The sequence below is a fragment of the Aeromonas sp. ASNIH5 genome, assembly GCF_002902865.1.
Classification (GTDB): domain Bacteria; phylum Pseudomonadota; class Gammaproteobacteria; order Enterobacterales; family Aeromonadaceae; genus Aeromonas; species Aeromonas caviae.
Genome location: NZ_CP026122.1, coordinates 2112354 through 2170024, shown reverse-complemented (window position 1 = coordinate 2170024; position 57671 = coordinate 2112354). Strand labels below are relative to the sequence as shown.

Sequence of the window (57671 nt, the reverse complement as noted above, 5' to 3'; positions counted from 1 at the left end):
TCGACGCCAAGGTCACCACCACCGACGCGGCGGGCAACAGCACCACCGTGACCGATACCGAGGGTTACAGCGTCGACACCCAGGGTCCGAGCGTGGTGGTCGACATCGCCGACGACCAGCTGACCGTGGGCGAAACCAGCGACGTCACCTTCACCTTCAGCGAGAAGGTGACCGGGTTCGAGCTGGGCGACCTGACCGTGGTGGGCGGCACAGTGACCGGGCTGACCACCACCGATGGCGGCAAGACCTGGACCGCGACCTTCACCCCGACCCCGGGCTATACCGGCGAGGCCAGCGTCACCGTCAAGGACGGCAGCTACACCGATCTCAACGGCAACGTGGGCACTGGCGGCAGTGACGACACCGCGATCGACACCCTGGCCCCGAGCGTGGTGGTCCACATCGTTGACGACCAGCTGACCGTGGGTGAAACCAGCGACGTCACCTTCACCTTCAGCGAGCAGGTGACCGGGTTCGAGCTGGGCGACCTGACCGTGGTGGGCGGCACCGTGACCGGGCTGACCAGCTCCGATGGCGGCAAGACCTGGACCGCGACCTTCACCCCGACCCCGGGCTTTGAAGGCACCGCCAGCGTGACCGTGAACAGCGGCAACTACACCGACCTCAGCGGCAATGCGGGCACTGGCGGCAGCGACCGTGCCCCGGTGGACACCTCGGCCCCGAGCGTGGAAGTCAACATTGTTGACGACAAGCTGACCGTGGGTGAGACCAGTCCGGTGACCTTCACCTTCAGCGAGAAGGTGACCGGGTTCGAGCTGGGCGATCTGACCGTGGTGGGCGGCACCGTGACCGGGCTGACCACCGCCGATGGCGGCAAGACCTGGACGGCGACCTTCACCCCGACGCCGGGCTTTGAAGGCACCGCCAGCGTGACCGTGAACAGCGGCAGCTACACCGACCTCAGCGGCAATGCGGGCACTGGCGGCAGCGACCGTGCCCCGGTGGACACCTCGGCCCCGAGCGTAGAAGTCAACATTGTTGACGACAAGCTGACCGTGGGTGAGACCAGTCCGGTGACCTTCACCTTCAGCGAGAAGGTGACCGGGTTCGAGCTGGATGATCTGACCGTGGTGGGCGGCACCGTGACCGGGCTGACCACCGCCGATGGCGGCAAGACCTGGACCGCGACCTTCACCCCGACGCCGGGCTTTGAAGGCACCGCCAGCGTGACCGTGAACAGCGGCAGCTACACCGACCTCAGCGGCAATGCGGGCACTGGCGGCAGCGACCGTGCCCCGGTGGACACCTCGGCCCCGAGCGTGGAAGTCAACATTGTTGACGACAAGCTGACCGTGGGTGAGATCAGTCCGGTGACCTTCACCTTCAGCGAGAAGGTGACCGGGTTCGAGCTGGACGATCTGACCGTGGTGGGCGGCACCGTGACCGGGCTGACCACCGCCGATGGCGGCAAGACCTGGACCGCGACCTTCACCCCGACCCCGGGCTATACCGGCGAGGCCAGCGTCACCGTCAAGGACGGCAGCTACACCGATCTCAACGGCAACGTGGGCACTGGCGGCAGCGACAGTGCGGCCATCGACACCGAGGCGACCGGCGCCCCGACCGTGGTCATCACCGAAGACGTGAACAACGACGGCACCATCAGCAACACCGAGATCAGCGGCAAGGTGGACGTGGCAGTGAGCCTGCCGGGCGATGCCAAGGCCGGGGACACCCTCAAGGTGAGCGGCCAGGCCGACCGCCTGTTGACCGATGCCGACATCACGGCGGGCAAGGTGGGTTACGAGTTTGACCGTCCGGCGGACGGCGTGCAGCTGACCGTGACCGCCACCATCGTGGACGCGGCGGGCAACGTCTCGCTGCCGGGCAGCGACAGCGCCACCATGGGCGACACCACCGCGACCGGCGCGCCGACCGTGGTCATCACCGAAGACGTGAACAACGACGGCACCATCAGCAACACCGAGATCAGCGGCAAGGTGGACGTGGAAGTGAGCCTGCCGGGCGATGCCAAGGCCGGGGACACCCTCAAGGTGAGCGGCCAGGCCGACCGCCTGTTGACCGATGCCGACATCACGGCGGGCAAGGTGGGTTACGAGTTTGACCGTCCGGCGGACGGCGTGCAGCTGACCGTGACCGCCACCATCGTGGACGCGGCGGGCAACGTCTCGCTGCCGGGCAGCGACAGCGCCACCATGGGCGACACCACCGCGACCGGTGCGCCGACCGTGGTCATCACCGAAGACGTGAACAACGACGGCACCATCAGCAACACCGAGATCAGCGGCAAGGTGGACGTGGCAGTGAGCCTGCCGGGCGATGCCAAGGCCGGGGACACCCTCAAGGTGAGCGGCCAGGCCGACCGCCTGTTGACCGATGCCGACATCACCGCGGGCAAGGTGGGTTACGAGTTCGACCGTCCGGCGGACGGGGTGACGCTGACCGTGACCGCCACCATCGTGGACGCGGCGGGCAACGTCTCGCTGCCGGGCAGCGACAGCGCCACCATGGGCGACACCACCGCGACCGGTGCGCCGACCGTGGTCATCACCGAAGACGTGAACAACGACGGCACCATCAGCAACACCGAGATCAGCGGCAAGGTGGACGTGGCAGTGAGCCTGCCGGGCGATGCCAAGGCCGGGGACACCCTCAAGGTGAGCGGCCAGGCCGACCGCCTGTTGACCGATGCCGACATCACGGCGGGCAAGGTGGGGTACGAGTTTGACCGTCCGGCGGACGGGGTGACGCTGACCGTGACCGCCACCATCGTGGACGCGGCGGGCAACGTCTCGCTGCCGGGCAGCGACAGCGCCACCATGGGCGACACCACCGCGACCGGCGCGCCGACCGTGGTCATCACCGAAGACGTGAACAACGACGGCACCATCAGCAACACCGAGATCAGCGGCAAGGTGGACGTGGCAGTGAGCCTGCCGGGCGATGCCAAGGCCGGGGACACCCTCAAGGTGAGCGGCCAGGCCGACCGCCTGTTGACCGATGCCGACATCACCGCGGGCAAGGTGGGTTACGAGTTTGACCGTCCGGCGGACGGCGTGACGCTGACCGTGACCGCCACCATCGTGGACGCGGCGGGCAACGTCTCGCTGCCGGGCAGCGACAGCGCCACCATGGGCGACACCACCGCGACCGGCGCGCCGACCGTGGTCATCGTGGATGATGCCAACAACGACCAGATGCTGACCAAGGCCGAGATTGGCAATGATCAGATCCAGGTACGCGCCGGGATCAATCATGCAGACCTGGTTGCGGGCGGCAAGGTGACGCTGACCATCAACAATGGCGGGGTGAACAGCACTGTCCAGTTGACGCTCAAGGCCGATGGCACCCTGCTGGCAAGCAATGGCAAGAGCTACGGCTATCAGAATGGCACCATCAGCTGGACGGAGACGACCCCGGCCAACGGCAAATCGTTGACGGTGACGGCGACCCAGACCGACAAGGCGGGCAACGTCTCCCTGCCGGGCAGCGACAACGCGCAGATCCTGAATGAAGCGCCGGAGACGGCGAACAAGCAGGCAAACGGTCAGGAAGATGCCGCCAGCATCGCCATTCCGACCCTCAGTGGCAGCGACATCGATGGCAACGTGGTGAGTTTCACCATCAAGAGCCTGCCTGCCAACGGCATCCTTTATCTGAACGGGGTGGCTGTGACGGTGGATCAGAGCATTGCGGTGGCGGACGCCGGCAAGCTCACCTTCACTCCGAATGCGAACTGGAACGGCAACACCACCTTCAACTATGCGGCGGTAGACAACGACGGCGCCGTGGATGCGAGCCCCGCAACCGTGACCATCAAGGTGGATGCGGTCAATGATCTGCCGACGCTGACCATCTCCAACGGGGCTGTCGTCTCCGAAGAGGGGCTGGCAAACGGTATTGCCGACACGGTCGGCAACCCGGATACCACCAATGCCATCAAGGCGTCCGGTACCCTCTCGGTGGGCGACATCGACAGCAGCACGCTCAGCATCTCCTTGAACGGACCGGCCGGGCTGACGTCCGGTGGGGCCAAGGTCCAGTGGAGCTGGGATGCGGGCAGCAAGACGCTGGTCGGCTACAAGGGGGCGATTGGCGGCGCCGATTACAAGGCGGTGGTTGAGGTCAAGCTGACGGCACCCAATGCCAGCGGCAAGGGAGCGTGGACTTATGATGTGACCCTTAAGGAGCCACTCGACCACGGGGATACGACCTTGGAAGACAAGCTGTCGTTCCAGCTGGACGTGGAGGTCTCCGATGGCAGCGGCGTCACCAAGGGCAAGCTGGATGTCAGCGTGGAGGACGACTCCCCCATTGCTGGCAACAGCGATGCCGTTTCCGTGGTGAAGACCGATATTCCGAACGTGCTGACCGGGTTCTTCGATCTGACGAAGTACAGTGACAACCAGAGCACCCTGAACATGGCGGGTTTTACCATCAGCGCCTTGGGCTTCAAGTCGGCAACCGATTCCTCACTGGTAACGGCGGATGTCAACGGCTCCAGCTCGGGGCTGGGGGTGGCCAGCGGTGCTGCGCCTTACCACAACCTCGCCAATGAAATTGACTTCCGCCATTTTGCTGATGGCTCTTCCGTATCCGAGAGGCTTATCGTCACGCTGGATGCGGGCAAGGTTGCCTACGGCGCCAACATCAAGTTCAGCAAGATGTTTGGCGGCGAGCTGGAGAGCGGGGTCGTGGAGTTCTACCGAGACAACGTATTGATTTCCACACTTTCATTCAGATCGGATGCAGCGGGCGGAGAGTTCAACCAGAACTTCCAGGTGCAGCAGGGTGGCTTCGATACCATGGTGATCAAGGCGACCAATAACGGCAACATCAATACCAAAGACAACAGCGACTTTACCGTCAAGTCTATCGAGTTTCTGGGGGCTGATACGCCGCAGGCAATTGCCTATGGTTCGGGTACGGTTGCACCGCAATGGGGTGCTGATGGCAAGGGGCATATAGCGCTTTTGGGATCCAATGAAGTGGGTTTGATGACAGCTACTGGTAAAGAGATCTCAATTTCCAGCAAAGCAGGTCTACCCAATACCCTGTATGGCGAAGCCAGTGACGGCACTTTGGTGTTCAGGTTGGAGTTCACCCCAGCCACCGGCAAGTGGGAGTTCTTCCAGTACCAGCGCATGTCCAAACCCCTGGGTGATGGTGACATCGACTTCCAGATCCGGGTGGTGGATGGTGACGGTGACGCCAGCATTGGCTCCTTCGCCACCAAGCCTCTGTTCACGCCGCTGGTTCAGGGTGTCTCCAGCGAGAGCGTGACTGAAGGGGGCAACCTGTTGCACAAGGTCACCTTGTCCGATGCGACCCAGGAAGCGACCGAATACGATTTCGCCATTCGCGGATCGGGCAACAACCCCGCCTCCAACCAGGACTGGGGCAATGCCCAGTTCAGCAACGGCGTGACCTACAACAGCACCACCGGCAAGATCACGGTACCGGCGGGCGTGACAGACTTCACGGTGATCATCCCGACGGTGAACGATCGCCTGGTCGAGACGAACGAGACCCTCTCGGTGACCATTGGTGGTCAGAGCGGGACCGGTACCATAGTGGACAACGATCGGGCGCCGACGGCGGCTGGCGGCCACAGCGCCGGTGCCGAAGATCAGCCCCAGGTCCTGACCTGGGCCCAGTTTGGTGCCAGCGACGATCAGGATGCGACCGATCTCGGGGTGAAGATCAATACCCTGCCGCTGAACGGTACCCTCGAATACCTCAATGCAGCTGGGCAGTGGGCTGCGGTGCAAACCGGAGCCCTCATCTCCTATGCCGAGGTGAACGCAGGCCATCTGCGCTTCGTGCCCGGTCTGAACGAATCGAGCACCCATGCCTCCAACGGCAACGGCGCCGTGGTCGGCAACATGAAGGGCGACTATGCCAGCATCGGCTATCAGATAAGCGACGGTGCCAACCTCAGCAACGGCAGCAAGCTGGTGATCGACGTGGCGGCGGTGGCCGACAAGCCCACGGTCAACGTCACCCTGATGGGGAATGGCATGCCGTCTTACAGCCAGAGTTTCCCGAGCGCGGGGATCACCACGGGCCAGTTCCAGTCCGGCAACTTCGACAAGGGGGCCCTCGGGATCACCAACACTCTGACCGATAGCACTTCTAGTAAGGAAACCGTGGTGGGTGGTGATGGCAACGACTACATCGTGAGCCAGAAGGGGGGCGGAGACCACTTCGTCGGTGGCAACGGCAATGACGTGCTGGTCGGTGGCAACTCAGTGTCGGGCGATACCCTCGACGGCGGCGTTGGAAACGACATTCTGGTCGCTGGGTTGGGTGGCGATACTCTCTATGGCGGTGCTGGTGATAAAGATATCGCTGTACTGTCCGGCAACCGTGCCGACTACGCCATCACGAAGGGCAGCGGATACTCGATCAATGATCGCTGGTTCAACTTCTCCGTCACGGAGAAGGGGGTCGGCATCACCAAGGCGCTGCACGACGTGGAGTATGTCCAGTTCGCCGACGGTGTCTACCAGATCAATCAGGATACGGGCGTGCTGACCCTGGTGCAGCCGGTGGTGGTCGACTACCCGCTGGAGGTGAGCGCCTCCCTGAGCGATCGGGATGGCAGCGAAGTGCTCGACAGCCTGGTACTGAGCGGGATGCCGAAGGGTGCTGCACTCTACAGCGGTAGCCAATTGCTGGGAACCGTCGGGGTTGATGGCAAGCTTACCCTCACCGCCAACAGCGGTCTGTGGAGTGAGATCGCGCTGGATGTGAAGTTGAGCGGACTGACGCTGCGAGTGCCGGGCAGCAGCGCCGGTCGGGTGGATCTCAAGGTGGAGGCGATCACACGCGAGTTGTATTCGGAGTCGTCAAACACCGCCAGCGACGAAGACAGTATCCGTCTGAGCTACTTCAATGCCACCGAAGGGGAGCCGGGCAACCAGGACCAGACCTATGGCAGTGAGCACAATATCGTTGTGGGGGATCTGGATGGCAGCGTTGTGCTGCCGGGTCAGAACTACAACATTGCCTTCATCGTTGATAGTTCCGGTAGTATCGGTGACGACGCAATAGAGACGATCCGCACACAACTGGAGAAGGTCTTTACCAGCCTCAAGACCAGTGCGGGCACTGACAATGCGGGTACCGTCAATATCTTCCTTGTGGATTTCGATACCACGACCCATGGCAGTGTCAGCGTCAATCTGACCGATAGCGGGGCATTAAAGACCTTGCTTGATGCCCTCAAGGGGATGTCCGCCGACGGTGGCACCAACTATGAGGCCGCATTCAGCAAGGCGGCGGACTGGTTTGCCGCAAGCACGGCGACAAGCAATGTGGATGCGAAGAACCTGGCCTACTTCATCACCGATGGCGAGCCGACCTTCTATGATCTCGGCACCACCACTAGGCTCCGTGATGTGAAGATCATCGACAGGGCTTTTGCCAATGACGACTATCTCAACGCTACTTCTTTGAACCTCAACAATTATGTGCTCGGCAATACCGTGGCCTATAGCGGTCTCGAAGTGGTCAACAGTAAAGGGGAAGTGATCAAGTGGACTCAAGTATGGGGTGGTTGGTCGGGGACCACGGTGGGAGTTATCGTCAAGGGCAGCAACGGCCAGAACCAGATCCAGCTGCTGGGCGGGGATGGGCGAAACAGCACCGATGAGGTTCGGGCCGACGCCTTGTTGGGTTACCAGCTGTTGACCGCAAAAGGGGTGACCGTCGAGGCGATCGGATTGGGTAATAACATTTCCTATAACGATCTCAAGTCCTACGACTCTGACGGTGTCATCATGACCGGCGTCAATGCTAGCGACTTGGCCAACACCATCTTGGGTAGCTCCGTCAACAACAAGCCGGGCAGTGACCGGATCGATGGCGGTGCCGGCGACGACATCCTGTTTGGCGACGCGGTACGCTTCACCGGCATCAGCGGGGAAGGGTATGCGGCCATCAAGCAGTATGTGAGCGGCAAGCTGGGGGCAGGGTCGGTGACCGATGCCCAGGTGCACGCCTACATCACGGATCATGCCAGCGAGTTCGATCAGTCGTCGACCAATGACAAGGGTGACACCCTCCTCGGCGGTGATGGCAATGACATCCTGTTCGGTCAGGGGGGAGATGACTTCCTGTATGGCGGTGCCGGCAACGACACCCTGTTCGGTGGTAGCGGCAACGACACCCTCTATGGGGAGAGCGGCAACGATCGCCTCTATGGTGGCAGTGGCAACGACACCCTCTATGGCGGTACCGGCAACGACATATTGAGCGGCGGACTGGGCAACGACATCCTGATCGGGGGGGCCGGCAACGACATCCTCATGGGGGATGCAGGTGCCGATACCTTCACCTGGCTGAAGGGGGATACCGAGGCTGGCAAGGTGGCCAAGGACTACATCGTCGATTTCAGCAAGTCGGAAGGGGACAAGCTGGATCTGAGCGACTTGCTCGACAGCGATGGTAGCAAGAGCGAGAGCTCCCTGAAGAGCCTGCTCTCGGTGTTCCAGGACAGCGAAGGGGTGCATCTGCAAGTCAAGGAGAGCAGTGCCGCGCCGGTGACCCAGGAGATAGTGCTGATGAACCACACCTTCGACACTCTGACGGGCGGTTCAGGGACGACTGCCAACCAGGTGATCGATTTCATGTTGCAAAACAACATGTTGGATATCAACAAGTAACAGCCAAGCGGGCTGGGCAAAAGCGGCAGAGCAATCTGCCGCTTTTTTTATGGGGGATTTTTGGGTGGATGGGCGCAGACGAGGGGAAGGGCAATGCAAGATGAAGGTGAAAAAAGGGCGCCCTTCAAGAGAAGGGCGCCCGGGGTAGACGGGATGATTGCCAGAGGATCAGGCGTTGACTCCTGCCAGGCGGGAGCCGCGCTGGAAGCAGTTGGCCAGCAGCAGCAAGGTGGTGACACCGACGGTGCCGAGCACCAGCCAGGGCAACCAGGGTTGCCCCTGGGCCATGGCGTAGTCGTGCAGTGCGCCGCCCCCCACGTAACCCGTCATGCCCCCGAGCGCCAGTCCCAGTCGGCTGAAGCCCATGTAGCTGCCCCGCGCCCCCGGTTGTGCCAGCTTGGTCATCAGGGTTTCCCGCGCCGGCTCGGCGATGACGATGCCGAGATAGAAGCAGGCGAGCAGCAGGAAGACGGCGGGCAAGGTGGTGGCAAAGGCCACCAGCCCGATCCCCGTGGTCATCAGCAGCACCCCCGCCATCAGGCGGTTCTCCAGCTTGAAGTGGCGCTCGCCGAACCGGGCAAGGGGGTAGAGCAGGGCCAGGGAGATGGCCGTCTCCAGGGTGTACATCCAGCCCACCGCCGTGGTGCTGCCTGCCATCTGTTTGACGAGAATGGGGAAGATCAGCATGACCTGCACCCAGAGCGCGTAGTAGCCGCTTAAGATCAGCACCAGTCGGCAGAAGGCCTTGTCCGCCAGCACCTGGCCGAGGCCGTCCCGGATCGGCGTCGGACGCACCGAAAGCTTGTAGGGGGGCAGGATCAGCAGGTTGCACAGGGCGGCGCAGACGAACAGGCCGGCACCCAGCAGGCAGACATATTCAAAATCGAAGTTGAGCAGCCAACTGCCGAGCAGGGCTCCCACCACGGCGCCGGCGCTCTCCAGCATCATCAGCAGGGAGATGTAGCGACCCCGCTCCCGTGGCCGGGTGAACTTGATCACCAGGGCGGCGCGGGGGGGATCGAACAGGCAGCCACCCAGCCCCGAGATGATGCAGGAGAGGATCAGCTCCAATCCGCTCTGGGCATAGGCCAGGCTGGCAAACCCCAGCGCCCGCAGCAGCATGCCGCAGACGATGAGGGGGCGCGCCCCGAACTTGTCGGCGAGGGAGCCGCCAAAGACCCCCAGCCCTTGCTGGGTAAGCTGACGCAGCCCCAGTGCCAGTCCCACCACACCGGCGGCCCAGCCCAGTTGGTCGACGAAGCGCAGGCTGATCATGGGCATCACCACGAAAAAGCCCAGGATCACCAGCAGGGAATCCAATGCCAAGAACCACCGCCCCAACCGCCTCGCCCGATCCACCATGACCCTGATACCTCTGTTTGCTCGCTGATATTGTTGTCTTTCTTGCCCGAACAGCGCCGTCACCAAACAGAGCCAAGGGGATGACAACTCCCTGGCTCGGTGGCGTTCAGCCGATTCATGACGATTGATGCTGCTATTCTGGTGGGGCTCCAGATATAGTGGTAGCCGACAACTGGCTATATTTCATATTGGATTTGGTTATGGCTATGACCCTCGACGATTTGCAACTGCTGCTGGATGTGGCCAACCGTGGCAGCTTCAGCAAGGTGGCCGCCATTCGCGGCTGGTCACAACCCATGGTGAGCCAGCGCATTGCCGTGCTGGAGCAGGAGCTGGGTCAGTCCCTGTTCCGTCGCCATCGTCGGGGGGCCACCCCGACCCCGGCCTGCGAGCAGTTTCTGCCTGCCGCGACCGCGGCTCTGAGCGCACTGGAAGGGGGGCGGCTGGCGATGCAGGGGGCGCCTGCATTGCCGCGGATCCGGCTTTCCTGCCTCCCCTCTCTGACCACGGCGGTGTTCGGCCCCCTGCTGCTGGCCCTGGTGGACGAGACCTTCGAGATCCGCTGCAACACGGATCACTCTGGCATCATCATGCAGGAGTTGCTGACCGGCGAGACCGACGTGGGCTTCATTCTCAAGTGCCCTGCCATCGCGGGCATCCAGCTCGAACTGCTTTACCGTTCCCCGATCATCGCCGTGGCCTGCGCCACCCACCCGCTGGCCGGGCGGCAGGGGCTGACCCTGCAGGACATTGCCAACGAGCGGCTGGCGCCCCAGCAGTGGGGGACGGGCTGCGACGAGCTGATCCTGCAGTTGCGTCTGCTGCGCCAGGTGGCGAGCCCGCTGCACGCCATCCAGCCAGCGAGTGCGGCACGGGAGCTGGCGCTGGAGCACGGCTTCATCACCCTGATGCCGGCGCTCGCCATCACCCGGGATCTGGAGTTCGGTCGCCTGGTGAAGCTGGACGTGGTGGATCTGCCACCGGATCACTGGGACGTGATGATGGCCTGGCGCAGCGGCAAGCGCCCCAATCCCGCCAAGGAGCGGGTGCTGGAGGCGGCCCGTACCCTTGCCCGGCGTTGGTCAGGCAAGCGGACATAAAAAAGCGCCGGACCAGGCCGGCGCTCTTCGCTTATTCCCCTTGATGCCCGCTCAGACTCAGTAGCTGGCCTTGAGGGTGACGCCGGAGAAGGCGCTGAACCCGCTCAGCTGCACGTGCCAGGTCCCCGCCTTGGGGGCGTTCAGGGTACAGGTTTCGGCATTGCCGCTCTTGTAGGGGCGGCAGTCATAGCTGCTGGCGGTCGGCGCGCTGCCGAACTTCACGTAGAGATCCGCATCCCCGCTGCCGCCGCTGCTGGTCACCACCAGCTGGCTTCTGCCGGCGGGCACCTCGACGGTGAAGTTCAGCTTGCCCCCCTTGGCGGCGGTGAGATTGCTCACCGGTACCCCGTTTTGCAGCACGCTGCCCGGTTGGGGCGTGGTGCCGCCGCAGGTGGCGTTGACCCCGACGGCGGTGAAGGCGGCTGCCACGTCGCTCACGCTGTAACCGAGATCCGTGGCGGCCCTGGTCACCCCGCACGCCCCCTGATCGAAGGTGGTGTTGGGGCCCCAGTAGAGGCGGTTGGCCAGCACGAACACCTCGAACGCCTTGCGGGTTTGCCAGCCGCTGGTGTTGGCCAGCAGGTAGAAGGCGCGGTTGTAGACCCCGGAACTGTGGTGTACGTCGATGCCGTCATAGTAATCGCTGGCGTGGCCGATGGACTTGCCGTCCCGGGCCGGGTCCTCGAAGTAGCGCAAGGAGCCGTTGCCCTTGAAGATCTGGGCCCCCACCAGCCAGTCGTTGCTGCCCTTCATGTAGTATTCGGCCGCTTCCCCCGCCATGTCGGAGAAGGCCTCGTTGATGCCGCCAGACTGACCGGAGTAGACCAGTCCTGAGTTCTGCTCGGTGAAGCCATGGCTCACCTCGTGGGCCGCCACATCCAGGCTCACCAGCGGATAGAAGGTGGTGGCCCCGTCGCCGAAGGTCATCTGGCTGCCGTCCCAGAAGGCGTTCTCGTAGTTGCGGCTGTAGTGCACCCGCATCTTGAGCTTGAAGCTCAGCGGCGCCGTGTTGTACCAGTTGCGGTACATGTCGAACACCACGTTGCCGAAGTAGTGGGCATCGTTGAGAGGGGAATAGGCACCGTTGATCTCCTTGACCGTGTTCTCCGGGCAGGTGAACTGGTGGATGGTGCCCCCCGTGGTGCCGTGATTCATGTTGAGGGTGTCCACGTTGGTCCCCGTCATGCGGCAGTTATCATCCACCTGCAGGGGGCCAAAGTCGGCGCCGTAGAAATACTTGCCGGTCTTGACGTTGCCCCCCGGGCCGGTGGCGTCCTTGTGGTTGATCCCCTCCCAGCGTTTGAGCTCGCTGCCGGTCTGGGCGTCGATCATCACGAAGGGGCGGCTCGGTTCCTTGCTGGCGGCGAGCCAGGAGACCAGATAGACCAGTCTGGCCTGGCCGGTCTCATCCTGCATCACGAACAGCTTGACCTGTTCGTTGCTCCCCTTGGCACCGCTGCGAGCCTGGCGTGCGGCGTCGCTGGCGGAGAGGGCAACGGCCGGGCCCGTCAGGTCGGCATCGATCTTGCGCAGCATGGTGCCGGACACCTGATTGACCTGGCCCCCCAGCGCCTGATCGGCCACCAGAACCTGGCCCCATACCGGAATCCCCTGCCAGGTCTGCTCATAGCGTATCCGCTGCTGGCCATTGGGCAGCGTCACCGCCCGCACCTTGCGAAACTCGCCATCCCCGGCGCCAAGGGCGCCAATCTTGGCGGCGCCGCTCACCGCACCGGCCAGGTCGGAGACCTGGTTCACTTCCACCTGTTCTGCCGCCATGGCGGCGCTTCCCCAGCAGGCCAGCATGACGGCCAAATAGACTTTGTTCATCTCGTCTTTCCTTAGTCGATGAAGATTACACGCCGGGTCCGTTGCCCGGCGCTCTTACACTAGTGGGAAGGGGGAAAATAACGGCCTGTCATTTGTCACAGGGCAGCGAAAACAGGTAGCACGATTCACTTTTACAGCGCCAATCATCCACAAATACTGGTAATGGCAGCATGTTGAACCGCTGCGAGGGGTGATTGATGACCTTGGGTGCAAGGTGCCCGCATGGGGATCGCCATATGGGGGTTGCCAGCGAGGAAGCCGGTTGAAAAGTCCTTGGCAAACAAGGGATTGATTGACTACATTGGCTCCCATGACGGCAGATGGCCGGAGCGGAACCGGGGAGGAGTGGCGATGTTTTCATGGCAACTGGATGACGAGCTGGCGCTCCTGTTCCTGCAACCCGACATGGCCAGCGAGCTGTTTCGCCTCTGCCAGCGCAACCGCGACTACCTCTCCCAGTGGCTGCCCTGGGTGCCCCACATCCAGCAGCCCGCCGACAGCGCCACCTTCATTCGCCACGCCATCGAGAAGTTTGCCCGGGGGGAGGGGCTGACCACGGCCATCGAGTATCAGGGGGAGGTGGTCGGCGTCATCGGTTACAACCAGATCGATCAGGCTCTCAGCAAGGTGACCATCGGCTACTGGCTGGCGGAGCGCTGGCAGGGGCACGGCATCATCACCCGGGCCTGCCAGGCCCTGATCCATCACGCCTTCGAGGAGATGGGGATGGAGAAGGTAGAGATCAGCGCCGCCCTCGAGAACGAGGCGAGCCGGGCCGTGTGCGAGCGGCTGGGAATGACCCAGGAGGGGATCATCCGGCGGGCGGAGCGGCTGGCGGACAGGGTGGTGGATCATGTGCACTACGGCCTGCTGCGGGACGAGTGGCTGAGGCTGAGGGATCTCTGATGACCTTCCTGTCCGCTTCCAACCTCCGGAGGGTGAGATGACGACGCTGCCCCACATTGCCACCCCTCGTACCCGGCTGACCGTGCTGACCCCGGAGCGGGCCTGCCTGATGGTGGATTTCTATCTGCGCAATCGCGCCCATCTCTCCCCCTGGGAGCCCAGGCGGGAGGAGAGCTTCTACACCCTCGCCCACTGGCAGACCCGCTTGCGCGACGGTTACGGCCACTATTTCGAGGGCAGTGCCGTGCAACTGGTGGCGCTCGATCCCAGGGGTGAGCGGGTGCTCGCCACCTGCAATTTCACGAACATTGTGATGGGCATGTTCAAGGCGTGCCACCTGGGCTATGCCATCGACAAGGAGCACGAGGGGCAGGGCCTGATGCAGGAGGTGGTGGCCGCCGGCATCGATCACCTGTTCCGGGAGCGGGGCCTGCATCGCATCATGGCCAGCTACATGCCCGCGAACCTGCGAAGCGGCGCGCTCCTCGAACGGCTGGGGTTCGAGCAGGAGGGGTACGCTCGGGACTATCTGATGATCAACGGCCGCTGGGAGGACCACGTCCTCACCGCGCTCATCAACCCCGCTGGCTAGCAGAGCCGTTATCGAAAGGGGGGCTGGCGGGTGACCGCCATCGCTTTTTCACTGCAAGATCTCACTATCTGTACGCCTCTCATACCCCTGGGGATAAAAGCGTGTAAAATTGCGCCCTGAATTTTCCCGGCCGGCAGACGCAGGCCGCGACTCCATACATGCAAGGCAGACATTGTGACAGAAGTAGATAGATTCGCGGACATTCGCCCCTATCGCGATGAAGAAGTACCGGCTGCCATCGAGCGGCTGATCCAGGATGACGAGTTTATCGGCGCCATCGCCAAATACCGCTTCGGTTCCCTGATGAGCTGGCTGGGTTGGGCCATTCGCCCGCTGATCCGCCAGTTCCTGCGCCACAAGTGGGCCAAGGTCAGCACCATCCATCAGGTACAGATGGGGGTGACCCGCTACATGACCCGGATGATCGCCACCTCCACCCAGGGAGTGAGCTTCTCCGGGCTCGAACACCTCAAGAAGGAGCAGGGCTACCTGTTCGTCTCCAACCACAGGGACATCGCCATGGATCCGGCGTTCGTCAACTGGGGGCTGCACACCCACGGGTTCGATACCGTGCGCATCGCCATCGGCGACAACCTGCTGCGCAAGCCCTGCGCCACCGAGCTGATGAAGCTCAACAAGAGCTTCATCGTCAAGCGCTCCGCCAAGGGACCGCGGGAGATGATGAAGGCCCTCGGGGAGCTGTCGGCCTACATCGGCCAGTCGGTGCACGAGGGGCACTCCATCTGGATCGCCCAGAAGGAGGGGCGTGCCAAGGACGGGGATGACAAGACGGATCCGGCCATCCTCAAGATGTTCTACGTGGACGGCAAGAAGCAGAAGATCGACTTCGTCGATTACATGCGCAGCCTCAACATCGTGCCGGTGAGCATCAGCTACGAGCTGGATCCCACCGACAAGGCCAAGGCGCGCGAGCTCTACGAGAAGTCGGTCAACGGCAGCTACGAGAAGGGCGAGTTCGAGGACATCGAGAGTATCGTCGCGGGCATCGTCGGCCAGAAGGGGCGGGTACATGTCTCCTTCGGCGCCCCCATCACCGAGGGCTTCAGCGATCCGGACGAGCTGGCGGCGCTCATCGACAAGGCGATCTGGAGCAGCTATCGCCTCTTCCCGGGCAACTACCTCGCGGCGGATGTGCCCGGCAAGGCCAGCACCATAGAGCAGAGTGCCTTCCTGACTCGCCAGTCCGAGGTGCCACAAGAGCACAAGGCCATCTGGCGCGCCATGTACGCCAAGCCGGTGGAAAACGCCGGCAAGGTTTGAATGGCACCGCTTTGAGCGGGTGATGGAAAAAAAACGGGAGCAGATGCTCCCGTTTTTGCGTCTGGTCAAAGTCGGGGGAGATTGGGTATTGAATAATATTGTTTCAACTGGTACGATCATCGGGTGAATGGGCGAGTATCTCTTGGCAGGGGCGGACGAGTATGCAACAGTGACTCGGCGCCATCGGCTTGGAAGCGACAGCGCCCCCGTCTGCACGGATGGCAGACGAGACGATAAAAGGACCTTCAATGGTCCTTTTTCATTGGTGCACAAAGATAGACCACAGATATATCTAAGGATGCGAACCTCATGATCACCGGCAGTCTGGATACCTTGCAACGCACCCCCTTGCCCGCCCCCCTGAACCGTATCGTGGCCGAGGTGGTGCAAAGCGTCGAACGCTGGCTGCACGCCCCCCTCGGCAAGCAGGAGGTCGACGGCCTCATGCTGTTCTGCCTGGTGAGCGAGGATCTGACAGAGCCGGTGGCGGATCGCCGGGGCGAGTTTCATGAGCAGTATCTGGACATCCAGCTGCTGCTGCGCGGCGAGGAGTGGATCGGCGTGGGCCCTCACGCCTACAGCCGGGACGGTGCCGACCATCCTCACTCCGATCTCTGGTTCGTCGATGACGAGCAGACCAGTTATCTGGCGTTGCAGCCCGGCGACTTCGCCATCTTCTGGCCGGGAGAACTGCATCGCCCCCTCTGTACCCTGACGACCCCAGGTCCGGTCAAGAAACTGGTCGTCAAGGTTCACCAGTCGCTGCTGACCGGCGCCTGAGTGGCAACCGGGGCCTGGAGTCCCGAGTGATTGGGCCAACAGAGGCCCGTTGCGAATCGCTGATTCGACGCGCGCGCCAGACGAACGGTCTGCGCCCAACGATTTGAAAAATTGGACGCACCCTCCTGCGACCATAAGCCCCCGGCAGGGGAATCCCATCCATCGCTGGATGACACGACACTGTCGGCGTAAAGCCGAAGCACAGGAAGATGTAGAACATGAGCAAGTTGGTATTGATCCTTAACTGCGGTAGCTCTTCCCTGAAATTTGCCGTAATGGACGCTGAAACGGGCGAGGACATGCTGTCCGGCCTGGCCGAATGCTTCAATCTGGATGACGCACGTATCAAATGGAAACTCCACGGGGTCAAGGGCGACGCCATGCTGGGCGCCGGTGCCGCGCACCAGGAAGCCCTCGACCACATCGTGGGCCACATCCTGCCCCAGGATCCCGCCCTGGCCGATCAGCTGGTCGCCATCGGCCATCGCATCGTGCACGGCGGCGAGCAGTTCTCCCGCTCCGTGCGCATCGATGAGGGCGTGATCGCCGGCATCGAGGCCGCCATTCCGTTCGCCCCCCTGCACAACCCGGCGCACCTCATCGGCATCCGTGCCGCCCTCAAGGTGTTCCCGGCCCTGGCCGACAAGAACGTGGCCGTGTTCGACACCGCCTTCCACCAGACCCTGCCAGAGGAAGCCTACCTCTACGCGCTGCCCTACAAGCTCTATCGCGAGAACGGCATCCGTCGTTACGGCGCCCACGGTACCTCCCACCGCTTCATCGCCGAAGAGACCGCCAAGGCGCTGGGCAAACCGCTCCATGAGCTCAACATCATCAACTGCCACCTGGGCAACGGTGCCTCCGTCTGCGCCATCAAGAACGGCGAGTCCGTCGACACCTCCATGGGGCTGACCCCGCTGGAAGGGCTGGCGATGGGCACCCGCTCCGGTGACATCGACCCTGCCATCGTCTTCTTCATGCACGACAACCTGGGTTACAGCGTGGACAAGATCAACCAGGTGCTGACCCGCGAATCCGGCCTGCTGGGCATGACCGAGGAGAGCAGCGACTGCCGCTACGTCACCGGCAACTACGCCACCGACGCAGGTGCCAAGCGCGCGCTGGATGTCTTCACCTATCGCGTTGCCAAGTACGTCGGTGCCTATGCTGCCGCCATGGATGGTCGCTTGGACGCCCTGGTGTTCACCGGCGGCATCGGCGAGAACGCCGCCATGGTGCGCGAGATGGTGCTGGCCCGACTGGCCCTGCTCGGCTTCAAGATCGACAAGGAGGCCAACAACGCAGCCGTACTGGGCGGTGAAGGCCCCATCACCGTGGAAGGCAGCCGTCTGGCCCTGGTGATGCCCACCAACGAAGAGCTGGTGATCGCCCGTGATGCCCTGAGCCTGGTCGGCTAAGGCACCCTCTGGTGACGACAACGCCCGGCCCCTGCCGGGCGTTGTCGTTTCGGCAATAGTGAGCGTCCTGTCATTTGACATGGGGGACCAGATGCGTACCCTGACCGCTGTGTGATATTGCGGAGGTAACGATGAAAGAGATGTTTTTCAACTGGTTGTCAGGCCTGGGGGTCGATGTGACCCCCATGATGGCCCTGGTGATCGCCCTGGGGTTCATCGTGCTGACCGCCATGGTGCTGCACCTGGTGCTGCACCGCATCCTGCTGGTGCGCCTGGTGGGGCTGCTTGGCAAGACCAAGCAGATGTGGCTGCCGCCCCAGTTGCAGCAACGCCTCTTCTACCGGCTCGCCTTCGTGTTCCAGGGGGCCGTGCTGCTCGGTCAGGCGGAGATCTGGCTGCCCAAAGCGTCCGAGAGCCTGGCGCTTATCGAGTTGCTGGCCCAGCTCTGGATCCTGCTGTTCCTGCTGCTGGCCCTGTTCGCCCTGCTCGACTGCCTGCTCTCCCTGAGCCGCCATACCCGGCTTGGGCGGGATCTGCCCCTGCGCGGCATCTTCCAGGGGGTGAAACTGGTGGCCAGCATCCTGGTGGGCATCCTGATGATCGCCCTGCTGCTCGGCAAGTCGCCCCTCTTCCTGTTCAGCGGCCTGGGGGCCATGACCGCGGTCCTGATGCTGGTGTTCAAGGACCCCATCCTCGGCCTGGTGGCGGGTATCCAGCTCTCCGCCAACCGCATGCTGAGCGTCGGTGACTGGCTGCAGATGGACAAGTACGGGGCGGACGGCGAGGTGACCGACATCGGCCTCACCACGGTCAAGGTGTCGAACTGGGACAAGACCATCACTACCATCCCTACCTATGCCCTCATCTCCGACTCCTTCAAGAACTGGCAGGGGATGACCGAATCCGGCGGGCGCCGCATCAAGCGCAGCGTCAACATCGACATGACCAGCGTGCGCTTCCTCACCTCGCAGGAGCAGTTGCAGCTCAAGCAGGCCAGGTTGCTGGCGCCCTACCTCAGCCGCAAGGAGCAGGAGCTCAGCAGCTACAACCAGCAGCTCAGCGATGCCATCAGCTGCCCCATCAATGGTCGCCACCTCACCAACCTCGGCACCCTGCGCGCCTATCTGGACGCCTACCTGCGGGCTCATGCGGGCATTCGCAAGGACATGACCCTGATGGTGCGCCAGTTGGCACCGACCACGGACGGCCTGCCGCTGGAGATCTACTGCTTCACGGCGACCACCGCCTGGGCCGAGTATGAAGGGATACAGGCTGATATTTTCGACCACATATTTGCGATAATTGAGCAATTCCATCTGCGTTTGCATCAGTCGCCAACCGGTTATGACATGCACAGTTGGAAAAACGGCTGATCCCGCTTATGACAAGGTGCCGCGGCGCAGCGCGGCACCGTATTTAATCACCGACCCGTCAGCACGTGGCGGTTGAAATTTGCATGGCAGAGGAGAAAAATGGCGGCCTTCTCTTCGCCCCGGGCGCGCCCGTCGCCTCCGCGCTGGCCAGAGTGCTGAACCACCCCCTTTATCACAGGAAAGTTATGAAGCTCCTCCACAACACGGCGGCCGCACTGTGCTGCTCCCTGATCCTGGCCGCCATGCCCGCCCTCGCCATCGAATATGCCCTGCCCGCAGCCAACAGCCGCCTGGTGGGGGAGAACCTGGACTACGTGGTGTCCCCGGAAGAGGCGGGCCAACCCCTGGAAGCGGCAGCGGCCAGATTCCAGCTCGGCTTGACCAACATGCTGGAAGCCAACCCCAAGGCTGACCCCCTGCTGCTGCAGGCGGGCGAGAAGCTGGTGGTGCCGCACCAGCTGATCCTGCCGGATGCCCCCCGTGAAGGCATCGTGCTGAACGTCGCCGAGATGCGCCTCTACTACTACCCCAAAGGCAAGAAGGTGGTGGAAGTGCTGCCGATTGGCATCGGCCAGCTCGGCACCGACACCCCGGAAGACTGGGTGACCAGCGTGCAGCGCAAGAAGGCGGGCCCGACCTGGACCCCGACCGCGAAGATGCACGCCGAGTACGCCGCCCGTGGCGAGACCCTGCCTGCGGTCTGGCCGGCCGGTCCGGACAACCCCATGGGGCTGTTCGCGCTCTACATCGGCAAGATGTACGCCATCCACGGCACCAACGCCCAGTTCGGCATCGGCCTGCGGGTGAGCCACGGCTGCGTGCGTCTGCGCAACGACGACATCGAGTACCTGTTCAAGCAGGTCCCGGTCGGTACCCGCGTCCAGTTCGTGAACCAGCCCATCAAGGCCTCTGTCGAGCCGGATGGCCGCCGCTACCTGGAAGTGCACCAGCCCCTCTCCCGCAACCAGGAGGAGTTCAACTCCAGCCTGCCGGCCCCGCTGCCCATGTCCACCGCCGTGACCCGCTTCATCGCCCACGCGGACAGCGACTCCCAGCTGGTCAAGCAGGCCCTGGAGCAGCGCAGCGGCATGCCCATCGCCATCAACCGCTGATCCCGCCCGTCGGTATTCCGAGCCCCGGCCACTGTCGGGGCTTTTTTATGGCGCGGGGGAGGGGATCATCAGGGTAAACCCTTGTCAGGTCGGGATAAAATCCGGCCTTATTGCAATTGAGTGGTTGCTTGGTTAGGTGTTAAACGTTTTTCATGTGTTTTTTATTTGTTAAAAGTGGTTGTGGTCCGGCGATCTGCTGATTACTCTAGGCCGGTTTTTTTAAGGAAGAGTCCGTCGCAAGAACGGGCACAGACGTCACATAACGGAGTTTTGAATGACAGCTAGCACCCCCATGCTCATCACCTTTCTGGTGTACATCCTCGGGATGGTGTTGATCGGCTTCATCGCCTATCGCGCCACCCGTAACTTTGACGACTACATTCTCGGCGGCCGCCGGATGGGGAGCTGGGTGACCGCCCTCTCCGCCGGTGCCTCCGACATGAGTGGCTGGCTCCTGATGGGCCTGCCTGGCGCCGTCTTCATCGGCGGCATCTCCGAGAGCTGGATCGCCATCGGCCTCATCATCGGCGCCTACTTCAACTGGCGCTGGGTGGCCGGTCGGCTGCGGGTTCACACCGAGAAGAACCGCAACGCCCTGACCCTGCCGGACTATTTCACCTACCGCTTCGAAGACAAGAGCCGGGTGCTGCGCATCCTCTCCGCCCTGGTGATCCTGCTGTTCTTCACCATCTACTGCGCCTCCGGCGTGGTGGCCGGTGCCCGCCTGTTCGAGAGCACCTTCGGCATGAGCTATGACACCGCCCTCTGGATCGGTGCCGCGGCCACCATCACCTACACCTTCTTCGGCGGCTTCCTCGCGGTAAGCTGGACCGACACCGTGCAGGCGACCCTGATGATCTTCGCCCTCATCCTGACTCCGGTGTTCGTCATCATCGCCGTGGGCGGCATCGACACCGCCATGGTGCAGGTGGCGGCGCAGAACGCCAGCAACCTCGACATGTTCAAGAACCTGGACTTCATCGCCATTATCTCCCTGATGGCCTGGGGCCTGGGCTACTTCGGTCAGCCCCACATCCTGGCGCGCTTCATGGCGGCGGACTCCCACCACTCCATGGCCAGCGCCCGTCGCATCAGCATGACCTGGATGGTGCTCTGCCTGGGCGGTGCCGTGGCCATCGGTTTCTTCGGCCTCTCCTACTTCTCCACCTTCACCGAGCAGGCGGGCGGCGTGACCGCCAACCCGGAGCGCGTCTTCATCGAGCTCTCCAAGATCCTGTTCAACCCCTGGATTGCCGGCGTGCTGCTCTCCGCCATCCTGGCGGCGGTCATGAGTACCCTCAGTTGCCAGTTGCTGGTCTGCTCCAGCGCCATCACAGAGGATCTCTACAAGCCCTTCCTGCGCAAGAACGCCTCCCAGAAAGAGCTGGTGTGGGTCGGCCGCGCCATGGTGCTGCTGATCGCCCTGGTGGCCATCGCCGTCGCCACCAACCCGGAAAACCGGGTGCTGGGGCTGGTGAGCTACGCCTGGGCCGGTTTCGGTGCCGCTTTCGGCCCCGTGGTGCTGCTCTCCGTGCTCTGGTCCCGCATGACCCGCAACGGCGCCCTGGCGGGCATGCTGGTCGGTGCCCTGACCGTCATCATCTGGAAGCAGTTCGGCTGGCTGGGTCTGTACGAAATCATCCCGGGCTTCCTGTTTGCCACCCTGGCCATCGTGCTGTTCAGCCTGCTGGACAAGGCCCCCTCCAAGGCCATGCAGGATCGCTTCGCAGAAGCCGAGCAGGAGTTCCAGAGCCCCATGGCAGACGCCATCGCGGCAAAATAACCCCCGCCTCGACGACAAAAGCCCCGCAACTGCGGCAATGCTGTTCACTTAAGCGGAGCCGCATTGCGATTTACCGGAAAACGGGTCTTTGATATCTTCACCGCCCTGGGTCTCGATGGCCTGGGGCGTTTTTCTATGAACATGACGCCTATGCAGCCCCGCAACTCCGCCAACCTCCGTGGCGTATGGGCTGGCGATAACGCGCCCGCCATCACTGCCATCTGGTTCGCGATGAACTGACAGGCAAACTTAAAGCTCACCTCATTGGGCGCTCGCTGATGGGCTACGGCGGCCTGGCTGGCCTCCCGCCTGACCAGATTGTATCCAAGCAGCAATCCCCACAGCTCCTGATAGACCAAGTCCACTTTCTTGCTTCTCAGCGTGATGGCGTTGTGCTGCATCGCGCTTTTGATATCCCGGTATCCCAGCTCGATTTCCCAGCGCTCGTGGTACAGGGTCGCCACCTGAGCTGCACTGAATCGCGCCACGGGCAGGGAGGTAAAGACCGTTTTCTCCTTGCCTGCCACCTCATAGGTCACTGCGCGAACTTGCCAGTGTGTCGGCAACGCCGGGTTTTTCTTGCGAGCCTGAGGCGAGACCGTCATTTGCAACAGACGGTCACCGTCGCCATAGCGCTCAAGTTCCGTGTATACCAGCCCCTTGCGTTCCGGGATGAGCCAGTGACGGTCGGTGTCTTCGGCCTGAATACGCAGCAACAGGTCGGCACCGAAGAAGCCTTTATCCAGCAGGGTCACTGACTTGTCCGGCAATGAGTGAATGAACTCGCTGGCCAGGGGGATTTCCCCTTTGCGGTACGGGCTGATGGCCGCGTTGGCAATGACATGCGAGCGGACATTCATGAGCGTGACCAACCGCAGCATCGGGTAGGGTGTCTGCCGGTTGGTTGAGGTGTTACCCGAGCCGAAATGTGCTCTGAGTTCAGGCATATCCTGGGTTCGGAACAGGGCCCCATCGATGGCAAAGACCTGTAAACCGTGCCAATGGTCTTCAGGATAACGTTCCCGCCCCCACACATCGGCGCACTGTTTGAACAGCCACTCGAGCGGCTGTTTGCCGAGTCGCTGACGGGCCTGAGACAGGGCACTGTCCGCGAGCAAGGCATCATTGGCCAACCCTTCTGCACAGATGTTGAGGCGCCGAGCGACCTCGGAGATGGGCTCATTGCGGAAAAAGGCCATCCCCACGACGAGCCACAAGACCATATCAGAAGGTAAGCGGCGTCGGCGGATAGTGGCCTTTTCAGACAAGGCGGCAGCGGCAGTAATCCATTCGTCGGGAATATGGTCGGCAAAAATGGCCAGCCGAGCCAGCATGTCGCCAGATGCCTCAACAACATCGTTCAGATCGTTTGCAATAGACATAAAAAAATCCGGAACCAGTGATTGGTTCCGGATTGTCCTACAGCAGAAGGATCGGTCAATGGATCCTTAACTGATCAGCATTGCGCAACTGCGGGGCTTTTGAATGGGCAAAACATGCCCATGGCAGGGATTAGGCGGGGCGCCTGCCCAGCCGCTGCACATCCTGGCGGGCGGCGGCCCCGGCCTGGCTGAGCCAGCGCTGGCGGGCCCCCTCATCCGAGGTGTGGACGGGCCCCAGATGCTGGCGGTGGGTCAGCCGGATACCGCACAGCCCCAGCACTGGCTTGTCCAGGGTGCGCTCCAGGGGGGCTCCCTGCCACCAGCGGTAATACCAGGGGGGGCTGTCCATGGTGAGCAGCAGGCGCGCCGTCTTGCCGGCGAGCAACTGCTCCGGGTGCGCCTTCCCCGGCTGGTAGCGAAAGGCGAAACCCGGCAGCAGGCCCCCGGTGTCAGAATAGTTGTCGCCTAATCTGAATAATCTAAATGTGAAGACCGGGGGCGGATAAAGAGTGTCGAATGGCTCGTTATTCAAGTGAGCGCAAGGCTGCTTTGCTCAAGAAGCTGCTGCCGCCCATCAATATGTCGGTGGCCGAGTTGGCTCGGCAGGAAAACATCAGCGAGGTCACTCTGTATAATTGGCGCAAACACGCCAAAGACGGAGGGTCTCCTGTGCCCGGGGACAACAAACTGACCGATGAATGGCCCGCCGAGGCCAAGTTCGCCGTCGTGCTGGAAACCGCTGCGCTTTCCGAGATTGAACTCAGTGAGTACTGCCGCCGTAAGGGTCTCTATCCCGAGCAAGTCCAGCAATGGCGCCAAGCCTGTATTCTGGGCCAGCAATCCGCTCGTACCTTACAACAGGCGGAGAAGGCACAGGCCAAAGCGGACAAGAAGCGTATCCGGCAACTGGAGCAAGAGCTGCGGCGCAAAGACAAGGCCCTGGCCGAGGCGGCAGCTCTGCTGATATTGCAAAAAAAGCTCGATGCCTACTGGAGCAACGTCGACGAGGACAACTGACCTCGTTGCCAGAGCGGCAGCAATACGTTGCATGGTGGCGCGAAGCGCTTGAAGCTGGCGCCCGCAAGCATCCTGCGGCCGAGGTGTTGGGGCTGAGTCTGCGCACGCTCCAGCGCTGGTTGGCCGGGCCTGAGCTGAGTGCCGATAGGCGACCGGATGCGGTTCGTTCCATACCTGCTCATGCATTGAGCCCAGAGGAGCGGCAGGCCGTGCTGGACGTCTGCAATAGCCAGGAGTTCGCCTCGTTGCCGCCGAGTCAAATTGTGCCACGGCTGGCCGACCAGGGGCGCTACTTGGCCAGTGAGTCGAGCTTCTATCGCATCTTGCGGGCGGCTGACCAGCAGCACAGGCGTGGCCGGAGCCAGCCACCGCGTCATGTGCCGGTACCAACCAGCCATACCGCGACTGGGCCCAATCAAGTGTGGTCCTGGGATATCACCTACTTGCCGTCACTCGTGCGCGGCCAGTATTACTACCTCTATCTGATAGAGGACATCTACAGCCGCAAAGGGGTGGGCTGGGAAGTGCATGAGCAAGAGTGCGGTGAACGGGCGGCGGCGTTGCTGCAACGGAGCATCATCCGCGAGCAGTGCTGGAAGCAGCCGCTGGTCTTGCACTCGGACAACGGCGCGCCAATGAAGTCAGTCACGCTGCTGACCAAGATGCATGACCTGGGTGTCACGCCCTCGCGGGGACGGCCTCGGGTCAGCAACGATAATCCGTACTCGGAGTCATTGTTCAGGACGCTGAAGTACTGTCCGCAGTGGCCATCAGACGGCTTTGCCAGTCTGGAAGCGGCCAGGGAGTGGGTGCGCGACTTTATGGCCTGGTATAACGAAGAGCACCGGCATAGCCGTATCCGCTTCGTCACACCCAACGAGCGGCATCGGGGTGACGATAAAGCCCTGCTGGCGAAACGGGATGCTGTGTACCAGGCCGCCCGAGCACAACACCCAGCGAGGTGGAGTGGCAAGACGCGAGACTGGACACCTATCGGTGCCGTGATGCTAAATCCGGAGCGGCCCGAGAAACCCGAGCCGGAGCAGAAAGAGGCTGCTTAAAACAGCTTTGCGCGACAACTATCTTGAAAAACGCCGCAGGGTGCGATCCAGCAGCCCCTTGAGCCGGGCTGGCAGGTGGCCCCACCAGATGGGGGCGACGATCACCAGATGGTGGGCTTGTGTCAGGCTCTGCTGCACCGCCTGCAGATCCGGTTCGAGGGGTTGCGCCTCGTCATAGCCATGGTGAAGATCCGGCGCGAAGGCGAGCTGCCCCACGTGATGCAGGGTGACGCGCGCGCCCCCTTGCTCGGCGCTGCGGGCATACTCCCGGGCGAGGGCGTGGCAGAGGCTGTCGGGTTTGGGGTTGCCGTTGAGAACAAGCAGGTTGGGGGTCATGGTATGGCTCCTTGAAGTGAGCCCCCATTACACCCCTTGTCCCATGGGACAGAGTCAAGCCACCTTTTGCCCCCGATCCGCGGCGGCGGGATGATCCCGCCCGTCGGGGGATTGCCGCGCCGGGGCGCCATAGCGGCAGGGGTGCTGCGCCAGCAGCGTGGCGCACTGGCTCAAGCCCTGATGCTGGCGTTGCAGCCTGGCGACCTCCGCCTCGATCTGCGCCAGCTTGTCCGCGATAAGCTGCTCCACCTTCTGCCAGGGGAAGTGGTCGAGGCTGGTGACGCCCGCGAGCAGGGGAACCAGCTCCCCGAGCTTGCAGCCAAGCCGCTGGGCCTCGCGGATAAAACCGACCCACTCCAGATCCTCGGCCCGGTAGACGCGATACTTGCCGCGCCGCCTGGGCTCGGGCAGCAGCCCGAGCTGCTCGTAGAGGCGGACAGCCTTTGGGGTGGTGCCCGCCAGCCGGGCAAATTCGCCGATATACATGGTGCTGCTCGTAAAGGTTGTTCGAGTAGGGGCTCACTATAGGCCAGTGGCAGGGGGGAATGCATCCCCACGGGGGAGCTGTCGGCGCAGTGCATTGCACAGCTGCGCTCTGGATGTGGCTTTGCCCCATAGAATGCGAGGGTCTTGCCCTCGACGGGGTTTCGCCCGCCCTTCGGGCCGGGGCGAGTGACTTTGGAAAGACCCACTTTTTATTGCAAGTAAGACCAAAGGTCTTTTCCCCCGGCAAGCCGTCCGCTTCGCGGATTCCCTCTCCTCCTTCATCGGGTCGGACGGATCGCCGCACACGGCACATCCCTGCGCCGCCTGCGGCTGCGCCGTCGTCCATGACGGCGCTCCTGACCCGTTGAACTCGGCTCGGCGGCTTTCAGGGGGAAACAATACCCTGCCTGTCTGCGGTACAGTGAGGTGTGTCGTAGGGGCGGGATATGGCCGAGCTGACCCGTGATGGGGCCGCAACAGGCACTGGTGGATTGGTGAGCGCCACTATAAGAGAAAATGTGGTCATCCACGGAGAACCCATAAATTACATTTATAGTGACTCTGGCGAGCCAGACAGGACCACCTGGTGGCCGAAATGGGCTCCCCAAGGGGATTTCCCGACCCTTGTTTATGTCGTGGCTGGGTTATAGACGATAGTTTGAATACGCTGAGCTATTCGCACCTGTGAACTGAACACCAACATCGGTACCGAGCAAAATTCCAGAGGTTACGAATCACTCCTTGATGCTTTGCGATGCTTTAATCTGGCGTCTATTTTATCCGAAAGATCTTGGAAACCGTCCAGATCAAAAGGGGCGTAAATACGCTTGAGGCTGTTGGTTCGAATGACCATGCAATCGATGATAAGCATTTTTCCCATGCTGACCCCCACCATCTCGGTATATGGTATGGATACTTTTCGGAAAAATCGGTTTCTACCGACCACATCTTCACTTCTCAATTCGACAGAAAACAATCTGGAAGCTTGAGCCATCATGAACAATACGATAAAGGCTGCTAGCAGTATTTTCAGATATTGGTAAAAGAGCCAGATACCCAGTTCCATGTTGAGTTGAGTTTTGAATGCACTGAGCGCAACGAATCCTACAAAAATCAATGTGATAAATATAAAGAACCGCTTGCTCATGAGGAGCAATGGGCGTTGCCAATTCAAAGAATACTTCATGATTTCTTCCTGCTAGATTGAGGCATACTGTCCAGATACCAAGCTGACAAGGTGCTATCACCAATACATATACAACAGTCATTACCACGGTTTATTAGAGTTGGTGACATCACGTGTTGAAATTTTCTATTTATACATTCATTTCCCAAAGGCCACTTTAATGATATTTCCTTGGCATACTTCATACTTTTGTTCAAGTTTCCATTTAGGGTTTTGCTGCCATTTAATACCAGTCTCTATACAAAAACCTACACCACAATAAGCTATTACACTATTTGTGATCCTAGAGCCCATAACCGTTGTGCCAGAGGCGGAAAAATCAATGTTGGTCTCACCAATAGCAAAGTTAATTTCAACGGCCGTTATTGGGAAATTAAAATCAGAGTTGTATGAAATACCAAACATAGATTGAAGTTGCTCTTTGTCTTCAACTTCAGAGAATCGTAAATATAAATGGTCTCCATTACTATAGTGTATTTCTAACTCCTTCCCTTGAGGAGGAGATCGAAGATCAACTGGATTGCCAATATTTTCCCAAGAGTTTTCATCTATTATTAGTCGCTCTTCAGCCCTTAAACTAAGCATACTAATGCTCAGTCTTTGAAAACCACTAGCATCTCGTGAAAATGATACCAAATTATGCCCATCAATTTGGACAGGTATTGGTGTCTCATAGTAAAGGTTACCACCAACGATCGATAGTAGGTCTCTGCGCAGCCAATCTAGGTTGCCTCTTACTTGTTTAGAGTGAACGCGGTTCATTTTAAAATCATGAAGTTGTTCGACTGTATATGCATTTCCATCTGCTTTTTTATGGTGTTGAGCACATAGCGCAATCATGCCTTTAGGATCATTGTGTGGTTTGATATGAATCGGAGGATCAAAATGATGGTATTCCAAGTATGGGTTACCGCAATCTTTAACTGGGCAACCAAAGCCGACCTCTTCTCTCAATATCTCTTTGACCTTTTTGGGAATAGATGCTCTTTTAGCCACCGATCTCTCCTAAATGTGTAATGTGTTCATAGCTATCGAGGCTTTACTGCGTCCAGTATCCTAAAACGGAGTAATGACCGCGAGGGCAGACGATTTATTATCAGGCTATCAGTATGATATGTCTATTCGCGATTTTTAGATTTTGCTTCGTTATTCTAACCTACTGGATATTATGCTCTTATTCATTGATTAGAAGAATTGTCTCATAGTTAGAAATCATATCATCACGAAAAGATTTAAAATCAGTCACAGATGTAATGCGACGACCTTCTTGTGTCATAATTTTTTTGAATGTGCTGGTGAAATAACTATTTAGCTCTGAGGATAAGTCGCGCAGGTATATGTTGTGGCCTTTTTTTTGAATTTCAATGGCAATTTTAAGTACTTCCTGTAGGGGTTTGTCATTACTAGCATACAGAAATTCTTTATTGCTTGGTTTTTTTTGCCAGTGTTCAAAGAACTTGTCTAACAGAAACAAATCCCAAGTCATGTTTATTAAACCTTGCTTATTTATCTTAGCTGATTGCTCTGGGGTATATTTCATTAACTTAGGTATCGGTTTTTTACCAAATAGTTTTATAGCAAAACAAGTGACAACGAGTGAAAACAAAAAATCATGATGACACCATTGCCAGAAGTATTTTAGTTTTTCTTCACCTGTAGTATCTTTCCTATAATAAAACAATTCAGTTACTTTAAGGACTAGTAAATATATTGTGTCCCACTTCTTAAGTCTTTGATACTCTACAAGTCGATATTTTAAATGAGAACGTTCTAAAGATCTTGGCTCAGGTAGTTCGATGGTATCAGTATTACCAAGTGCAAATTGGGCTAAAACGTCCATATCTGCATTGTCAATTTGACGAAACAGTATCAAGTCATCAATTAACTCATCAGGGCACTGATTTCTATAGTTCAATTTTTCATATATTGCAATTGTTGGGTCAAGAATTATATTCGTGAATTTAGCAAAAACCATCAAAGCTATAGCATTTCTGTGCAATGGTTGTTTTTTATCTTTTTTTACAGCATTTAGCACATACTGATATATGTTAAGGTCTAGATGGATTGTATATTCTACATTATTAAATTCTAAGTTATATAGGTATGCTGATGGATTATATATATCTCTCACATTTCCTAGTGTAAATGAATGAACGAACCAATCATTCTCAATCATCTTGTCGATTATGTTCCCCGCATAAAATGGGAGTTGATAAACTACGAGTGCCATTTTAAATTATTTTTCCTATAGATAGATTTTTTTATACTTACCACTTTTATTCCTTCATAGTTGCGAAGATGCTCCAAGATGGGGATCTAAATTGCTGAAGGTATGGAATAGTGTAGCTAAATAACTGATCCCAATAGTGCTACACCTTCGCTGTGCCATAGCCATTCCCCGGGAAAGGAGACACGGTATCCATGAAGTGTTTCACTCGGGCCAGCAGGTTTGCCATCCCTCTGCATTGATGATTGCGCGTGATGGTTTCATGTAACTTGTGCCATAGCCGTTCTATGTGATTAACCCAAGGGCTGTAAACTGGCTGGAACACCAGGCAGAACTTGGGATTCTTCTTCAACCATCGCTCGGTCTGTTTGCTTTTGTGAATGATGTAGTTATCGAGGATCAACGTGATGGTTTTGGCTCGTCGGTAGTGGTGGCGCAGCTTTTCCAGCATGGCAATAAACAGCGATGAGTTTTTCTTGATCCCGCTGACGTAAAGTACCCTTCCGTTGCCTGCGTGGAGAACGCCTGCCAGATAATGCTTGGCATTCTGCCCCGGTGTGACAACCCGCTTTTGCTGCGCTCTGAACATCCAGTCGGCTCCTAATTTGGGATTGAGGTCTATATCGACTTCATCCTCATAAAACACCGGATTATCGGCATCACAGCGGGCCAGCGCGGCGTCGATATTCGCCATTTTTTCCTGATAGGCTGGGTCTTTTATCCGCAAGGTCGGCACGGGCCTGCGCCAGACAATGCCCATACGAGGTAACCATCGGCGGAGCGTGGAGGCTGCCACATTGAGCCCTGTTAACCGATTGATTTTTATAGCCAATAGTTCAGTACACCAACGGCTGCGCTGATAACCAAAATCTTGCGGAGAAAACTGCATGAGCAGCACCAGTAAGGTGACAATCTTGGCGATAGGTAAGACTGGGGCACGGCCAGCCGGTAAGGCTTCTAGCGCATCTATGCCTTCATCTCGATACCACCGAAGCCAACGACCGATGGTCGAGCGCGCAGCGCCGGTAAGGTGATGAACATCGGTGATCGTGCGTCCTTCATGTAACAGCAAGATGGCCATCAAGCGACGAGCATGTCCTTTATCACGGGTGGCATGGATGATTTTGTGAATGCGGCGCCGTTGTGGTCGTGGCAGAGGTGGTAGGATAGGCATCAACTCAGTCCTTTGGGTGTGGCTTGTTTTGTTTAGCGACTAATCAGATCGCACAAACTGGACTGAGTTCCCTTCCTCCGGTGATCTACTATTCGGAACAGCTATTTAGAAAGTGATCACCACCGACCCCGCGCTGCGCTTTGCCTCGCCGTGATAGACCGCTTCGATATTATTGCCGTCCGGATCGAGGACAAAGGCGGCGTAATAGCCGGGGTGATAGACCCGCTCGCCGGGGGCGCCGTTGTCCTGGCCGCCGTGGGCCAGCGCTGCCTGATAGAAGCGATCGACTGTGGCGTGGTCCTGCGCCTGGAAGGCGAGATGATGGCGACCGGTCAGTGCGCCGAGCGCAGCCGGGCTGTCGATGGATGTGACAAACAGCTCGTCAGCCCAGAAGTAACCCTCACCCGCGCCGCCGATTGGCACATCGAGGGTGGCCAGTATGGCCCTGTAAAAGCGCTCGCTGGCGGTCAGGTCTTTCACCACCAGCTGGAGATGGTCGATCAGCCGACCCCGATGCAGTGTGTGCGTTTCCATACATTCACTCCACTCGACATGGTTGAATCAGTCATTTACCTCTTGCCGGTTGTGCCCTTTGGCGACGCTACCGCCCTGAATGTCAGCTTCCAGCTTGCTGCGATTGACCAATTGGGCGTGGTTGGCATGGCTCATGGGAGACTCCGACGAGGCGTGTGTTGCCAATTGGCTATATTAACGGCCCGCGAGCGAAGGGAAAGGAGGAAATGGCGAATTGCCGGGCAAGATCAACAAATGGAGGTCAGCCCGAAAGCCTGGCGTCCGGGCTGGATTGGCGAGAGGGGGCTGGGGATAGGTAAAAGGGGGCGAGCGGCCACCAACTGGTGACCCACTTGCTACCTGTTCGGGAGTGGTTGCCCGGCCTCTGGCCGGGCGGGGGATCAGTTGCCCGGGATCTCGCTGCAGTTAAGGGTGGGCTGACCGTAGCGCTCCAGCATGGCGTCGCTCCCCTTGGTCCAGAGGGTGAGGTTTTGCCCCTCGTACCGGGCGCCGCTGGCGCTGGGGGTCTCATAGGTGAGCACCTGCTGCTGGTTGTTACCCTCGCTCAGGTTGATCATGGCGGCGGGCCGCTTGGCCTCGTTGTAGAAGTAGGTGGAGAGGGTGACGCTCTTGCCGCACTGGTAATCGACCGGCGTCGGTACCCTCAGCTGGCCCCCTTTTATCTGCAACTCGGTGATCCGCAACTGGTAGCTCTCTTCCACGCACTGGCGCAGGTCGCCCGCCTTCCAGCAGTCGTTGCGCCCCTTGATCCAGCCGCGCTGGATGGCACGCTCGCTCTTCTGCTGCTCGGGGGAGAACCCGGCAATCGCCTTGGGATAGAGGGCTGACAGCTCGTTATCCAGCGCCGCTAGTCCGGCATCCTTGCAGATGAGGGTTTCGGCGGCGCCTTTCGCCTTGGCGCACTCGAAGGACGGGGTGGCCGCCGCGGCCAGCAGAGGGGAAAACAGCAGGGTTCCAAGCAAGATCTTGTTCATCGACAGGGCTCCAACAGGGGGCGTGATGCCCCGTGATCAGAGCACACTTTACACCCGAAGGAGGCAGGAGCACCCCGTGTTTTTGGGTGCCGGGCGGCCCTGCATGGCAATCAGACGCCGGCCAGCGCCAAGGTCTGGCGGCTGCGCCACAGCCGCTCGTGGAAGAAGAAGACGACGGTGTTGATGGCAGGTTCGATCAGTGCCATCACGCCGCCGGTGAGCAGCTCGCCACTCAGCAGGTAGGCGACACCGAAGGCCACCGAGAAGTGGACCAGGGCGAAGCTGCTGGTCTTGGCCTGCAGGCTGTGCTCAGGCTTGAGCTTGTGCCAGCCAAGGTCGTGGAAGTAGAAGGCGACCGTGTTCACGGCGGGCTCGATGAGGGCGATCAGGCTGGCGGTGAGCAGTTCGCCGGTCAGCAGGTAAGCCACGGTGAAGGCGACACAAAAGTGCAGGATGGCGAAGCTGATGGTCTTTTTCATGGTGGTGTCTCCTCTGGCGATGAAGGCAGTATCACCCAGAATTCCATCAAATGAAAACCATTCTCATCTATTGGCGAAATAGAAAATGCCTATCGACCAGGAAGGCACCACCAGATAGGGAGTTGCCCGGGACCGCAACGGCGCTAGAGTGTGCCTTTTGCCATGAAAAAGGAGCTTTCATGACCATCAACTCCAACCTGTTTGTTCTCTTCATGCTGCTGCTGATGATCGTCGTCGGCGTGGTGGCCTGGCGACTGGCCCGGCGCAAGAGCCGCCACCCGGGGCTTGTCACCTTCCTGTGCGTGTTGCTCTGCCTGGTGCCGCCCTTTGCCCTGCTGGCGCTGCTCATTCTGGCGCTCTGGCGGGACATGCCCGCAGGCCCCGATGCCAGACAAGCCTAGTCCCCCTCAGCCGCCACTGCCGCAGTCATAGAAAAGCCCCTTGCGGGGCTATTTTACTTGGAATGTCCCGCGCAGCAGGTGGCCGGTTGGAAGGGGCAAGATCGGGTGATGGCCCTACCTGCCTAGGCCAGCGATCCGAGCATGGGCCTCGCGCATTCCCTGTTCCGCCCCGTGGGGGTGCAGATCCATCCCCTCTGCGTAGACGAATTCCACCTCCGCGATGCCGATCAGGCCGAGCACGGATTGGAGGTAGGGGGTGACCGCATCCGTCGCCTGTCCCTGATGCACGCCGCCGCGGCTGCTGAACACCAGGGCGTTGACCCCCTCCACCAGCCCCATGGGGTAGGTGTCGGTGTAACGGAAGGTCACCCTGGCCCGCGCCACCAGATCGAACCAGTTCTTGAGGGGGGTCGGCACGTTGAGGTTGTACATGGGGGCGCCGATCAGCAGCAGGTCGGCGGCCTTGAGTTCGGCAATCAGCCGATCCGACAGCGCCACCGCCTGCCGGATGGCCTCATTGGCAGGTTCCGCCCCCCGCAGGGCGTGAAACAACGGGCTGTCGAGGGCGGGCAAGTCGAGGGCGGTCAGGTCGCGCACCACCACCTGGTCCTGGTGGCCCTGCTCCCGGCGTGTTTGCAGGAAGCGCTCCATCAACTGGTTGGTGCGGGATGCGGGGCCGTTGAGGCTGGATTGCAGCAGCAGGATCTGGCTCATGAGGGAAACTCCATCTGAAACGTGTGAAGAATGAAGGGAGCTTACCAGTCATTTTTTTCCGCAGTGCTGATAGTATTTCGCCATATTGGTTCCAAAAGGTATGCAATAGATGGCAAACACGCTCAACGGCATCGATCTCTTCGCCACCGTGGTGGAGGCGGGCAGCTTCGCCCAGGCGGCGGAGCGGCTTCACCTCACCCGCTCGGCGGTGGGCAAGGGGGTGGCGCGGCTGGAGCTGCGTCTCGGCGTGCAACTGTTTCATCGCACCACCCGCAGCCAGAGCCTGACCGAGGAGGGGGCGCTCTTCTATCGCCACTGCCTGCGGGCGCTGGAGGAGGTGCGTCTTGGGGAAGCGGCGCTGGCCAGCAACAAGCTCACCCTCAACGGCAGATTGAAGGTCTCCATGCCGGTGCTGTTCGGCCAGCAGTGCGTGGCCCCCATTCTGCTGACGCTGGCGAAGGCGCATCCCGGGCTGGCCCTGGAGCTGTCGTTCAGCGACCGCAAGGTGGATCTGGTGGAGGAGGGGGTGGATCTGGTGATCCGCAACGCAGAGCCGCCGGATAGCCTGGATCTGGCGGCGCGCAGGCTCGGGGAGCACGGCATGACGCTTTGCGCCTCGCCCGCCTATCTGGCCGAGCGGGGGGAACCTGTGACCCTGGCCGAGTTACCGGATCATGAGTGCATCGCCTATCTGCGCCAGGGGCGGGTGCTGTCGTGGTGGTGGCAGGAGGCCGAGGCATGGCGCGAGGTCCAGCCCAGAGGGCGGTTGCAGATGGACGATCTCAACGCCATCGCCCAGGCGGCCATCGCGGGCTTTGGTCTCGCCTGGCTGCCGACCTGGTTGGCGCGGCCCCACCTTGAGCGGGGCGAGCTGCGCGAGCTGCTGGCCCGATTGCCGGGTCGGCGCTATCCCATCAACGCCCTCTGGCCCCGTGGTCCGCATCTGCCCCTCAAGACCCGGCTCGCCATCGACTGGCTGGCGAGCCGCCTACCCGAGCAGCTGGCCAGCTTGAACGTGCCGGGTCATCAGCCCCAATGAAGAAGGGCCTGCTGTGGCAGGCCCTTTCCCATTTTCTATGGTTCCGAGGGTCAGGCTTCGGCCTTGCTCAGCCACTCCACCCTGTACTGGGCGCCGGCGCCCTGGGCCAGCTTGGCGCACAAGGGTTTCAAGAAGGCCTCGATCTGCTCGTCCAGCATCCAGGGGGGGCTGACGATGAGCATGCCGGAGCCGTTCATGCCCCAATCGGCAGTTTGGCCGGCCACTTCCAGCTCCGCTACCAGGACGTTGCCGAAGTTCTCGCGCTTGATCGCTTTGAGCATGTCGCGGGACTTGTCCGCCTCTTGCCCGAGGATGGGATACCAGAGGGCGTAGATGCCGGTGGCCCAGCGCTTCTGCGCTTTTTTAAGGGTATCGACCACGGCGAAGTAATCTTCCTTGAGCTCATAAGGGGGGTCGATGAGCACCAGGCCGCGGCGCGGGGTGGGGGGCAGCAGGGCCACCAGCCCCTCGAAGCCGTCGCGATGGTGGACGGCGACGCGGGGGTCGTACCCCATGTTGGCGCGAAGATCCTCCACCTCGTTGTTGTGCAGCTCCATCAGCGCCAGCTTGTCCTGATCGCGGATGAGGCGGCGTGACAGCTCCGGCGAGCCGGGGTAGTAGTGCAGCTGGCCATCGCTGTTCATCTCCTCGATGACACCCAGATAGGGGGCCATGGCAGACCACTGGGCCCGTTCATCCCACAGGCGTTTGATCCCGTCGGCGTATTCCGCCTTCTTCTGGGACCAGTCGCCGCGCAGGTCGTAGAGACCGCCACCGGCATGGGTGTCCAGCACGATGAAGGGTTTCTCCTTCTTCTTGAGGGACTCGATGATCAGGGCCTGGACGGCGTGTTTGAGCACATCGGCGTGGTTGCCGGCGTGAAAGGCGTGGCGGTAGCTCAGCATATGAGATCTCTGAGGGGGCCCTGCTGGGCACCCAGTAACGATAGATAGTGAAACAGGTTGCGGCTGTCGCCGCGAAACAGGGCGAGGGTGCGCAGGGTCTGCAGCAAGACCCCCTGTTGCAGCCGCTCCAGCTCCAGTTCGTGGGCCAGCATGGTCTGGTACTCCTCGGCCCCCACCCGTGACTTGGCCTGCTGGCGCAGGGTGCGCCAGGGGAGCAGCACCGCCTCGGTCTGTACCAGGGCCGGTTGCAAGTCCGTGAGATCGACCGGGATCCGGAGCAGGTCGAGGTGGTGCAGCAGGAGCGCCAGGTTGACGTTGCCCCCCATGCTTTGCACGTGGAGCCAGTCCTGGCTGCGCTGGCCATAGGCGCCTGTGCTCCATGTCCAGAACTCGGAAGGGGTGGGCAGGGCGTCGGGGCTGACCCGCTCGCTGGCCATCAAGGCTTCATCACGCAAAGAAGGCCTGCTCCATGGTTTCCAGCTCTTCAGAGAGGCTCATCCACTCCAGCTCGACGTGCTCCAGCTCCTCCTTGAGGGGGCCCTGGGACTTGAGCAGCTCGGAGAGCTTGCCCTTGGCGCTCTCTTCATAGATGGCGGGATCGGCGAGCTGCTCTTCCACCGCGGCCAGCTTGGCCTGCAGTTTCTCCATGCTGGTTTCGAGCTTCTCCAGCTTCTGGCGCAGCGGCCGGGTCGCTTGCCGGAACTGGGCCTCAAGGCGCTTCTGATCCTTGCGCGCCACCGCCGAGTTGGCGGAGACGGTGCCATCTGCCGGCTTGGCATTGGCCTCTTTCTCCTGCTCGCCGAGCCACTTGTGGTAGTCGTCGAGATCCCCATCGAAGGGCTCGACCCGGCCGCCGTGGACCAGATAGAAGTCATCCGTGGTGGTGCGCAGCAGGTGACGGTCGTGAGAGACCACCACCATGGCCCCCTCGAACCCTTGCAGGGCCATGGTCAGGGCGTGGCGCATCTCCAGATCCAGGTGGTTGGTCGGTTCATCCAGCAGCAGCAGGTTGGGCTTTTGCCAGGTGATGAGGGCCAGCACCAGACGCGCTTTCTCACCGCCGGAGAAGGGGGCCACCTTGTCGAGCACCTTGTCGCCATGAAAACCGAAGCTGCCGAGGTAGTTGCGAAGCTCCTGCTCGGTCTTGTCCGGCGCGAGGCGCACCAGGTGATCGAGGGGGCTGTCATCGAGGCGCAGGGTCTCGAGCTGATGCTGGGCGAAGTAGCCGATGCTCACCCCGGCGCTCACCTCCAGCTTGCCGGAGAGGGGCGGGTTGCTACCGGAGAGCATCTTGATAAAGGTGGACTTGCCCGCGCCGTTGCGACCGAGCAGGCCGATGCGCGAGCCCGGCACCAGGTTGAGCTTGATCTTCTCCAGGATCACCTTGTCGCCGTAACCGGCGCTGAGGTTCTCCATGGCGATGAGCGGGGTCGGCAGAGCGGAGGGCTCGCGAAACTCGAAGCTGAACTCGGAGTCGGCGTGGGCGGGCAGGATCTTCTCCATCCGCTCCATGGCCTTCAAGCGGCTCTGGGCCTGACGGGCCTTGGAGGCCTTGTAGCGGAAGCGGTCCACATAGGATTGCATGTGGGCCATCTCCCGCTGCTGCTTCTCGTACATGGACTGCTGCTGGGCCAGGTGCTCGGCCCGTTGCAGTTCGAAGTCGGAGTAGCCGCCAGTGTATTCGTTGAGCTTGCCGTTCTCGATATGGATGATGCGATTCACCACGGAGTCGAGGAAGTCGCGGTCGTGAGAAATGAGCACCAGCGTGCCCTGATAGCCCTTGAGCCACTTCTCCAGCCAGATGACGGCGTCGAGATCCAGGTGGTTGGTCGGTTCATCCAGCAGCAGCAGATCGGAGCGGCAGAGCAGTGCCTGGGCCAGGTTCAGACGCATGCGCCAGCCACCGGAGAAGCTTCTGACCGGCGAGTCGAGCTGATCGCCGCCAAAACCCAGACCGTGCAGCAGCTCGGCGGCGCGGGCGCGAATGCTGTAGGCACCTATGGTATCGAGCTTGCCGTGCAGCTCGGCCACCAGCAGACCGTTGTCATCCGCCTCGGCCCGGGCGAGCTCGGCTTCCAGGGCGCGGAACTCCTTGTCGCCGTCGATCACGTATTCCAGGGCGGAGCAGTCCAGCGCCGGGGTCTCCTGGGCCACGCCGGCAATCTGCCAGCCGGCGGGCAGGCTGAAGCTGCCGTTGTCGATGGCCAGCTCGCCCCGCACCAGCGCAAAGAAGGTGGACTTGCCACAGCCGTTCTTGCCCACCAGGCCCACCTTGTGGCCGGGGTGTATGGTGGCGGACGCGTTGTCCAGCAGCGTGCGGCCGCCGCGGATCAGTTCGATTTGACTGGCAACTATCATGGATGGGTCTGCTTGGCTCGATTGAAGGAGAGAAACTGGCGCGGATCTTACGTGAAATGACACAAATTTGCACTTGAGGGCGGGGGGGATGGCTGCCGCCGGAAAAACGTGTCATAACAGAGACATCTGGGGGGCAGGAGGCTGACCATGTTGATTAAAGAGATCATGACGACCCGGGTCGCGACCGTTTCCATGGATGACAGGCTGAGCGTCATCAAGGAGATCTTCGAGCAGGCCCATTTCCGCCACCTCCTGGTGGTGGAAGAAGAGAAGCTGGTGGGGGTCATCTCTGACCGGGATCTGCTGCGTGCCATCAGCCCCTATCTGGATACGGATGCCGAGATGAACCGGGACACCGAGACCCTCAACCGGCGCGCCCACCAGATCATGAGCCGTGAACCCATCACCGTCTCCCCCGAACGCTCCCTGAAAGAGGCCGCCGGCCTCATGCTGGAGCACCAGATCTCCTGTCTGCCTGTGCTGGAAAACGGCGCCCTGGTGGGCATAGTGAGCTGGAAGGACCTGCTGAGGGTCATGCGCGGCTGGCAGCCGGTCTGACGAGGCGGGGAACAGAGGCGGGGAGTCCGTGTCGCCCGGCAAGGCTCCCCTGCTTCTCGCTATGCGGAAGGATTAAACTGCATTAATCAGGCTTTTCAGATAACTTGTGTTGAAAATATGATTTTTTATGGTCATAAATTCTATCGGTGTCATTTCATGTGACACTATATGTCGCGGCGTTAGCTCGAATTGATGCTTTTATAATTAATCGTTCGCCGCTTCAGTTCCCATCAAGGTTTCCGGATCTACCTTAGGCCATCGGCACATCAACCGATCATCACGACCGAACTCTGGTCTGACAGAGAGTGCTTACACCTGAGGAAAGAACAATGAAAAAGACAGCATTGACGATGGCCATCTCCAGCCTGCTGCTGGCCGGTGGTGCACAGGCCGCCAACGTTTACGATCAGAATGGTACCAAACTGGACATCGGCGGCCGCGTCAACGGCATGTACTACGGCACCGATGACAACGCCACCGAAGGCGATGCCAGCTACCTGCGTCTGCACATCGCAGGTGAAACCAAGGTTGACGAGGATCTGACCGCGTTCGGCTTCGCCGAGTACAACCTGCCGGTCTCCGGTTCTGACAACGACGAGCTGCGTTACGCCTATGCGGGCATCAAGCACGATCGCTTCGGTGCCTTCAGCTACGGTCGCCAGGACGGTCTGTTCACCAAGGCGGTGAACAACTACACCGACGTGCTGCCGGAGTGGGGTGGTGATGGTCTGGGCAAGGACACCGAGGTGTTCGGCACCGGTCGCACCAACGGCCTGGCCCAGTACATGTACAACTGGCAGGGGCTGACCCTGGGTGCCCAGTTCACCGGCAACAACGACCCGCAGAACGCGAGCCGCAGCGAGCGCGTCGGCCCGAACAGCACCTGGAGCCCGAAAGGTTCTTCCGAGGGGTATGCCCTTTCTGCCAACTATGACTTCAACATGGGCCTGAGCCTGGGTGCCGCCTACAACCAGGCAGGCAAGACCGACGAGCAGGCCGAGAACGTGAGCTTCGGCGGCGACAGCGACGCCAAGCTGTTCGGGGTGGGCGCCAAGTACGCCGTCGGCAACCTCTACATGGCTGCCACCTACTCCCACGGTGAAGATCACCTCTTCGTGGACACCGGCTCCCTGCGCGGTTACGCCGAGAAGATGGATGGCTACGAAGCGGTCGTGCAGTACAACATCACGCCGAAGTTCAAGCCCTCCCTGGCCTACCTGCGTACCGACGTGAAGGACAGCGCTCACGGCATCGATGACACCGCGACCGAATACGTCTCCGTGGGTGCCTGGTACAACTTCACCGACAACTTCAATGCCTACGTGGACTACAAGATCAACCTGCTGGACGAAGTGGGTTCCACCGGCAAGAACAGCCTGAACAAGTCCACCGACGACATCGTCGCCGTGGCCCTGCAGTACAACTTCTAAGTCGTCCCGGACGCACTGCACATCCCAGGACCGGCCCATGTGGCCGGTCTTTTCGTTGCTGGCGGACCGCGCTGGATGACAAGAGCGGCACGCCGGGGTTCAGCAATGGCCCTGTGTGGTCGATACCCTTGTTGTCGGGGCCGGTGCGTGGCTGTGCTTGCCATGAGGCAGTGATGGGGCGATGATCACGCCCCGTGGTCAAGATCCTATCTTTCCTCGACGCTTTTCATTATTTCTATATAGGCTTGCGTTGTCCCGACAGGGAAAGCGGGGCTGGTTGGCATGTCGCAGCTCCGGTGCGGGGCAATTTCGGGAAATGGACGTAAGGGCGTTATATGGCGAGCATATTGGATTCAGTGGATCAACGTACCCAGCTTGTAGGGGAGAATCGCCTGGAACTGCTGATGTTCCGTTTGGGTGCCCAGCAACTGTTTGCGATCAACGTCTTCAAGGTGCGGGAAGTGGTCAAGCTGCCCCATCTGAACAAGATGCCGGGGTCCCACCACAACATCAGCGGCGTCGCCAACATTCGCGGCGTCTCCATCCCCGTCATCAACCTGCGCGGTGCCATCGGGATGCGTCCCATGGCCATCGATCAGGAGTCCAACCTCATCATCACCGAGTACAACCGCACCATTCAGGGGTTCCTGGTGGGGCAGGTGGCCCACATCGTCAACATGACCTGGAAGGACATACTGCCGCCGCCCCGTTCGGCGGGTCGTGCCAACTACCTCACCGCCATCACCCGCATCCCGGAAGGGGGTGTCGACCAGATCGTCGAGATCATCGACGTGGAGAAGGTGCTGGCGGAGATCATCACCTATGACGTGCGAATCTCGTCCGAGGTGCTGGACGAGGAGATCCTGCCCCAGATGCAGGGACGCCGGGTGCTCATCGTCGATGACTCCAGCACGGCCCGCAACCAGGTGCGCGAGACCCTCGCCCAGCTCGGGCTCGAGGTCATCGAGTGCCAGGACGGCTTGCAGGCCCTCAAGTTGCTCAAGGGGTGGTGCGATGCGGGCAAGAAGGTGACCGACGAGATCATGCTGATGATCACGGATGCCGAGATGCCGGAGATGGATGGTTATCGCCTGACTCACGAGGTGCGCAGCGATCCGCGCATGTCCGATCTCTTCATCACCCTCAATACCTCCCTGAGCGGCAACTTCAACGAGGCCATGGTCAAGAAGGTGGGGTGTGATCGCTTCATCTCCAAATTCCAGCCCGACTTGCTGGTGGACGTGGCCCAGCAGCGGATGCGGCAGATCCTGGGCCGTTGAACCCGGCACGCCGAACCATGAAAAAGCCCCCGCCATGCGGGGGCTTTTTGCTGGGCAAGGGGAAGGCCAGGGGCCCGGCCACCGGGCTATTGTGTCAGCAGAGGCTCGACAAAGCGGGCGACCTTGTCGCGGATCCGGGGCTGGGCGGCGGCCGTCGGGTGCAGTCCATCGTTCATCATGAGTTCAGGGCGCAGCACAATATCATCCAGAAAGAAGGGCATCAGCGGCAGGTCGTTGGCCTTCGCAAGATCCGGGAAGATCTGCTCGAACTGTTGCAGATAGCGAGCCCCATAGTTGCGGGGCAGCAGGATCTGGGTCAGCACCGTCTTCGCCTGGTGCGCCCGGGTGAGCTCGATCATCTTGGTCAGGTTGGCCCGGGTGATGGCGGGAGCAAAGCCCCGCAGCCCGTCGTTGGCGCCGAGTTCGATCAACACCCAGTCCGGTTTGTGGGTTTCGAGCAGGGCGGGCAGGCGGGCCAGGCCGCCCTGGGTCGTTTCACCGCTGATGCTGGCATTGATGAGGGTGTGTTCTCCCCCCTGCTGCTGCCACTTTTCATTGAGCAGGGCAGGCCAGCTCTGTTCGGCCTGCATCTGGTAGCCGGCGCTCAGGCTGTCGCCCAGTACAAGCAGGGTCTGGGCCTGGACGGACGCTGCCCAGCAGCACAGGCAACTCACGGCAAACAAGAGACGCATCATGCAGTCAACTCCCACGTTCTATTGTCATTACAGGTTCAGGCAAACAGGATACCCAAGATGAGTTCAACGCCCATTATCGCCGTCAGGGGGCTCGGTAAAACCGTTCGCCTCGGTCAGGAAAGCCTCACCATCCTTGAAGGGATCGATCTGCAAGTCAATACCGGCGAGACGCTGGCGCTGGTCGGTGCGTCCGGTTCCGGCAAGTCCACCCTGCTCGGTTTGCTGGCCGGTCTCGATCTGCCGAGCAGCGGTGAGATAGAGATCCTCGGCCACTCCCTCACCCGGCTGGACGAGGAGGGACGCGCCAGGCTGCGGGCCGAGCAGGTGGGGTTCGTGTTCCAGTCGTTCCTGCTGCTGCCCACCCTGAGCGCCCTGGAAAACGTCATGTTGCCGGCCGAGCTGCGGGGGGAGACCGACAGCGAGCCCCGTGCCCGGGAGCTGCTGGCCCAGGTCGGTCTGGGAGAGCGGTTGCACCACCTGCCGCCGCGCCTCTCTGGCGGCGAGCAGCAGCGGGTCGCCATTGCCCGTGCCTTCATGACCCGCCCCAGCCTGCTGCTGGCGGACGAGCCTACCGGCAACCTCGACAGCAAGACAGGGGAGACGGTGATCGAACTGCTGTTTCGTCTCAACCGCGAGCACAACACCACCCTGGTGGTGGTGACTCATGACCATGAACTGGCCCAGCGCTGCCAGCGACAGCTGGTGATGTCAGCCGGGCGGCTGGAGGCACAGACTGTCATGGCGGCCAGGGTGGGAGAGCTGTCATGAGTCAGTGGAGACAGAGCTGCACCAGGGGATCGCTGGCAGCAGCATGGACGGTGAGGGAGGCGTCATGAGTCAGTGGCGACTGGGATTGAAGCTGCTGCGCCGGGAAGGGTTCAGCGGCGAGCTGCGCTGGTTTGTGCTGGCGCTGGCGCTGAACGTCGCCTGCGTGCTCAGCGTGGCTCTGGTGGCGGATCGGCTGGATGCGGGGCTCAAGGCCTCCGGGCGGGATTTCATCGGAGGGGACAGGGTGCTGCGCTCCGCGACGCCGGCACCGGCAGAGTGGCTGGCGCAGGCGCATCAGGAGGGGCTGGCCGTGCAGACCACGGTCAGCTTCAACAGCATGCTGTTTCACGGTGATACCCTGCAACTGGCCTCCATCCGCGCCGTGCCCGGGGATTTTCCCTTCTACGGCAAGCTGGAGCTCACTCCCCAGCGCGCCCCGGCGCCCGGCGAGATCTGGCTCTCCGCCAGGGTGATGCAGCTGCTCGGCGCCAAGGTGGGGGAGGTACTCGAGGTCGGCAACACCCGGCTGACGGTGGCAGGGGAGCTGGGCCAGGAGCCGGATCAGGGGTTCAGCCCCTTCCAGATGGCGCCAAGGGCCTTGATCCACAGCGCCGATATCGAGGCGACCGGGGCCCTGCTGCCGGGCAGTCGCCAGCAGTGGCGCTATCTCGTCAAGGGGCCCCGTGACGCCATCACCCGCTATGAGGCCTGGCTCAACCCCAGGCTGAGCGCCGGGCAAAAGCTCGTCAAACCCGACGATCAGGGTACCCAGGTGGGGAAATCCCTGGGCAATGCCGAGCGCTTCTTCCGTCTGGCATCCCTTGCCGGCGTGCTGCTCGGCGCCCTGGCCATGGGGATAGCGGTGCGCCATTTCGCCGAGCGCCAGACCAACATGGTGGCCCTGCTCAAGACCCTGGGGGCCTCGCGGCGCACCCTGTGGCAACTGATGGGCACCCTGCTGTTCTCCCTGACCCTGGTGGGGGCCCTGATGGGGCTGGTGGCGGGCAGCGCCATGCAGTGGCTGACCCTGAACCTGCTGGGGGATCTGCTGCCTGCGGATCTGCCGCCCCCCTCCTGGCGACCCTTCGCCCTGGGCCTCGCGGTCGCCTTCTTCATCACCCTGATGCTGGCGTTCGTCCCCTTCCTGAGGCTGCTCAAGGTACCGCCGCTGCGGGTGCTGCGCCGGGAGCTGGAGGCGGGGATCCCTCCCTGGCTGACGGTGCCCGTGGGGCTCATCGGGCTGTTTGCCCTGGTGTGGGGCTTTACCGCCGACATCAGGCTGGCCTGCGGGCTCATCGGCGGCATGGGGGTGTTGATGGCGCTGCTGGCCCTGCTCGCCTCCGTGCTGCTGCGCCTTGGCAGTCGGCTCAAGGGGCCCCATGCCCTGCGCCTGGCCATCAATCACCTCTCCCGTGAGCGGGGTAGTGGTCTGTTCCAGCTGGCGGGCTTCGCCCTGGCCCTGATGCTGTTCGGGCTGCTGTGGGCGGCGCGGGTCGATCTGCTGGAGGATTTTTCCACCCGGTTGCCTGCCGACGCCCCGAACCGCTTCCTGGTCAATGTGGCGGACAGCGAACGGGAAGGGATCCTGGCCGATCTGCACCAGGCCGGGGCCATCACCTCGGACTTCTACCCCATGGTGCGCGGGCGCCTGACCCGTATCGCCGGTGAGGCGGTGGGGGAAGATGCGGCGCGGGAGGGGGTGGACAGAGAGCTCAACTTCACCACCACATCGGCCCTGCCCGCCGACAACAAGGTCACTGCCGGTCAATGGCTGGCCGGCAAGGGGGAGGTCTCCGTCGACGAGGCACTGGCGGGACGGCTCGGCATCGCACTCGGCGACGTGCTCGGCTTCACCATAGAGGGGCGGGCGTTCGAGGCCAGGGTGACCAGCCTGAGGTCCATCAAGTGGGACAACATGAGGCCGAACTTCTACATGATCTTCTCGCCGGACGTGCTGGCCCCCTTCTCCCAGACCTGGCTCGGCAGCTATCGTCTGCCGCCTGAGGGGCGAGGGGCAGAGGTGGAACTCATCCGCCGCCACCCCACGGTGAGCCTCATCGATGTGGAGGATCTGATAGGCCGCCTCACTTTGGTCTCCGATCAGGTGAGCCGCGCCCTGGGGTTGATGCTCGGGCTGGTGACGGTAGCCGCCCTGCTGGTGCTGCTGACCCAGACCCAGGCCGGCATGGCCCATCGGCGCCGGGAGCTGCTGCTGATGCGCACCTTGGGGGCGGACAGCGCCCTGCTCGAGAAGATGTTGCGCTGGGAGCTGGTGGCGAGCGGTGCCCTGGCAGGGCTCTGCGCCGCCATGGTGGTGGAGCTCTGCTCCTTCAGTCTGCAGTGGTGGTGGGAGGGGGCGCAGTGGCAGTTCCACTGGGCCATCTGGGCTGCACTCCCCCTGCTTGGGGCCGTGCTGGTGACCCTGGCCGGACAGGGCATGCGCCGCCAACTGCTGGCGGGTACCCTGAGCGACCGGCTCAGGGGACTGGGGCAGGGGCTGCTCTGATGGCTCGACACATCCCGACCTCGGTCGGGATGTGTCATTGGGTCAACGGGGTGAGTGCAGCAGATTGTCCAGAGCGCCGGGCAGAGCCGGGAAGCTGAAGTGAAAACCGGCCTGCTGCAAGCGGGCGGGCAGCACGTGCTGTCCGGTGAGCAGCAGATCCGCGGCCTCTCCCATCAGGAGTCGCAGGAGGGGGGCCGGTACGAAGAAGAGGTGCGGGCGATGGAGCGTGGCGGCCAGGGTCTCGCTGAATCGGCGATTGCTGACCGGTTGCGGGGCCGTGCCGTTGAAGATGCCGTCACACTCGCCGTGCTCGATGAGAAACAGCATGGCCCGCACCAGATCCTGCACGTGGATCCAGCTCATCATCTGGGTGCCGCTGCCCATGGGGCCGCCGAGGCCGAGGCGGTAAGGGGGCAGCATCCTGGGCAAGGCGCCCCCCTCCATGCCGAGTACCAGGCCGATGCGCAGGATGCAGACCCGGGTCTGGGCCGAGCGGGCCTGCTGGGCAAGCTGCTCCCACTGCTGACAGAGACGGTGGGTGAATTCGTCGTGAGGGTTCTGGCATGTTTCATCCAGAGGGGCGTCATCCTGGCGGCCATACCAGCCGATGGCGGAGGCATTGAGCAGCAATCTGGGGGGCGTGCTGGAGAGTTTGACGAGATCCACCAGCTGTTCGGTCAGCAGCCAGCGGCTGTTGCAGAGCAACTGCTTGCGGGACTCGCTCCAGCGTCCGGCGGCGATGGGTTCGCCGGCCAGGTTGATGACGATGTCCACGTCATTGAGGTGATCCAGCCTGTCCAGGCTGTCCAGCAGGGTGACATCGTGGCCGAGCAGCTCGTAGGCCCGGCTGCCCTGGCGGGTCAGCACTACTACTTCGTGCGCCACCTTGAGGTGTGCCACCAGACGGCGGCCGATAAACCCCGTGCCCCCCGTGATCAGTATCTTCATGTCCTGCCTCCCTGACGCTCTAGGGTCTACTCTAGAGCCTGGGTGCCCGATGGACAAGCTCCTGTTTTTATGAGCATTATGATTTTTGTCTCCCAAGACGCCGCCCCCTTTGTCCACGGGGTTGCCGGGCTTTGCGACCACGGGGGGCGCCGTGGTGCGGCGGTATCAGGGGCTCATTCCGGCTTGCCAAACGGGCGTCAGCGGGTAAACTCGAGCGCTTTTTCGCCATGTTCATGAGGGCCGTTATGCCATTTCGACGTTTGAAGGTGCGTCAATTCTATGTCCGGCTGCTCTGTGCCTTGCTGGCCGGTCTGTTGCCCATGCTCCTTGGGCTCGTCATCGTCATCTGGCAGACCGCCACCGGCGTGAAACAGGATGCGGTGGCGCGCCTGGAACATGCCAGGGTCATGTTCGACCGCACTCTGGACAATGCCCAGTTGGCGGCGTCGGCCCTCACCGGCAGCCTGGGCAGGCCCTGTCTCGAGGTGGTGCAGGGGCTCAGGGATCAGGTGGCCACGGTGCCGGATGTGCGCAGCGTCAACCTGGCCAGGGGGGATCGGATCTACTGCTCTTCTCTCTATGGCCCGGTCGATGGCGGCATCAAACTGGATGACTATGTCGGGGGCAGGCTCGACCTGATGAAGGGCAACCCGGTCACCCCGAATCGCCCCCTCATCGCCTACCGGGAAGAGGTGGGCGAGTTCAGCGTGCTGGTGGGGGTCGACGGCTACTACCTGCTCAACATCCTGGACATGCTGAGCCGCAACTCCCCACTGGGGCTGGTGGTCGGCAACGAGATGCTGCTGCGAAACAGCGAACTCACCGACAAGCTGATCCCCAAGGATCGCAATGGCTATCTCGAACAGGTCTCGACCAGGTACCCGTTCAAGGTAGTGACCACGGTGTCGGTGGATGAGTACCGTGCCCACATCTGGGACTACTCCAAGGTGGGCGTCATTATTTATCCTTTGCTGAGCCTGCTGCTCGGGGTGGCGGTCTTCTGGCTGATGGGCCGTTCGACGTCGCCGGCCCAGGAGCTGAAACGGGCACTCTCCCAGCAGGAGTTCATCCCCTATCTGCAACCCGTGGTGAACGGGGAGGACGGCCAATGGAGCGGTTGTGAGGTGCTGATGCGCTGGCAACACCCCCGTCAGGGGATGATCTCGCCGGATCGCTTCATTCCCCTGGCAGAGGACAGTGGTCTCATCGTGCCCATGACCCGGCTGCTGATGGCGCAGGTGCGCGAACAGTTTGCGGGCAAGGCGCACCATCTGCCGCGAGGGTTCCACTTCGGCTTCAACATCAGCGCCAGCCACTGCAAGGATCTGAGCCTGGTGGAAGATTGCCGGGATTTCATCAACGCCTTCAAGGGAAATCCCATCAAGCTGGTGCTGGAGCTGACCGAGCGCGAGCTCATCGTGGCGGACGAGACGACGGACCGGCTCTTTGCCGAGCTCCATGCCCTCGGGGTCTTCATCGCCATCGACGATTTCGGCACCGGCCACTCCAGCCTGACCTACCTGCAGACCTTCCAGGTCGACTTCCTCAAGATCGATCAGAGCTTCGTCGGCATGATTGGGTCGGACGCGCTCTCCAGCCACATCGTGGAGAACGTCATCGATCTGGCGACCCGGCTCGGTCTGCAACTGGTGGCGGAAGGGGTGGAGAATCAGGTGCAGGCCGACTATCTGAAGGCCCGCGAGGTGACCTTCCTGCAAGGCTATCTGTTTGGCAGGCCCATGCCCATGAAGGAGTTTGTCAGCCAGCTGGCCGGGCAGGGGCGCTGAGAGGAAAGCGCGAGGCAAAAAAAAACCAGCGACCGGGTCGCTGGTTTTTTTATGGCCGGATGGCTCAGAGCATGCGGGCCAGGGCGCGGCACAGACGCTGAACACCCTCTTCCGTGGTCGCCTCATCCACACAGGAGAAGCTCAGGCGCAGGGTGTTCTGGATCTCGGGGCGCACATAGAAGGGGGCGCCGGGCACGAAGGCAACCTTCTCCTTGATGGCCTCGTCGAACAGGGCCATGGCACTGACGCTGGGCGGCAGGGTCAGCCAGAGGAACATGCCCCCCTCGGGCCGGGTGTAGCTGACGCCGGGCGGGCAGTGGCGCGTCAGGGCGGCTTCCATGGCGGCACGCTGGCGACCATAGACCTCCTTGATCTTCTCCAGGTGAGCGTCGAGGGAGTTGTCGGTCAGGAAGCGGTGCAGCACCTGCTGGCTGAAGGCGTTGCTGTGCAGGTCGGTGGCCTGCTTGGCGATGGTGACCTTCTTGCGCAGCCAGTCCGGCACCACCATCCAGCCCAGGCGGAAGGCGGGCACCACCGTCTTGGAGAAGGACCCGAGCAGCACGGTGTTGTGGGGGGCCAGCTTGGCGATGGGAGGGAGGTGTTCCCCCTCGAAGCGCAGCTCGCCATAGGGGTCGTCTTCCACCATCAGCAGATCGTGGCGCACCAGGCGCTCCGCCAGGGCTTCCCGGTTGGCGCGGCTGTAGGAAACACCGCTCGGATTCTGGAAGTTGGGCACGCCGTAGAGCAGCCTGGCGCTGGAGCCCTGCTCCAGCAGCGCATCCAGCGCGGCCAGATCCAGCCCCTCTTCCGCCAGGGTAATGGGCTTGAAATTCGGTTGATAGACGGAGAACGCCTGGATGGCGCCAAGGTAGCCCGGCTCTTCGATGATGAGATCCTGCCCCTCGTTCACCAGCACCTTGCCCAGCAGATCCAGCGCCTGCTGGGAGCCGCTGGTGATGAGGATGTTGTCAGGATTGACGGCCATGCCGTGGCGGCTCAGGTAGCGATCGGCGATGAACTGGCGCAGCGGGGCAAAGCCCTCGGTGGTGGCGTATTGCAGCGCGGCGGCTCCCTGCTCGCGCAGCACGTCCTGGCACGCTTGCTCGATGGCCTTGACCGGGAACAGATGGGGGTTGGGCAGGCCGCCGGCGAAGGAGATGATCTCCGGATTGGCGGCAACTTTGAGGATTTCGCGGATAAAGGAAGGCTCGACCTTCTCGAAGCGCTGGGCAAAAAACGGCTGCATAGGGTTCTCTCTGACTAGGTGGCGGTCGCTCCATTCAACCGCCAGGTTATCCGTTTGTATCAGATTTCAGAAATGAGGCAATGGCTGTCACAAAAATCCATAAAAAAGGGCAGGTTTGGCACCTGCCCGAATTTTATCGTCCCGACCCCGGTCAGGGGCGCAAAAACCCCTGTCAGGGGGGCATCGGGCGGGATGGGGGTCAGAGCCCCGGCGCCTTGAGGAAGCGGATCATCAGGTCGGTATTGGCCCCGAGCTGCTGCTCGATCCGGCCCGGGAAGAGCTCGGCCATCTTGTCGAGGCGATCATGCTCCGTGTGCCAGATCTTGCCCCACTGAGTCTCGCTGTCCCGGTCGCAGGCGCTCTTGGTGGCGTCGTCGTAGCAGTCCCACAGCGCCGGATTGGTGCTCTGGGAGTAGCCGTCATAGCCATCTTCCCCGTTGATGGTGAAGTTGGTGGCCTCCACGTAGGCGATGGGCACCCCCAGGCAGGCAAAGGGGGCATGATCGGACCAGCTGCCGGTCTCCCCTTCCGGGTAGCCGCTGTAGCTGGGGTGGATGGCGAACGGGGTGGCGGTCTGCTGGGAGATGGCCAGCAGGCGATCGCGCACCTTGGGATCGAAGCTGTAGCGGCTCGGGTCGGCGCAGTTGTACTCGGCCACGTCGGAGTGGGCCGAGTGGACATAGACGATGTCACCCCCGGCGATGGTGTCGTAGTTCACCATGGCCAGCAGCTTGGCGACGGCATCGGTGTCGAGACTGGCGGCATAGGCTTTGGAGCCGTTGAGGCCGTTTTCCTCGGCGCCGAAGAAGGCGAAGCGCACCGTGTAGGGCAGGGTCTCTCCCTTGAGTGCCTCGGCAACCGCCAGCAGGGCGGCGACGCCGGCCCCGTTGTCGGTGGCGCCTTCGGATCCTTTCTTCTCGCCGGTGCTGTCATAGTGGGCACCGATGAGGATCACCCTGTCGCTCTGACCCTTGAGCTCGGCGACGATGTTCTGGGAGGTTCGGTCTGTGCCGCCCCGGGTGTAGGTGAATGGCTGGTTCTGCACCTCGTAACCCCAGCCGGCCAGATGATCCTGGATCCAGGCGGCGGCGCGGGTTTCGGCCTCGGTGCCCGTGGGACGAGCGCCTATCCCTTCTGCGCCAGAGCTCAGTTGCACCAGAAATTCATGGGCCTGAGCGGCGGGGGCAGGGGGTTGGGAGTCGTTGTCAGAGGGGTTGCAACCGGCCAGCAGGGCAGGCAGGACAAGGGCCAACAGGGTTTTCTTCATACTGCAATCCTTTGTTGTATATGGTTTTATTTTTCCGCGTCAGGATGAACCCGACGTCCGGCAGATTCTGTGAAGGGGGTGGCATTTGTCAACCTTGCCGGTGGAAGTGGGCAGTCCCGGGGGATTTGTTGTGGGAAACACTTGCGCCTTGTGCCTATCTTGGGATAATTCGCTCCCCTGTTTTTGCGAACTGATGCAATAACGAGCGATCCATTTATGTCGGCTCTGTTCCAGAGCGATGCAATAACGAGCAATTTACTATGTCTGTGACCCAAGATGTGTTTAACGAAGACGGCAAGTTCATGCGCAAGATCCGCAGCTTTGTCCGTCGCGAAGGCCGCCTGACCAAAGGGCAGGAGAAGGCCCTGGAAGAGCTCTGGCCGGTCATGGGCATCGATTTCGCACCAGAGCCGCTCGACATGGTGGCCCTGTTTGGCCGCGAGGCACCCGTGGTGCTGGAGATCGGGTTCGGCATGGGCGCCTCCCTGGTGGAGATGGCCAAGAACGCCCCCGAGAAGAACTTCATCGGCATTGAGGTGCACTCTCCGGGTGTGGGCGCCTGCCTTGGCACCGCCCAGGAGGCGGGCGTCACCAACCTGCGCGTCATCTGCCACGATGCGGTGGAAGTGCTGGAGCACATGATCCCGAACGGTTCTCTCTCCTGCCTGCAGCTCTTCTTCCCGGACCCCTGGCACAAGAGCCGCCACCACAAGCGTCGCATCGTGCAGCCTGCCTTTGCCCAGGATATCCGCCAGAAGCTTGCCATCGGTGGCGTCTTCCACATGGCCACCGACTGGGAGAACTACGCCGAGCACATGCTGGAGGTGATGAGCGCCGCCGAGGGGTACGAGAACACCTCCGCCACCGGCAACTGGGTGCCCCGTCCCGACTGGCGCCCCCTGACCAAATTCGAGCAGCGTGGCCATCGTCTGGGCCACGGTGTCTGGGATCTGATTTTCAAACGAGTCAACTGAGTCAACGTATCAACTAAGGAGCTATCATGGCCAACCGTAGCCGCCGTCTGCGCAAGAAACTGCGCGTCGATGAATTCCAGGAAATGGGGTTCGACATCAGTTTCAACTTCCCGGTCGGCACCGCCGAAGAGACCATTGATGCCGTGGTCGATGCGCTGATCGACGAGGTGATTGAGCCTCGCAAGCTGGCCTTCGCCGGCTCGGGTCACCTGGCCTGGGAAGGGATGATCTGCACCCAGCAGCTCGGCAAGTGCACCGACGAAGACCGTTCCGCCGTTCAGACCTGGCTGCAAGGCAAAGGGCTGGAGGCCGTGGTGGTCACCGAGCTGTTCGATCTCTGGTACGGCGAGCCGGCCTGATATCTGACTGCCTCCCGGGCAGATAGAAAATCCCGCCGCCGGCGGGATTTTTGTCGGTGGGCTGGCCCCGCCTCGTTTCACGTCATGGAATAGCCAATGGTGTTGTCATCCGAATTACTGGCCGGCATCCTGGAAGAGGTGCGTCCGCTGCTCGGGCAGGGGAAGGTGGCCGATTACATTCCCGCCCTGGCCCAGGTGCCTGCCGACCGGCTGGGGATCGCGGTCTGTACCGTTGAAGGGGAATTGTTCACCGCAGGTGACGCTTTCGAGCCCTTCTCCATCCAGAGTATCTCCAAGGCCCTGAGCCTCACGCTGGCCTTGACCCTCTATCAGGAGGAGGAGATCTGGGCCCGGGTGGGCAAGGAGCCCTCCGGTCAGCCGTTCAACTCCCTCGTCCAGCTGGAGTTCGAGCAGGGCATTCCCCGCAACCCCTTCATCAACGCCGGTGCCCTGGTGGTGAGCGATCTGCTGGAAACCCGGCTCACCGCTCCTCGCCAACGCACTCTGGAGCTGGTGCGCCGCCTGTGCGGCAACCCGGCCATCATGGCGGATCAGGTGGTGGCGCGCTCCGAGTACCAGCACTCCGCCCGCAATGCCGCCATCGCCTATCTGATGAAGGCCTATGGCAACTTCGAGAACGAGGTGGACAAGGTATTGCAGAGCTACTTCAATGCCTGCGCCATCCGCATGAGCTGTGTCGATCTGGCACGAGCCTTCGTCTATCTGGCCAACCGGGGCGTCCCTCTTGGCGAGAGCACGCCCCTGCTGCCGGCCCGGACCACCAAGCAGGTCAATGCCCTGCTCGCCACCTGCGGCCTCTATGACGAGGCGGGCGACTTCGCCTACCGGGTCGGCATGCCGGGGAAATCCGGGGTGGGGGGCGGCATCATGGCGCTGATCCCAGGAGAGCTTTCCATCTGCGTCTGGTCACCCGAGCTCAACAAGGCGGGCAACTCCCTGGCCGGGACGGCGGCGCTGGAGCTGCTGGCCGAGCGCCTGGGCCGCTCCATTTTTTAACTCTCTTCACTATGCATCGAGACGACATCATGAAACGAATGACTGGACTGTGGCGAAGCTGCCTGACCGCCTTGCTGATCTGGTGTGCCTGGCCCGCGCTGGCCGCCGAGCTGCCCCCGCTCTCCCTGGCGGATGCCAAGGGGAAGGAGGCGGTGATCCTGGATACCCGCCCGAGCTATTTCTACCAGGGCTGGCCCATGGACGGGGAGAAGCAGGGGGGCCATGTGGCCGGTGCCGAGCTGCTCTCCGCAGAGTGGAAATACAGTGACGAGGAGTGGCCTGCGGCACTCGCGAGCAAGGGGCTGAAGGCCGACAAACCCGTCGCCCTCTATGGCACCCCTCGCGAGGTGGCCGAGGTGGCCCGTCTGCTGCGCCAGCAGGGCATCAAGCAGCTGTTCGAGCTGCAGGGATGGAAAGAGGCGCCCCGGGAGCACCTGGCACGCTGGCAGCAGCTGGTCCATCCGCTCTGGCTGGCAGACTTGCAGGCAGGCAAGCCGGTCATCGCCGCCCCCAAGGGGGAGTGGAAGGTGTTCGAGGTGGACTGGGGATCCCCCAAGGCCTATCTGCTGAGCCACATTCCGGGAGCCGGCTACATCGATACCAACCGGCTGGAAGGGGAGCCGCTGTGGAACAAGGTCTCTGACGAGGCGCTCAAGGCGCTGCTGCTGGAGAACGGCATCCGTCATGACACCACCGTCATCCTCTATGGCCGCAACACCATGGCGGCGGCCCGTGCGGCCCATCTGATGATGTATGCGGGGGTCGAGGATGTGCGGCTGCTGGATGGCGGGCTGGAGGCCTGGTTCGTGCAGCATCTGCGCACCGAGACCGGGCTGGCCAACAAGTTCACCCCGGCCAAGGAGTTTGGTGTGGCCATCCCGGCCCATCCCGAGTACTACACCACCCTTGACCAGGCCAAGGCCCTGCTCAAGCAGCCGGACGGCGCCCTGGTCAGCGTGCGCACCTGGGACGAGTTCGTGGGCAATACCTCGGGCTACAGCTACATCAAGCCCAAGGGGGACATTCCCGGGGCCAGATGGGGTCATGGCGGGGTGGATGCCAACAGCATGAGCGACTTCCACAACCCGGACGGCACCATGAAGCCCGCCCGCGAGATCCTCGCCATGTGGGACGAGTGGAATATCGAGCCGACCCAGCAGGCCGCTTTCTACTGCGGCACCGGCTGGCGCGCCTCCGAGGCGTTCTTCTACGCCTGGTTGATGGACTGGAAGCGGATCAGCGTCTACGACGGCGGCTGGTTCGAGTGGAGCATGGATCCGGCCAACCCCACCGTCACCGGCGAGCGCAAGCCGGGCAAGTAACTAATAATCCAGAGCAGGCCGGACAGATGTCCGGTCTTTCTTTTCTTGATAGATCATTTTCAATGGCTATAGCAGGTGGATTCTTTCTGTGAATCCTGTTGCTGCAATCAAGGTAAACGGGCCATCCGGTTGAGCTAGGCTTCATCTATCACCGCCAGGGTGAGCGTGAAGAAGGGGAGAGTGATGAAAGCTGTGATGATGCTGGTTTGTCTGTTGGGATTGGCGGGGTGCAGCTCCCAATACATCATGAGCACCAAGGATGGCAAGATGATTGCCACCGACAGCAAACCCAGGTTGGACGAGACCACAGGCATGTATCGCTATTACGATGAAGAGGGGAGGGAAGTGCACATCAACAAGGACGACATCACCCAGATCATGGAGCGTTGAGGCTCACCTCAAGCAGCAGGGCTGCCCGCGGGCAGCCCTTGTTATTCTTGGCGCTCATGCCGTCTGGGGCACCTGACGGTTGACCTGGCCGGCAAACAGCTGGTGGAAGCGGGAGTGGGAGTTGGCCAGCAGGCTCACCGGCGAACCCTGCTCCACCACGGTGCCGGCCTCCATCACCACCACCTTGTCCACCGACAAGAGCGGCTCCAGATGGTGGGCGATCACCAGATAGCTGGCCTCCGGTCGGTAGCGGTAGAGCAGCTCCGCCATCTTGCGCATGCCGCCGTGATCGAGGTCCGAGGTGGCCTCGTCCAGCACGATGAGCGGTCGGCGCGACAGCAGGATGCGGGCGATCACCAGCAGCTGGGTCTCGCCGGCGGAGAGTTGCAGCCTGTCGAGATCCTCGTCCAGCCGCCCTGCGCAGCGCTCGGCGAGGCCCACCCGGGCAAGCGCCTGCTCAAGCACGGCGTCCTCATGCTCGGTCAGGGGCGCCAGATTGGCCCGCAGGGTACCGAAGAAGGTGAGCGGGATCTGGGAGACGGTGTCGTAGAGATCGCGCACCGCCTCCGGTGCAAGTCGTGACAGTGGCTGATTGCCGTAGAAGATCTCCCCCTGGGAGGCGGGATACATGGCCTGCAATACCCCCAGCAGGGAGCTTTTGCCTGCCCCGGTACGCCCGCACACACCCACCTTTTCACCTGGGGCCAGCTCGAAGTTCACCTTGTGCAGCGCCCACTGGCTGGTCTGGGGGTAGCGCAGCCCCAGGTTGTCGAAGCGCACTGCGGGGTGAGGGGTGGCGAGGGCCTCTCCCTCCTGGCGTTCGCTCTCTATTTCGCTGTATTCGCGCACCCGCTCTACCGCGTTCATCACCTGTTCCACTTCGGCAAAGGTGCGGATGAGGGAGTTGAGCATGGCGGAAGCGGTAAAGGCATAGGTGATGGCAACCGCCCCCAGCAGCGGGCTGTTGCCAAAGGCCACCATGAGTGCCACGGCCCCCACCAGGGCGGCGGAGAGCAGGGTCTGGTGCATGCCGAGCCAGCGGTTGATGGAGGTGGTGGTGTACCAGCTGCGTAGGTTGTTGTCATAGTGGTGCAGCACCTGGTCCAGCGCGAAACGCTCGGCCCCGGCCAGGCGCAGGGCGGGGGCGCCGCGGATGGTCTCGCTGATGCTGATGTAGAGCGGGGAGCGCAGCACCGAGGACTGGCGCCGCAGCTTGAGTTGCACCGCCCGGTAGCGGCGCTGCAACACATAGAGCGCCCATCCCACCAGGGGGGCGATGAGCAGCAGCAGGGGAATATTGATGCCGATCACCACCACCTGCAAGGCCACGGACACCAGCATGCCGAACAGTCCCACCAGCATGGAGAGCAGCATCTCCTGCGCCTCCCCCAGATCCCGGTCGAAGCGGTTGAGGATGCGCCCCTGGGGCACCTTGTCGAAGAAGGCCATGGGGGCGCGGCTGATGCGCCCCAGCATGCCGTCAAACAGGGTCCAGGCCAGCTTGAGGCCAAGGGTGTAGTTGATGACCCGTACCGCCATGATGCAGGCGAGGGAGCCCGCCCCCAGCAGCACATAGATGCCGAGCAGGGTCGTGACGTCGCTCACTTCGGCCTTGCCGCCGAGCCAGAGATCCGAGGCGATGCGCAGCCCCTCCTGGCCCAGGGAGAGCAGCAGGACGAGCAGGATGGCTCCGGGGGCGGCGAGGCGCTGCCACATGAAGCCAAACAGCCCCCAGTCCACCTTGCCCTCCACCATTTTCTCCTCGCTGAACTGCTCCGCCTCCTGAGGGGGCACCGGCGGGGCGGGCTGAGGATGCTGGACAAGATCCGCCAACTGGTGGGCATCGAGCTCCACCAGGCGCCCCTGCTCGATGCGGATCACCCGATCACACCTGGCCAGCACATCCGGGTCGTGGCTTACCAGGAGCCGGGTCGGCCCCGGCTTGAAGGCGATCCCCTGCTCCAGTACCTGGGCCGCGACCATGGGGTCGAGCGCAGACAAGGGGTTGTCCAGCAGCAGGATATCGGCCCGGGCGTAGAGGGCGCGAGCCAGGGCGACCCGCTGCTGCTGGCCGCCGGAGAGGCGGGTGCCGAGCTCCCCCACCAGGGTTTGATCCCCGTGGCTGAGCAGCGCGAGATCGGCCGTGAGGGCGCAGGCGCCGAGCACCCAACGATAGCGCTCGGCGTGCCAGGACTGGCCGAACAGGATGTTGTTGCGGATGGTGTCGTTCATCAGCCAGGGTTTATGGCCCAGATGGGCAACCCGGCCGTGGCGACGGATGCTGCCGGCAAACTCGCTGTCAAAGCCGGCAACCAGATGCAGCAGGCAGCTCTTGCCCGCCCCGGTGGCCCCGGTGATCCCCACGAGCTCCCCCGGTGCGATGGCGAGGTTGGCTCCCTCGAGCACCGGTTTTTGCTGGTGCAGGGCACTGACGCCTTCCAGGTGGAGGGCCCCCGCCGGCAGGGCGGGATCATCGAGTTCCCGGTGCTGCTCCGGGCTGTTCAGGAACTCGCACAGCCGGTTGAAGCCGGTGTTGAAGTTGATCAGGGTGCGGATGAGGTAGGGCAGTCGCATCATGGGGATGCGCAGCACGGTAAACAGGGCGATGGTGGTGAACACCTGGGGCAGGGTGAGGGTGTTGCCCGACGCCAGGTAGGTGGTGA

The 57671-nt window shown here is 61.6% G+C and carries 46 protein-coding genes (2 of these 46 cut by a window edge); 24 read left to right on the top strand and 22 right to left on the bottom strand.

Annotated features, from left to right (window positions below):
• A protein-coding gene (locus C2U30_RS09960) for a retention module-containing protein (RefSeq protein ID WP_103243665.1) crosses the window boundary here: on the top strand, positions 1-8651 show its 3' portion. The gene continues 1585 nt to the left of window position 1, outside the view; only the last 8651 of its 10236 coding nucleotides appear in the window; its start codon lies beyond the left edge, outside the window; its stop codon occupies positions 8649-8651.
• 168 nt (positions 8652-8819) lie between these two features.
• Here the strand turns inward: C2U30_RS09960 and mdtH are convergent, their stop codons facing one another.
• Positions 8820-10013 (bottom strand): multidrug efflux MFS transporter MdtH, encoded by a 1194-nt coding sequence (gene mdtH / locus C2U30_RS09955; RefSeq protein WP_029314794.1) that lies wholly within the window; start codon positions 10011-10013, stop codon positions 8820-8822.
• A 200-nt stretch (positions 10014-10213) separates the two neighbouring features.
• On the opposite strand from mdtH, the gene C2U30_RS09950 reads away from it, so the two are divergent.
• Positions 10214-11113, top strand: a complete 900-nt coding sequence (locus tag C2U30_RS09950) for a LysR family transcriptional regulator (RefSeq protein WP_029314793.1) — start codon at positions 10214-10216, stop codon at positions 11111-11113.
• Between the two features lie 57 nt (positions 11114-11170).
• Here C2U30_RS09950 and C2U30_RS09945 read toward each other — a convergent pair whose 3' ends face one another.
• Positions 11171-12943, bottom strand: coding sequence for a M4 family metallopeptidase (locus C2U30_RS09945; RefSeq protein WP_049636653.1), 1773 nt, complete (start codon positions 12941-12943; stop codon positions 11171-11173).
• A gap of 351 nt (positions 12944-13294) precedes the next feature.
• On the opposite strand from C2U30_RS09945, the gene C2U30_RS09940 reads away from it, so the two are divergent.
• The 8 genes from C2U30_RS09940 to putP all read left to right on the top strand — a co-directional run bounded on the left by C2U30_RS09940 (position 13295) and on the right by putP (position 22188).
• The gene (locus C2U30_RS09940; protein WP_103243664.1) at positions 13295-13849 is read left to right on the top strand and encodes a GNAT family N-acetyltransferase; all 555 of its coding nucleotides are present in this window, start codon (positions 13295-13297) and stop codon (positions 13847-13849) included.
• Positions 13850-13886: 37 nt separating this feature from the next.
• Positions 13887-14441: a GNAT family N-acetyltransferase gene (locus tag C2U30_RS09935; RefSeq protein WP_041212415.1), complete on the top strand. Its 555-nt coding sequence runs from the start codon at positions 13887-13889 to the stop codon at positions 14439-14441.
• A gap of 174 nt (positions 14442-14615) precedes the next feature.
• On the top strand, positions 14616-15722 hold the full coding sequence (locus C2U30_RS09930) for a 1-acyl-sn-glycerol-3-phosphate acyltransferase (RefSeq protein WP_042016043.1): 1107 nt from the start codon (positions 14616-14618) through the stop codon (positions 15720-15722).
• Between the two features lie 309 nt (positions 15723-16031).
• A complete protein-coding gene (locus tag C2U30_RS09925) occupies positions 16032-16502 on the top strand; it encodes a YhcH/YjgK/YiaL family protein (protein ID WP_053288773.1) in 471 nt (156 codons plus the stop codon).
• Between the two features lie 218 nt (positions 16503-16720).
• Positions 16721-17920: an acetate kinase gene (locus C2U30_RS09920; RefSeq protein ID WP_041215759.1), complete on the top strand. Its 1200-nt coding sequence runs from the start codon at positions 16721-16723 to the stop codon at positions 17918-17920.
• A 131-nt stretch (positions 17921-18051) separates the two neighbouring features.
• On the top strand, positions 18052-19293 hold the full coding sequence (locus C2U30_RS09915; protein ID WP_010675524.1) for a mechanosensitive ion channel family protein: 1242 nt from the start codon (positions 18052-18054) through the stop codon (positions 19291-19293).
• Positions 19294-19478: 185 nt separating this feature from the next.
• A complete protein-coding gene (locus C2U30_RS09910; RefSeq protein WP_010675523.1) occupies positions 19479-20405 on the top strand; it encodes a L,D-transpeptidase family protein in 927 nt (308 codons plus the stop codon).
• 274 nt (positions 20406-20679) lie between these two features.
• Entirely contained in the window at positions 20680-22188 is a 1509-nt protein-coding gene (gene putP / locus C2U30_RS09905; RefSeq protein WP_043156328.1) for a sodium/proline symporter PutP, read from the top strand.
• A gap of 44 nt (positions 22189-22232) precedes the next feature.
• Here putP and C2U30_RS09900 read toward each other — a convergent pair whose 3' ends face one another.
• Entirely contained in the window at positions 22233-23570 is a 1338-nt protein-coding gene (locus C2U30_RS09900; protein WP_041205253.1) for an IS4-like element ISAeme15 family transposase, read from the bottom strand.
• A gap of 130 nt (positions 23571-23700) precedes the next feature.
• Positions 23701-24102: an NAD(P)H-dependent oxidoreductase gene (locus C2U30_RS09895; protein ID WP_233721098.1), complete on the bottom strand. Its 402-nt coding sequence runs from the start codon at positions 24100-24102 to the stop codon at positions 23701-23703.
• Here C2U30_RS09895 and C2U30_RS09890 point away from each other — a divergent pair.
• A protein-coding gene (locus C2U30_RS09890) for an IS3-like element ISAs20 family transposase (RefSeq protein WP_088813959.1) occupies positions 24087-25648 on the top strand; the annotation gives its coding sequence in 2 pieces (ribosomal slippage) (positions 24087-24549 and positions 24549-25648; 1563 coding nt in all). The genes C2U30_RS09895 and C2U30_RS09890 overlap by 16 nt on opposite strands.
• 18 nt (positions 25649-25666) lie before the next feature.
• Here C2U30_RS09890 and C2U30_RS09885 read toward each other — a convergent pair.
• From C2U30_RS09885 to C2U30_RS09845, 9 genes are all read right to left on the bottom strand, one after another.
• Positions 25667-25984, bottom strand: a complete 318-nt coding sequence (locus C2U30_RS09885; RefSeq protein WP_233721096.1) for an NAD(P)H-dependent oxidoreductase — start codon at positions 25982-25984, stop codon at positions 25667-25669.
• Positions 25985-26038: 54 nt separating this feature from the next.
• Positions 26039-26470: a MerR family transcriptional regulator gene (locus tag C2U30_RS09880; RefSeq protein WP_041212963.1), complete on the bottom strand. Its 432-nt coding sequence runs from the start codon at positions 26468-26470 to the stop codon at positions 26039-26041.
• A gap of 727 nt (positions 26471-27197) precedes the next feature.
• Positions 27198-27656 (bottom strand): hypothetical protein, encoded by a 459-nt coding sequence (locus C2U30_RS09875; protein WP_043156265.1) that lies wholly within the window; start codon positions 27654-27656, stop codon positions 27198-27200.
• A 138-nt stretch (positions 27657-27794) separates the two neighbouring features.
• Complete coding sequence (locus C2U30_RS09870) at positions 27795-28652, bottom strand: HNH endonuclease signature motif containing protein (RefSeq protein WP_103243663.1); 858 nt, start codon at positions 28650-28652, stop codon at positions 27795-27797.
• Positions 28653-28830: 178 nt separating this feature from the next.
• The gene (locus tag C2U30_RS22635) at positions 28831-29886 is read right to left on the bottom strand and encodes a hypothetical protein (RefSeq protein ID WP_125117120.1); all 1056 of its coding nucleotides are present in this window, start codon (positions 29884-29886) and stop codon (positions 28831-28833) included.
• 139 nt (positions 29887-30025) lie between these two features.
• On the bottom strand, positions 30026-31057 hold the full coding sequence (locus C2U30_RS09860; RefSeq protein ID WP_001809438.1) for an IS630-like element ISAhy2 family transposase: 1032 nt from the start codon (positions 31055-31057) through the stop codon (positions 30026-30028).
• A 105-nt stretch (positions 31058-31162) separates the two neighbouring features.
• Positions 31163-31591, bottom strand: coding sequence for a VOC family protein (locus C2U30_RS09855; protein WP_103243662.1), 429 nt, complete (start codon positions 31589-31591; stop codon positions 31163-31165).
• Between the two features lie 380 nt (positions 31592-31971).
• Positions 31972-32565 carry an MliC family protein gene (locus tag C2U30_RS09850; protein WP_103243661.1) on the bottom strand — a complete coding sequence of 198 codons (594 nt, stop codon included), beginning with the start codon at positions 32563-32565 and terminating at the stop codon, positions 31972-31974.
• A 110-nt stretch (positions 32566-32675) separates the two neighbouring features.
• Positions 32676-33044, bottom strand: coding sequence for a DUF2061 domain-containing protein (locus tag C2U30_RS09845; RefSeq protein WP_010675518.1), 369 nt, complete (start codon positions 33042-33044; stop codon positions 32676-32678).
• A gap of 179 nt (positions 33045-33223) precedes the next feature.
• Here C2U30_RS09845 and C2U30_RS09840 point away from each other — a divergent pair, with 179 nt between their 5' ends.
• Positions 33224-33445: a hypothetical protein gene (locus C2U30_RS09840; protein ID WP_010675517.1), complete on the top strand. Its 222-nt coding sequence runs from the start codon at positions 33224-33226 to the stop codon at positions 33443-33445.
• A gap of 114 nt (positions 33446-33559) precedes the next feature.
• On the opposite strand, the gene C2U30_RS09835 is transcribed toward C2U30_RS09840, so the two are convergent.
• Positions 33560-34159: an FMN-dependent NADH-azoreductase gene (locus tag C2U30_RS09835; RefSeq protein WP_103243660.1), complete on the bottom strand. Its 600-nt coding sequence runs from the start codon at positions 34157-34159 to the stop codon at positions 33560-33562.
• A gap of 109 nt (positions 34160-34268) precedes the next feature.
• On the opposite strand from C2U30_RS09835, the gene C2U30_RS09830 reads away from it, so the two are divergent.
• Positions 34269-35198, top strand: coding sequence for a LysR family transcriptional regulator (locus tag C2U30_RS09830; protein WP_103243659.1), 930 nt, complete (start codon positions 34269-34271; stop codon positions 35196-35198).
• A gap of 50 nt (positions 35199-35248) precedes the next feature.
• Here the strand turns inward: C2U30_RS09830 and C2U30_RS09825 are convergent, their stop codons facing one another.
• From C2U30_RS09825 to C2U30_RS09815, 3 genes are read right to left on the bottom strand one after another with little or no spacing between them, the layout of a single operon-like run.
• A complete protein-coding gene (locus C2U30_RS09825; protein WP_103243658.1) occupies positions 35249-36103 on the bottom strand; it encodes a 23S rRNA (adenine(2030)-N(6))-methyltransferase RlmJ in 855 nt (284 codons plus the stop codon).
• Complete coding sequence (locus C2U30_RS09820; protein ID WP_039040190.1) at positions 36097-36558, bottom strand: DUF2390 domain-containing protein; 462 nt, start codon at positions 36556-36558, stop codon at positions 36097-36099. Before C2U30_RS09820 ends, C2U30_RS09825 begins: the two co-directional genes overlap by 7 nt.
• Positions 36551-38461 carry an ABC transporter ATP-binding protein gene (locus tag C2U30_RS09815; RefSeq protein ID WP_103243657.1) on the bottom strand — a complete coding sequence of 637 codons (1911 nt, stop codon included), beginning with the start codon at positions 38459-38461 and terminating at the stop codon, positions 36551-36553. The genes C2U30_RS09820 and C2U30_RS09815 overlap by 8 nt, the downstream gene beginning before the upstream one ends.
• Before the next feature lie 147 nt (positions 38462-38608).
• Between C2U30_RS09815 and C2U30_RS09810 the strand changes: the two genes are divergently transcribed.
• The 3 genes from C2U30_RS09810 (at position 38609) to C2U30_RS09800 (ending at position 41729) form a co-directional block, all read left to right on the top strand.
• Positions 38609-39019: a CBS domain-containing protein gene (locus C2U30_RS09810; RefSeq protein WP_041212425.1), complete on the top strand. Its 411-nt coding sequence runs from the start codon at positions 38609-38611 to the stop codon at positions 39017-39019.
• A gap of 329 nt (positions 39020-39348) precedes the next feature.
• Positions 39349-40449: a porin gene (locus tag C2U30_RS09805; RefSeq protein ID WP_043156284.1), complete on the top strand. Its 1101-nt coding sequence runs from the start codon at positions 39349-39351 to the stop codon at positions 40447-40449.
• Positions 40450-40784: 335 nt separating this feature from the next.
• A complete protein-coding gene (locus C2U30_RS09800; protein WP_041212426.1) occupies positions 40785-41729 on the top strand; it encodes a chemotaxis protein CheV in 945 nt (314 codons plus the stop codon).
• Between the two features lie 86 nt (positions 41730-41815).
• Here the strand turns inward: C2U30_RS09800 and C2U30_RS09795 are convergent, their stop codons facing one another.
• Positions 41816-42424, bottom strand: a complete 609-nt coding sequence (locus C2U30_RS09795; protein WP_039040186.1) for an arylesterase — start codon at positions 42422-42424, stop codon at positions 41816-41818.
• A gap of 57 nt (positions 42425-42481) precedes the next feature.
• Here C2U30_RS09795 and C2U30_RS09790 point away from each other — a divergent pair, with 57 nt between their 5' ends.
• Positions 42482-43192, top strand: a complete 711-nt coding sequence (locus C2U30_RS09790) for an ABC transporter ATP-binding protein (RefSeq protein WP_010675507.1) — start codon at positions 42482-42484, stop codon at positions 43190-43192.
• 64 nt (positions 43193-43256) lie between these two features.
• The gene (locus C2U30_RS09785; protein ID WP_103244676.1) at positions 43257-45698 is read left to right on the top strand and encodes an ABC transporter permease; all 2442 of its coding nucleotides are present in this window, start codon (positions 43257-43259) and stop codon (positions 45696-45698) included.
• Between the two features lie 42 nt (positions 45699-45740).
• Here the strand turns inward: C2U30_RS09785 and C2U30_RS09780 are convergent, their stop codons facing one another.
• Positions 45741-46646, bottom strand: a complete 906-nt coding sequence (locus C2U30_RS09780; RefSeq protein WP_103243656.1) for a TIGR01777 family oxidoreductase — start codon at positions 46644-46646, stop codon at positions 45741-45743.
• Between the two features lie 245 nt (positions 46647-46891).
• Between C2U30_RS09780 and C2U30_RS09775 the strand changes: the two genes are divergently transcribed.
• Positions 46892-48433, top strand: coding sequence for an EAL domain-containing protein (locus tag C2U30_RS09775; RefSeq protein WP_039040184.1), 1542 nt, complete (start codon positions 46892-46894; stop codon positions 48431-48433).
• A 64-nt stretch (positions 48434-48497) separates the two neighbouring features.
• On the opposite strand, the gene C2U30_RS09770 is transcribed toward C2U30_RS09775, so the two are convergent.
• Both C2U30_RS09770 and C2U30_RS09765 read right to left on the bottom strand, forming a co-directional pair.
• Positions 48498-49679 (bottom strand): aminotransferase-like domain-containing protein, encoded by a 1182-nt coding sequence (locus C2U30_RS09770; RefSeq protein ID WP_103243655.1) that lies wholly within the window; start codon positions 49677-49679, stop codon positions 48498-48500.
• Between the two features lie 199 nt (positions 49680-49878).
• Complete coding sequence (locus C2U30_RS09765) at positions 49879-50946, bottom strand: M28 family metallopeptidase (RefSeq protein ID WP_042014277.1); 1068 nt, start codon at positions 50944-50946, stop codon at positions 49879-49881.
• Positions 50947-51206: 260 nt separating this feature from the next.
• Here C2U30_RS09765 and trmB point away from each other — a divergent pair, with 260 nt between their 5' ends.
• From trmB to C2U30_RS09740, 5 genes are all read left to right on the top strand, one after another.
• The gene (gene trmB, locus C2U30_RS09760; RefSeq protein ID WP_010675501.1) at positions 51207-51920 is read left to right on the top strand and encodes a tRNA (guanosine(46)-N7)-methyltransferase TrmB; all 714 of its coding nucleotides are present in this window, start codon (positions 51207-51209) and stop codon (positions 51918-51920) included.
• A gap of 26 nt (positions 51921-51946) precedes the next feature.
• A complete protein-coding gene (locus tag C2U30_RS09755) occupies positions 51947-52279 on the top strand; it encodes a YggL family protein (protein ID WP_039040181.1) in 333 nt (110 codons plus the stop codon).
• A gap of 96 nt (positions 52280-52375) precedes the next feature.
• Positions 52376-53296, top strand: a complete 921-nt coding sequence (gene glsB / locus C2U30_RS09750; RefSeq protein WP_010675499.1) for a glutaminase B — start codon at positions 52376-52378, stop codon at positions 53294-53296.
• A gap of 38 nt (positions 53297-53334) precedes the next feature.
• Positions 53335-54618, top strand: a complete 1284-nt coding sequence (locus C2U30_RS09745; RefSeq protein WP_411685680.1) for a sulfurtransferase — start codon at positions 53335-53337, stop codon at positions 54616-54618.
• A 183-nt stretch (positions 54619-54801) separates the two neighbouring features.
• On the top strand, positions 54802-55008 hold the full coding sequence (locus C2U30_RS09740) for a YgdI/YgdR family lipoprotein (RefSeq protein WP_041215736.1): 207 nt from the start codon (positions 54802-54804) through the stop codon (positions 55006-55008).
• Between the two features lie 54 nt (positions 55009-55062).
• On the opposite strand, the gene C2U30_RS09735 is transcribed toward C2U30_RS09740, so the two are convergent.
• Positions 55063-57671 carry the 3' portion of an ATP-binding cassette domain-containing protein gene (locus C2U30_RS09735; RefSeq protein ID WP_103243653.1) on the bottom strand. 952 nt of this gene lie beyond the right edge of the window, so the window shows 2609 of its 3561 coding nt (coding positions 953-3561); its start codon lies beyond the right edge, outside the window; its stop codon occupies positions 55063-55065.

Bases quoted from the DNA above. Each gene is read 5' to 3' on its own strand.
- mdtH (WP_029314794.1), bottom strand. From the start codon at position 10,013: ATGGTGGATCGGGCGAGGCGGTTGGGGCGGTGGTTCTTGGCATTGGAT.
- C2U30_RS09950 (WP_029314793.1), top strand. From the start codon at position 10,214: ATGGCTATGACCCTCGACGATTTGCAACTGCTGCTGGATGTGGCCAAC.
- C2U30_RS09945 (WP_049636653.1), bottom strand. From the start codon at position 12,943: ATGAACAAAGTCTATTTGGCCGTCATGCTGGCCTGCTGGGGAAGCGCC.
- C2U30_RS09940 (WP_103243664.1), top strand. From the start codon at position 13,295: ATGTTTTCATGGCAACTGGATGACGAGCTGGCGCTCCTGTTCCTGCAA.
- C2U30_RS09935 (WP_041212415.1), top strand. From the start codon at position 13,887: ATGACGACGCTGCCCCACATTGCCACCCCTCGTACCCGGCTGACCGTG.
- C2U30_RS09925 (WP_053288773.1), top strand. From the start codon at position 16,032: ATGATCACCGGCAGTCTGGATACCTTGCAACGCACCCCCTTGCCCGCC.
- C2U30_RS09920 (WP_041215759.1), top strand. From the start codon at position 16,721: ATGAGCAAGTTGGTATTGATCCTTAACTGCGGTAGCTCTTCCCTGAAA.
- C2U30_RS09915 (WP_010675524.1), top strand. From the start codon at position 18,052: ATGAAAGAGATGTTTTTCAACTGGTTGTCAGGCCTGGGGGTCGATGTG.
- C2U30_RS09910 (WP_010675523.1), top strand. From the start codon at position 19,479: ATGAAGCTCCTCCACAACACGGCGGCCGCACTGTGCTGCTCCCTGATC.
- putP (WP_043156328.1), top strand. From the start codon at position 20,680: ATGACAGCTAGCACCCCCATGCTCATCACCTTTCTGGTGTACATCCTC.
- C2U30_RS09900 (WP_041205253.1), bottom strand. From the start codon at position 23,570: ATGTCTATTGCAAACGATCTGAACGATGTTGTTGAGGCATCTGGCGAC.
- C2U30_RS09885 (WP_233721096.1), bottom strand. From the start codon at position 25,984: ATGACCCCCAACCTGCTTGTTCTCAACGGCAACCCCAAACCCGACAGC.
- C2U30_RS09880 (WP_041212963.1), bottom strand. From the start codon at position 26,470: ATGTATATCGGCGAATTTGCCCGGCTGGCGGGCACCACCCCAAAGGCT.
- C2U30_RS09875 (WP_043156265.1), bottom strand. From the start codon at position 27,656: ATGAAGTATTCTTTGAATTGGCAACGCCCATTGCTCCTCATGAGCAAG.
- C2U30_RS22635 (WP_125117120.1), bottom strand. From the start codon at position 29,886: ATGGCACTCGTAGTTTATCAACTCCCATTTTATGCGGGGAACATAATC.
- C2U30_RS09860 (WP_001809438.1), bottom strand. From the start codon at position 31,057: ATGCCTATCCTACCACCTCTGCCACGACCACAACGGCGCCGCATTCAC.
- C2U30_RS09855 (WP_103243662.1), bottom strand. From the start codon at position 31,591: ATGGAAACGCACACACTGCATCGGGGTCGGCTGATCGACCATCTCCAG.
- C2U30_RS09850 (WP_103243661.1), bottom strand. From the start codon at position 32,565: ATGAACAAGATCTTGCTTGGAACCCTGCTGTTTTCCCCTCTGCTGGCC.
- C2U30_RS09845 (WP_010675518.1), bottom strand. From the start codon at position 33,044: ATGAAAAAGACCATCAGCTTCGCCATCCTGCACTTTTGTGTCGCCTTC.
- C2U30_RS09840 (WP_010675517.1), top strand. From the start codon at position 33,224: ATGACCATCAACTCCAACCTGTTTGTTCTCTTCATGCTGCTGCTGATG.
- C2U30_RS09835 (WP_103243660.1), bottom strand. From the start codon at position 34,159: ATGAGCCAGATCCTGCTGCTGCAATCCAGCCTCAACGGCCCCGCATCC.
- C2U30_RS09830 (WP_103243659.1), top strand. From the start codon at position 34,269: ATGGCAAACACGCTCAACGGCATCGATCTCTTCGCCACCGTGGTGGAG.
- C2U30_RS09825 (WP_103243658.1), bottom strand. From the start codon at position 36,103: ATGCTGAGCTACCGCCACGCCTTTCACGCCGGCAACCACGCCGATGTG.
- C2U30_RS09815 (WP_103243657.1), bottom strand. From the start codon at position 38,461: ATGATAGTTGCCAGTCAAATCGAACTGATCCGCGGCGGCCGCACGCTG.
- C2U30_RS09810 (WP_041212425.1), top strand. From the start codon at position 38,609: ATGTTGATTAAAGAGATCATGACGACCCGGGTCGCGACCGTTTCCATG.
- C2U30_RS09805 (WP_043156284.1), top strand. From the start codon at position 39,349: ATGAAAAAGACAGCATTGACGATGGCCATCTCCAGCCTGCTGCTGGCC.
- C2U30_RS09800 (WP_041212426.1), top strand. From the start codon at position 40,785: ATGGCGAGCATATTGGATTCAGTGGATCAACGTACCCAGCTTGTAGGG.
- C2U30_RS09795 (WP_039040186.1), bottom strand. From the start codon at position 42,424: ATGATGCGTCTCTTGTTTGCCGTGAGTTGCCTGTGCTGCTGGGCAGCG.
- C2U30_RS09790 (WP_010675507.1), top strand. From the start codon at position 42,482: ATGAGTTCAACGCCCATTATCGCCGTCAGGGGGCTCGGTAAAACCGTT.
- C2U30_RS09785 (WP_103244676.1), top strand. From the start codon at position 43,257: ATGAGTCAGTGGCGACTGGGATTGAAGCTGCTGCGCCGGGAAGGGTTC.
- C2U30_RS09780 (WP_103243656.1), bottom strand. From the start codon at position 46,646: ATGAAGATACTGATCACGGGGGGCACGGGGTTTATCGGCCGCCGTCTG.
- C2U30_RS09775 (WP_039040184.1), top strand. From the start codon at position 46,892: ATGCCATTTCGACGTTTGAAGGTGCGTCAATTCTATGTCCGGCTGCTC.
- C2U30_RS09770 (WP_103243655.1), bottom strand. From the start codon at position 49,679: ATGCAGCCGTTTTTTGCCCAGCGCTTCGAGAAGGTCGAGCCTTCCTTT.
- C2U30_RS09765 (WP_042014277.1), bottom strand. From the start codon at position 50,946: ATGAAGAAAACCCTGTTGGCCCTTGTCCTGCCTGCCCTGCTGGCCGGT.
- trmB (WP_010675501.1), top strand. From the start codon at position 51,207: ATGTCTGTGACCCAAGATGTGTTTAACGAAGACGGCAAGTTCATGCGC.
- C2U30_RS09755 (WP_039040181.1), top strand. From the start codon at position 51,947: ATGGCCAACCGTAGCCGCCGTCTGCGCAAGAAACTGCGCGTCGATGAA.
- glsB (WP_010675499.1), top strand. From the start codon at position 52,376: ATGGTGTTGTCATCCGAATTACTGGCCGGCATCCTGGAAGAGGTGCGT.
- C2U30_RS09745 (WP_411685680.1), top strand. From the start codon at position 53,335: ATGACTGGACTGTGGCGAAGCTGCCTGACCGCCTTGCTGATCTGGTGT.
- C2U30_RS09740 (WP_041215736.1), top strand. From the start codon at position 54,802: ATGAAAGCTGTGATGATGCTGGTTTGTCTGTTGGGATTGGCGGGGTGC.